48 protein-coding genes and 1 tRNA gene (2 of these 49 cut by a window edge) are annotated in these 57,671 nt (G+C 60.0%); 27 read left to right on the top strand and 22 right to left on the bottom strand.

Annotated elements, in window-relative coordinates:
- Both QZR30_RS08305 and QZR30_RS08300 read right to left on the bottom strand, forming a co-directional pair.
- Positions 1-1,345: the 5' portion of a cytochrome ubiquinol oxidase subunit I gene (locus QZR30_RS08305; RefSeq protein ID WP_046068260.1), read on the bottom strand. Its footprint begins 77 nt before the window's first position; only the first 1,345 of its 1,422 coding nucleotides appear in the window; it begins with the start codon at positions 1,343-1,345; its stop codon lies off the left edge, out of view.
- Between the two features lie 132 nt (positions 1,346-1,477).
- The gene (locus tag QZR30_RS08300) at positions 1,478-3,802 is read right to left on the bottom strand and encodes an FdhF/YdeP family oxidoreductase (protein WP_046068261.1); all 2,325 of its coding nucleotides are present in this window, start codon (positions 3,800-3,802) and stop codon (positions 1,478-1,480) included.
- Positions 3,803-4,213: 411 nt separating this feature from the next.
- On the opposite strand from QZR30_RS08300, the gene moaA reads away from it, so the two are divergent.
- Positions 4,214-5,212 (top strand): GTP 3',8-cyclase MoaA, encoded by a 999-nt coding sequence (gene moaA, locus QZR30_RS08295; protein WP_059397291.1) that lies wholly within the window; start codon positions 4,214-4,216, stop codon positions 5,210-5,212.
- Between the two features lie 312 nt (positions 5,213-5,524).
- On the opposite strand, the gene QZR30_RS08290 is transcribed toward moaA, so the two are convergent.
- Complete coding sequence (locus QZR30_RS08290; protein ID WP_056847715.1) at positions 5,525-6,730, bottom strand: molybdopterin molybdotransferase MoeA; 1,206 nt, start codon at positions 6,728-6,730, stop codon at positions 5,525-5,527.
- Positions 6,727-7,266 carry a molybdenum cofactor biosynthesis protein B gene (moaB, locus tag QZR30_RS08285; RefSeq protein WP_056847714.1) on the bottom strand — a complete coding sequence of 180 codons (540 nt, stop codon included), beginning with the start codon at positions 7,264-7,266 and terminating at the stop codon, positions 6,727-6,729. The genes QZR30_RS08290 and moaB overlap by 4 nt, the downstream gene beginning before the upstream one ends.
- 284 nt (positions 7,267-7,550) lie before the next feature.
- On the opposite strand from moaB, the gene QZR30_RS08280 reads away from it, so the two are divergent.
- Positions 7,551-8,447: a LysR family transcriptional regulator gene (locus QZR30_RS08280; protein ID WP_046068266.1), complete on the top strand. Its 897-nt coding sequence runs from the start codon at positions 7,551-7,553 to the stop codon at positions 8,445-8,447.
- Positions 8,448-8,496: 49 nt separating this feature from the next.
- Here the strand turns inward: QZR30_RS08280 and QZR30_RS08275 are convergent, their stop codons facing one another.
- Entirely contained in the window at positions 8,497-8,955 is a 459-nt protein-coding gene (locus tag QZR30_RS08275; RefSeq protein ID WP_046068267.1) for an Hsp20 family protein, read from the bottom strand.
- A gap of 228 nt (positions 8,956-9,183) precedes the next feature.
- Here QZR30_RS08275 and QZR30_RS08270 point away from each other — a divergent pair, with 228 nt between their 5' ends.
- Complete coding sequence (locus QZR30_RS08270; protein ID WP_043047676.1) at positions 9,184-9,612, top strand: glycine zipper domain-containing protein; 429 nt, start codon at positions 9,184-9,186, stop codon at positions 9,610-9,612.
- A gap of 86 nt (positions 9,613-9,698) precedes the next feature.
- Here QZR30_RS08270 and treS read toward each other — a convergent pair whose 3' ends face one another.
- Both treS and QZR30_RS08260 read right to left on the bottom strand, forming a co-directional pair.
- Positions 9,699-11,762, bottom strand: coding sequence for a maltose alpha-D-glucosyltransferase (gene treS / locus QZR30_RS08265; protein WP_311903168.1), 2,064 nt, complete (start codon positions 11,760-11,762; stop codon positions 9,699-9,701).
- Between the two features lie 168 nt (positions 11,763-11,930).
- Entirely contained in the window at positions 11,931-12,740 is an 810-nt protein-coding gene (locus QZR30_RS08260; RefSeq protein ID WP_046068269.1) for an AraC family transcriptional regulator, read from the bottom strand.
- A gap of 187 nt (positions 12,741-12,927) precedes the next feature.
- Between QZR30_RS08260 and QZR30_RS08255 the strand changes: the two genes are divergently transcribed.
- From QZR30_RS08255 to QZR30_RS08235, 5 genes are all read left to right on the top strand, one after another.
- Positions 12,928-14,553 (top strand): APC family permease, encoded by a 1,626-nt coding sequence (locus tag QZR30_RS08255; protein WP_046068270.1) that lies wholly within the window; start codon positions 12,928-12,930, stop codon positions 14,551-14,553.
- Between the two features lie 11 nt (positions 14,554-14,564).
- Positions 14,565-15,491 carry a 4-hydroxyproline epimerase gene (locus tag QZR30_RS08250; RefSeq protein ID WP_046068271.1) on the top strand — a complete coding sequence of 309 codons (927 nt, stop codon included), beginning with the start codon at positions 14,565-14,567 and terminating at the stop codon, positions 15,489-15,491.
- A gap of 35 nt (positions 15,492-15,526) precedes the next feature.
- Positions 15,527-16,474: a dihydrodipicolinate synthase family protein gene (locus QZR30_RS08245; protein ID WP_311903167.1), complete on the top strand. Its 948-nt coding sequence runs from the start codon at positions 15,527-15,529 to the stop codon at positions 16,472-16,474.
- A gap of 132 nt (positions 16,475-16,606) precedes the next feature.
- Positions 16,607-18,178: an aldehyde dehydrogenase (NADP(+)) gene (locus tag QZR30_RS08240; protein WP_311903166.1), complete on the top strand. Its 1,572-nt coding sequence runs from the start codon at positions 16,607-16,609 to the stop codon at positions 18,176-18,178.
- Between the two features lie 2 nt (positions 18,179-18,180).
- The gene (locus QZR30_RS08235; protein ID WP_311903164.1) at positions 18,181-19,428 is read left to right on the top strand and encodes an NAD(P)/FAD-dependent oxidoreductase; all 1,248 of its coding nucleotides are present in this window, start codon (positions 18,181-18,183) and stop codon (positions 19,426-19,428) included.
- A gap of 39 nt (positions 19,429-19,467) precedes the next feature.
- Here the strand turns inward: QZR30_RS08235 and QZR30_RS08230 are convergent, their stop codons facing one another.
- On the bottom strand, positions 19,468-20,451 hold the full coding sequence (locus QZR30_RS08230; protein WP_311903259.1) for a GlxA family transcriptional regulator: 984 nt from the start codon (positions 20,449-20,451) through the stop codon (positions 19,468-19,470).
- A gap of 363 nt (positions 20,452-20,814) precedes the next feature.
- Positions 20,815-21,423, bottom strand: coding sequence for a LysE family translocator (locus QZR30_RS08225; protein WP_046068275.1), 609 nt, complete (start codon positions 21,421-21,423; stop codon positions 20,815-20,817).
- Positions 21,424-21,751: 328 nt separating this feature from the next.
- On the opposite strand from QZR30_RS08225, the gene QZR30_RS08220 reads away from it, so the two are divergent.
- Positions 21,752-22,006 (top strand): hypothetical protein, encoded by a 255-nt coding sequence (locus QZR30_RS08220; protein ID WP_046068276.1) that lies wholly within the window; start codon positions 21,752-21,754, stop codon positions 22,004-22,006.
- Positions 22,007-22,067: 61 nt separating this feature from the next.
- On the opposite strand, the gene QZR30_RS08215 is transcribed toward QZR30_RS08220, so the two are convergent.
- The 4 genes from QZR30_RS08215 to QZR30_RS08200 form a co-directional block, all read right to left on the bottom strand.
- Positions 22,068-22,235 (bottom strand): hypothetical protein, encoded by a 168-nt coding sequence (locus tag QZR30_RS08215; protein ID WP_173664489.1) that lies wholly within the window; start codon positions 22,233-22,235, stop codon positions 22,068-22,070.
- Positions 22,236-22,508: 273 nt separating this feature from the next.
- Complete coding sequence (locus tag QZR30_RS08210) at positions 22,509-23,321, bottom strand: META and DUF4377 domain-containing protein (RefSeq protein WP_068967279.1); 813 nt, start codon at positions 23,319-23,321, stop codon at positions 22,509-22,511.
- Positions 23,322-23,542: 221 nt separating this feature from the next.
- A complete protein-coding gene (locus QZR30_RS08205) occupies positions 23,543-24,748 on the bottom strand; it encodes a serine hydrolase domain-containing protein (RefSeq protein WP_274354783.1) in 1,206 nt (401 codons plus the stop codon).
- 148 nt (positions 24,749-24,896) lie between these two features.
- Entirely contained in the window at positions 24,897-25,883 is a 987-nt protein-coding gene (locus QZR30_RS08200; RefSeq protein ID WP_046068279.1) for a zinc-binding dehydrogenase, read from the bottom strand.
- Between the two features lie 135 nt (positions 25,884-26,018).
- Here QZR30_RS08200 and QZR30_RS08195 point away from each other — a divergent pair, with 135 nt between their 5' ends.
- Positions 26,019-26,906 carry a LysR family transcriptional regulator gene (locus QZR30_RS08195; protein WP_046068280.1) on the top strand — a complete coding sequence of 296 codons (888 nt, stop codon included), beginning with the start codon at positions 26,019-26,021 and terminating at the stop codon, positions 26,904-26,906.
- Positions 26,907-27,081: 175 nt separating this feature from the next.
- On the opposite strand, the gene QZR30_RS08190 is transcribed toward QZR30_RS08195, so the two are convergent.
- The gene (locus QZR30_RS08190) at positions 27,082-28,029 is read right to left on the bottom strand and encodes a 3-hydroxyacyl-CoA dehydrogenase NAD-binding domain-containing protein (protein ID WP_046068281.1); all 948 of its coding nucleotides are present in this window, start codon (positions 28,027-28,029) and stop codon (positions 27,082-27,084) included.
- 233 nt (positions 28,030-28,262) lie between these two features.
- On the opposite strand from QZR30_RS08190, the gene QZR30_RS08185 reads away from it, so the two are divergent.
- From QZR30_RS08185 to QZR30_RS08175, 3 genes are all read left to right on the top strand, one after another.
- Positions 28,263-29,159 (top strand): LysR family transcriptional regulator, encoded by an 897-nt coding sequence (locus QZR30_RS08185; RefSeq protein ID WP_233518702.1) that lies wholly within the window; start codon positions 28,263-28,265, stop codon positions 29,157-29,159.
- Positions 29,160-29,332: 173 nt separating this feature from the next.
- A complete protein-coding gene (locus QZR30_RS08180; RefSeq protein ID WP_082363242.1) occupies positions 29,333-30,088 on the top strand; it encodes an acetoacetate decarboxylase in 756 nt (251 codons plus the stop codon).
- 106 nt (positions 30,089-30,194) lie between these two features.
- On the top strand, positions 30,195-31,097 hold the full coding sequence (locus QZR30_RS08175) for a LysR family transcriptional regulator (RefSeq protein WP_046068282.1): 903 nt from the start codon (positions 30,195-30,197) through the stop codon (positions 31,095-31,097).
- Positions 31,098-31,281: 184 nt separating this feature from the next.
- Here QZR30_RS08175 and QZR30_RS08170 read toward each other — a convergent pair.
- A tRNA-Cys gene (locus QZR30_RS08170) sits at positions 31,282-31,355 on the bottom strand.
- A 214-nt stretch (positions 31,356-31,569) separates the two neighbouring features.
- Entirely contained in the window at positions 31,570-33,849 is a 2,280-nt protein-coding gene (gene pvdQ, locus QZR30_RS08165; RefSeq protein ID WP_046068283.1) for a bifunctional acylase PvdQ, read from the bottom strand.
- Positions 33,850-34,085: 236 nt separating this feature from the next.
- Between pvdQ and QZR30_RS08160 the strand changes: the two genes are divergently transcribed.
- Positions 34,086-34,466, top strand: a complete 381-nt coding sequence (locus QZR30_RS08160) for a hypothetical protein (protein WP_046068284.1) — start codon at positions 34,086-34,088, stop codon at positions 34,464-34,466.
- A gap of 1 nt (position 34,467) precedes the next feature.
- Here the strand turns inward: QZR30_RS08160 and QZR30_RS08155 are convergent, their stop codons facing one another.
- The 6 genes from QZR30_RS08155 to QZR30_RS08130 all read right to left on the bottom strand — a co-directional run bounded on the left by QZR30_RS08155 (position 34,468) and on the right by QZR30_RS08130 (position 39,194).
- On the bottom strand, positions 34,468-34,662 hold the full coding sequence (locus QZR30_RS08155) for a hypothetical protein (RefSeq protein WP_043047691.1): 195 nt from the start codon (positions 34,660-34,662) through the stop codon (positions 34,468-34,470).
- 117 nt (positions 34,663-34,779) lie between these two features.
- The gene (locus tag QZR30_RS08150; protein ID WP_173664514.1) at positions 34,780-35,529 is read right to left on the bottom strand and encodes an ABC transporter permease; all 750 of its coding nucleotides are present in this window, start codon (positions 35,527-35,529) and stop codon (positions 34,780-34,782) included.
- A gap of 17 nt (positions 35,530-35,546) precedes the next feature.
- Entirely contained in the window at positions 35,547-36,746 is a 1,200-nt protein-coding gene (locus QZR30_RS08145) for an ABC transporter substrate-binding protein (protein ID WP_046068286.1), read from the bottom strand.
- Entirely contained in the window at positions 36,733-37,536 is an 804-nt protein-coding gene (locus QZR30_RS08140) for an ABC transporter ATP-binding protein (RefSeq protein ID WP_311903162.1), read from the bottom strand. Before QZR30_RS08140 ends, QZR30_RS08145 begins: the two co-directional genes overlap by 14 nt.
- The gene (locus QZR30_RS08135) at positions 37,533-38,594 is read right to left on the bottom strand and encodes an acyl-CoA dehydrogenase family protein (RefSeq protein WP_046068288.1); all 1,062 of its coding nucleotides are present in this window, start codon (positions 38,592-38,594) and stop codon (positions 37,533-37,535) included. The genes QZR30_RS08140 and QZR30_RS08135 overlap by 4 nt, the downstream gene beginning before the upstream one ends.
- Before the next feature lie 39 nt (positions 38,595-38,633).
- The gene (locus tag QZR30_RS08130; protein WP_043047696.1) at positions 38,634-39,194 is read right to left on the bottom strand and encodes a carboxymuconolactone decarboxylase family protein; all 561 of its coding nucleotides are present in this window, start codon (positions 39,192-39,194) and stop codon (positions 38,634-38,636) included.
- Between the two features lie 103 nt (positions 39,195-39,297).
- Between QZR30_RS08130 and QZR30_RS08125 the strand changes: the two genes are divergently transcribed.
- The 13 genes from QZR30_RS08125 to QZR30_RS08065 all read left to right on the top strand — a co-directional run.
- Entirely contained in the window at positions 39,298-40,203 is a 906-nt protein-coding gene (locus QZR30_RS08125) for an AraC family transcriptional regulator (RefSeq protein ID WP_046068290.1), read from the top strand.
- A gap of 283 nt (positions 40,204-40,486) precedes the next feature.
- The gene (locus tag QZR30_RS08120; protein ID WP_311903161.1) at positions 40,487-41,875 is read left to right on the top strand and encodes a M91 family zinc metallopeptidase; all 1,389 of its coding nucleotides are present in this window, start codon (positions 40,487-40,489) and stop codon (positions 41,873-41,875) included.
- 168 nt (positions 41,876-42,043) lie between these two features.
- A complete protein-coding gene (locus QZR30_RS08115; RefSeq protein ID WP_311903160.1) occupies positions 42,044-43,570 on the top strand; it encodes a M91 family zinc metallopeptidase in 1,527 nt (508 codons plus the stop codon).
- Positions 43,571-43,761: 191 nt separating this feature from the next.
- Entirely contained in the window at positions 43,762-45,756 is a 1,995-nt protein-coding gene (locus QZR30_RS08110) for a methyl-accepting chemotaxis protein (protein WP_046068291.1), read from the top strand.
- An 89-nt stretch (positions 45,757-45,845) separates the two neighbouring features.
- Entirely contained in the window at positions 45,846-46,304 is a 459-nt protein-coding gene (locus tag QZR30_RS08105) for an SRPBCC family protein (protein ID WP_046068292.1), read from the top strand.
- An 82-nt stretch (positions 46,305-46,386) separates the two neighbouring features.
- Positions 46,387-46,833, top strand: a complete 447-nt coding sequence (locus QZR30_RS08100; RefSeq protein ID WP_311903159.1) for a DUF411 domain-containing protein — start codon at positions 46,387-46,389, stop codon at positions 46,831-46,833.
- A gap of 3 nt (positions 46,834-46,836) precedes the next feature.
- Complete coding sequence (locus QZR30_RS08095) at positions 46,837-47,280, top strand: YqaA family protein (RefSeq protein ID WP_046068294.1); 444 nt, start codon at positions 46,837-46,839, stop codon at positions 47,278-47,280.
- A gap of 45 nt (positions 47,281-47,325) precedes the next feature.
- Positions 47,326-48,327, top strand: coding sequence for an alpha/beta fold hydrolase (locus QZR30_RS08090; protein ID WP_059398211.1), 1,002 nt, complete (start codon positions 47,326-47,328; stop codon positions 48,325-48,327).
- Between the two features lie 25 nt (positions 48,328-48,352).
- A complete protein-coding gene (locus QZR30_RS08085; RefSeq protein ID WP_046068296.1) occupies positions 48,353-49,306 on the top strand; it encodes a D-2-hydroxyacid dehydrogenase family protein in 954 nt (317 codons plus the stop codon).
- Between the two features lie 487 nt (positions 49,307-49,793).
- A complete protein-coding gene (glgA, locus tag QZR30_RS08080; protein ID WP_082363299.1) occupies positions 49,794-51,350 on the top strand; it encodes a glycogen synthase GlgA in 1,557 nt (518 codons plus the stop codon).
- Positions 51,351-51,370: 20 nt separating this feature from the next.
- Positions 51,371-53,116: a malto-oligosyltrehalose trehalohydrolase gene (gene treZ, locus QZR30_RS08075; RefSeq protein WP_311903158.1), complete on the top strand. Its 1,746-nt coding sequence runs from the start codon at positions 51,371-51,373 to the stop codon at positions 53,114-53,116.
- Complete coding sequence (gene malQ / locus QZR30_RS08070; protein ID WP_311903157.1) at positions 53,113-55,197, top strand: 4-alpha-glucanotransferase; 2,085 nt, start codon at positions 53,113-53,115, stop codon at positions 55,195-55,197. Before treZ ends, malQ begins: the two co-directional genes overlap by 4 nt.
- Positions 55,194-57,671, top strand: partial view of a malto-oligosyltrehalose synthase gene (locus tag QZR30_RS08065; RefSeq protein WP_311903156.1) — the 5' portion only. It continues 273 nt past the right edge of the window; 2,478 of the gene's 2,751 nt are visible here — the first part of the coding sequence; the start codon lies at positions 55,194-55,196; its stop codon lies beyond the right edge, outside the window. The genes malQ and QZR30_RS08065 overlap by 4 nt, the downstream gene beginning before the upstream one ends.

Below are 57,671 nucleotides of genomic sequence, written 5' to 3'. Positions count from 1 at the left end.
GGCCGCCCTGTGGCGGATGGTCGTGATGGGGCTGCGGGCCTTTGCGCACCAACTTCATCATGTAGCCGATACCCACGGCGAATACAGAGAAGTAGATGAGCACAAACAACGCCAGGGAGATGCTCAATTGCGTAACGCTGTGATTGGACGCCGCGTCTGCGGTGCGCATCAGCCCGTAGACCACCCACGGCTGGCGCCCTACTTCGGTGGTGATCCAGCCGGCCAGCATGGCGATCAGCCCGGCCGGCCCCATGAACAACACCAGGCGCAGGAACAGGCGATTGCGATACAGCGCGCCGTTACGCCGCAAGGCGAAGCCCAGCAAGCCAGTAAGGATCATCAACATGCCCAGTCCGGCCATGATGCGGAAGCTGAAAAAGATGATGGTCGAGTTCGGCCGGTCCCCCTTGGGGAAGCTCTTGAGCGCCGGGATCTGTTTGTCCAGGCTGTGGGTGAGGATCAGGCTACCCAGGTACGGCACTTCGATTGCAAAGCGGGTCTTCTCGGCCTGCATGTCAGGGATGCCAAACAACACCAGCGGCGTCGCACCATCGCCGACGTTTTCCCAGTGCCCCTCAATGGCGGCAATTTTCGCCGGCTGATGCTCCAGAGTATTAAGGCCATGGGCATCACCCACGATTGCCTGGATCGGCGCCACGATCAGCGCCATCCACATGGCCATCGAGAGCATTTTGCGCACCGCCGGCGTGTCGTTGTTACGCAGCAGGTGCCAGGCCGCCGATGAGCCGACAAAGAACGCAGTGGCAACGAACGCGGCAATCGCCATGTGCGCCAGGCGGAACGGGAATGACGGGTTGAACACGATAGCGAACCAGTCCAGCGGCATCACCCGGCCATCGACGATGGAGAAGCCTTGAGGCGTTTGCATCCAGCTGTTGGACGCCAGGATCCAGAACGTCGAGATCAACGTACCGATGGCGACCATTACCGTGGAAAAGAAGTGCAGGCCTCGCCCTACCCGGTTCCAGCCAAACAGCATGACCCCGAGGAAGCCCGCCTCCAGGAAGAACGCCGTCAGCACCTCATAGGTGAGCAACGGTCCGGTGATGCTGCCGGCAAAGTCCGAGAAGCGGCTCCAGTTGGTGCCGAACTCGTAGGCCATGACCAGGCCCGAGACCACGCCCATGCCAAAGTTGACGGCGAAGATTTTCGACCAGAAGTGATACAGGTCCTTGTAGACCGCGTTGTTGGTTTTCAGCCACAAGCCTTCGAGCACCGCCAGGAAACTGGCCAGGCCGATGGTGATGGCGGGGAAAATAATGTGAAACGAGACCGTGAAGGCGAATTGAATTCGCGCAAGATCCAGCGCCTCGAGATTTAACATGGCAATACCCTTATGGAAACTTGATGCGCACGCGCACCTAGCCCGGCGTGCCTCAGGCCTCGTGGCCTGGGGCAAACGGATGTGCAGTGATCAGGGAAACCCAGGGCGCCGTAATGGCCGCCCCGGTACGGCTCAAGCGCCGTGGGACTGGATCAGATTGCTGGCCGGCGCGGGTTCAAGCCGGATGGCGATGAACTTCGACGTCGGGGTAAAGGTGCGGTCGCCATAGCTTTCCAGCGGCACCAATGGGTTGGTTTCGGGGTAATAGGCGGCGGCCTGCCCGGCGGGAATGTCATAGGCGATCAAGGTGAAGCCGCTGACCCGACGCTCACGGCCATCGCCCCACAGCGAGACCATGTCGACTTTCTGCCCCGGCTCGTAGCCCAGCTTGCGGATGTCCTGTTCATTGACGAACACCACATCGCGCATGCCATAGACGCCGCGATAACGGTCATCGAGCCCGTACAGGGTGGTGTTGTACTGGTCATGGGAACGCATGGTCTGCAGGATCAGCTCCGGCTTGACGTCCAGGTTGCGCACGCCTTCGCTGACCAGGTGCGCCGGCAACACGCTGGAGACAAACTGGGCTTTGCCGGTGTCGGTTTTCCAGATGCGTCGCGCTGCGTCGTTGCCCAGGTGGAAACCGCCCGGGTGCAGCAGTTTGGTGTTGAAGTCCTTGAAGCCGGGAATGGTGTCGGCAATCAGGTCGCGGATGCGGCCGTAGTCCGCCACGGTCCACAGCCAGTCAATCGGGTGCTTGCCCAGGGTCGCATTGGCGATCCCGGCGATGATTGCCGGTTCCGAACGCATCAGCGGCGACTTGGGTTTCAGCTGGCCGTGGGAGATGTGCACCATGCTGAAAGTGTCTTCAACGGTCACGCCTTGCGGGCCTTCTGCCTGGATGTCGATATCGGTCCGGCCCAGGCACGGCAGGATCAAGGCTTCGCGACCCGTCACCAGATGGCTGCGGTTGAGCTTGGTGGCGATGTGCACGGTGAGATCGCACTTGCGCAGCGCCGCATGGGTGCGCGGGGTGTCCGGCGTGGCTTGGGCAAAATTGCCGCCCAGGCCGATGAAGACCTTGGCGCGCCCTTCTTCCATGGCAGCAATCGCCATGACCGTGTTGTGACCATGGCGGCGCGGTACCTTGAAGTCAAAGCGTGCTTCCAATGCGTTAATCAACTCCGGCGGCGCCAGTTCGTTGATGCCCATGGTGCGGTCGCCTTGCACGTTGCTATGGCCGCGCACGGGCGACAGCCCCGCCCCTGGCCGGCCGATGTTGCCGCGCAACAGTTGCACGTTGATGATTTCCTGCACGGTCAGCACCGAGTGCGTGTGCTGGGTCACGCCCATCGCCCAACACATGATCACCCGCTTGGCGCGCCGGTACATACGTGCGGCCAGCTCGATATCCTCAAGGCTCAGGCCCGATTGCTCGACGATATGCTCCCAGGAAGTCGCGTCCACTTGCGCCAGGTAGCGCTCCAGGCCCGAGGTATGCTGGGCAATGAAAGCGCGGTCGAAAACTGCCTCGCCATCGTTCTCCAAGGCTTCACGTTCCCATTTGAGCAGGAACTTGGCGATGCCGCGAAAAGCTGCCATGTCGCCGCCCAAGGCCGGGCGAAAGTACGCCGACGAGGTAGGTTCGGAACCATTGGTGAGCATCTCCAGAGGATGCTGCGGGTGTTGGAAACGCTCCAGCCCACGCTCCTTGAGCGGGTTGAAACAAATCACCTGAGCGCCGCGCTTTACCGCCTCGCGCAGTGGCTCAAGCATGCGGGGGTGGTTGGTGCCGGGGTTCTGGCCGATGACGAAAATCGCGTCGGCTTCTTCCAGGTCATCGAAAGTCACCGTGCCTTTGCCCACGCCGACACTGTCGTCCATGCCCAGGCCGCTGGCTTCGTGGCACATGTTCGAACAATCGGGAAAGTTATTGGTGCCGTAGGCGCGAACGAACAGCTGGTACAGATAAGCCGCTTCGTTACTGGCGCGCCCCGAGGTATAGAACTCGGCCTGGTCCGGCGACTCCAGCTCGTTGAGGTGCTTGGCGATCAGGGCAAAGGCATCGTCCCAAGAGATTTCGACATAACGGTCCAGGGAGTCGTCATAGCGCATCGGGTGGGTCAAGCGGCCCTGGTATTCGAGCCAATAGTCACTTTGCGCTGCCAGCGACGACACCGTGTATTTGTTGAAGAACGCCGGGTTGACCAGGCGCCCGGTGGCTTCCCAGTTGACCGCCTTGGCGCCGTTCTCGCAGAACTTGACCATGCCGCTTTCAGGCGACTCGCCCCAGGCGCAACCGGGGCAGTCGAAACCGCCGTTCTGGTTGGTCTTGAGCATCGCGCGGATGTTCTTGAGCGCGTTTTCACTGCCCAGCCAGTTTTTCGTCACCGCGATCAGCGCGCCCCAACCGGCGGCCGCCCCCTTGTAGGGTTTATAACGCTCAACTTCGCTCATGATGCTTCTCCAGGACTTCACGCATAGGCAGCGCCTAACTTAAAGCCTTTATTGGTGGTTATTTTCAGGCATTGCAGAACGCAAACAGTGTTTGCACCGATCTTTCCACGGTCTCAAAATCGGTTTACATATTCAGGCTAGGCCCTGCAAAAACATCTGTCTAATCACAAATAATGACCACGCCATCGATAACATCGATCACCATTAAAGTCGTTATTTTTCATAGTGATATGAGCTTAAAAAATCTAAATAAAATCGCTATAGATTTCATCGATCACTCAGTTGCTAATAGTGATTAGACGCCCTTCAAAAACAACTTTAGGCTTGAATCAAATAAGGCTCTCATCTCTGTCGAGCGCTCAAAAACAACGCCATGGCTACGCTCTTATTGAGCCGCAGCCGGAGGTTTCCATGACCGATAAGATCCTGATGGATAGTTTTTCTCGCCGGGTCGACTACCTCAGAATGTCGGTGACCGACCGCTGCGATTTCCGTTGTGTGTATTGCATGGCCGAAGACATGCAGTTCCTGCCGCGCCAGCGCATCCTCACGCTGGAGGAGCTGTATCAACTGGCTGAAAGCTTCGTAGCGCTGGGCACTCGCAAAATCCGCCTGACCGGCGGCGAGCCGCTGATTCGCCCGGGCGTGGTTGACCTGTGCCAGCGCATCGCCGCCCTCCCCGGCCTGCGCGAGCTGTGCATGACCACCAACGGCTCACAGCTGGGCAAGCTCGCCGCCCCCTTGTTCGAGGCTGGCGTGAAGCGCCTGAATATCAGCCTCGACAGCCTCGACCCCCAGCGCTTTCGCGAACTGACGCGCACCGGCGACCTGGCCAAGGTCATCGCCGGTATCGACGCCGCGAATGCTGCAGGCTTTCAACACACCAAACTCAACTGCGTGGTAATGAAAGGCCGCAACGATCACGAGATCAACGACCTGGTAGCGTTCGCCATCGAACGCAGCGTGGATATCAGCTTTATCGAGGAAATGCCCTTGGGCGTGATCAGCGAACACAGCCGTGCCGAGGCGTTCTACTCCAGCGCGCAAGTGCGCGAGCGCATCGCCGAACGCTACACCCTGATCGACTCGGCCGAATCGACCCAGGGCCCTTCACGCTACTGGCGCCTGGCCGAAGCGCCGCATATCCGCCTGGGCTTTATTTCCCCCCACAGCCACAACTTCTGCGGCACCTGCAACCGCGTGCGGCTGACCGTAGAAGGCCGCTTGCTGTTGTGCCTGGGCAACGAGCATTCGGTCGACCTAAAGGAGGTGCTGCGCCGTTATCCGGGTGAACCACAACGGCTGGAGCACGCCATCCTCGAGTCGATGAAGATCAAGCCTTATCGACACAACTTCGAGCTCAACGATGATGTGCAGGTGGTGCGTTTCATGAACATGACCGGCGGCTAATCGACCCGGCTTTCCCTTTTTTGTATCGAGCTGCCCCGAGGTGCCCCATGCACGAGGGCAGCGGCGGTGAACAGCTCGTACTGGATGAGTCCCTGCACACCATTGCAGACGTCAGGCAATTCCTATGCGCCCGCGGTGAGACCTGGCAGCAGGTGCTGGGTGAAACCAGCCTGACGACTTTGGGTGCGCCGCTGGACCTGTGGGAGGGGGCTTGCTCCCGATGGCGGCCTGACAGGCGACCAGAATGCTGGATCAAGACTGATTACTCTTGCCCGACCACTCGGTACCTCGCCAAGGCGCGGCGTGCGCGAATCAGAACAACTCAGAGAACGGTATGAACCGCACCGTATCACCGGCCTGCAACGTGCTTCCCTCGCAAATTTCAACCAACCCATCCGCCCACGAAGCACCCAGCATCACCCCGGAACTCTGGTTCGGATACAGCACCGCCCTGCCCGCCTCGATCCTGGCGCGCAGGTATTCGCGGCGACTGCCGGCCCTGGGCCAGTCAAACCCCACACTCACCGCAAAGCTCATCGGCGTGACATCATCGACGCCCTGGATGCGCAACAGATATGCCCGCGCCAGCAGCCCGAAGGTCACCAGCGCCGAGGCCGGGTTGCCGGGCAGGCCAATCACTGGCACACGGCCAAATGAACCGACGGTCAGGGGTTTGCCCGGTTTGATTGCAAGTTTCCAGAACAACGGCTTGCCGCATTCACGCAGTACCTGGCCGAGGCAGTCGGCATCGCCGGCCGACACGCCGCCGGTGGTCAGGATCAGGTCAGCGGCGTGCTGCAACTGCTCCAGCTTGAGCCGAGTCAGTTGCGGCTGGTCGGGAAGAATGCCACCGTCGATGACCTCACACCCCAGCGCGCCCAGCCAATGGCTGAGCAAGGTGCGGTTGCTGTTGTAGATGCAGCCAGGCTTGAGCGGCGTGCCCGGCTCGGCCAGTTCATCGCCGGTGGACAGCAGCGCCACCCGTGGACGGCGTACCACCGATACATGGGTGCAGCCCTGGGCCGCTGCAACGGCCAACTCGAAAGGGCCGAGTCGCTTGCCGGCCTGCAGTAATACCTCACCGGCGCGGTTTTCCTGGCCTTGGGCGCGGATATTCTGGCCCTCGCGCAACGGCTGGGCGAAGTGCACGCGCGCATCGTCCAGCACCTCGGCGTTCTCCTGCATCTCGACGCAATTGGCACCGTCCGGCACCGGTGCGCCAGTGAAGATGCGCACACAAGTGCCGGGCTGCAGCGGCTCAGGCTCTTGACCGGCGAAGACCTGTTGCGACACCGGCAGTGGCTGGCCCCGCCAACCCGTGAGGTTCAGGGCGTAGCCGTCCATGGCACTGTTGGGCCAGGGCGGCAGGTCCAGGGTCGCCACCAAGTCATTGGCCAGCACCCGTTGCCGGGCATCGCTGAGCAACACCGACTCGCTGTCTTGCAGGCGGTGTTCCTGGGCCAGGGCCAACAATGCAGCAATGGCCTCCTCCACCGACATCAGCGCGGCGCGGCTCATCCCCGTGTGCCACACAGTGCGATCGGCTTGAGATGCGGCACAAAATTACAAGGGCGGTGACGCGCATCGAGCTGCTCGGCAAGAATACCTTCCCACGCAGTACGGCAAGCCCCGGTCGAGCCCGGCAGGCAGCACACCAGCGTGCCGTTGGCCAGCCCGGCCAAGGCGCGGCTCTGCACCGTGGAAGTACCAATATCAAGAATCGAGATCGCCCGAAACAGCTCACCGAAACCGTCAATGTGCTTATCCAGCAAACATCCCACTGCCTCGGGAGTGCTGTCGCGGCCGGTAAAACCGGTGCCGCCGGTAATCAATACCACCTGCACGCGCTCATCGGCGATCCAGGTCGCCACCTGGGCGCGGATTTTATACAGGTCATCCTTGAGCAGATTGCGCTCCACCAGGCTGTGCCCGGCTTCCAACAGACGGCTGACCAGCAATTGCCCGGAGGTGTCATTGGCATATTCGCGGGTATCGCTGACCGTCAACACGGCAATATTCAAGGGTACAAACAATGCATCCGACGTTACGCTCATGTGATTCTCCGGCAGGCGATTATCAAGACAATGGCCGCAGGCTAAAGCGCTGAAACGATGGCTGTCTAATCGTTACGGCTGACCGGGTTATCGAGCGTTTCTATCACGGCTTTTACAGGCGGCCCTGGACTGTTATCGAGTGCATCAATCGCGTCGTCAATACAGGTGATTGGACGTGCCTGCCGTTACAATGAGATCGTCTGTTCATTCATTCGTCGGGTTACGCGGGTTTCCAGCACCTCGCGCCTCGAACGGCTCTCACTTATTCCCAGGCAGGTGCCTTAATGGACATAAAGCAACTCAAATTCCTGATCGCGCTGGAGCAGACCCGGCACTTCGGCCAGGCTGCCGCACGCTGCCACATCACCCAGCCGACCCTGTCGATGCGCCTGCGCAACCTGGAAGATGAGCTGGGCCTGGAGCTGGTCACCCGCGGCCAGCGCTTCGAAGGCTTCACCCAGGCCGGTGAGCGCGTGCTGGCCTGGGCCCGGACCCTGCTTGCCGCCCACGATGGCTTGTTCGCCGAAGCCGCCGCGTGCCGTGGCCAGTTGGTCGGTAACCTGCGCCTGGGCCTGGTGCCGCTTAGCGGGTTCAACCCGATCAGCTACATCCAGGGTTTGTCCCACACCTTCCCGGAACTCAAGTTCAGCCTGACCTCCATGAGTTCGGACAAGATTATCGAGGCCCTGGGCACCAACCAATTGGACCTGGGCGTGTGCTACCTGGACCATGTGAACGCCAACTATCTGGATTTTTTCGAATTGGGCGAGACCCGCGTCGGCCTGCTCTACGACACCCGTCATTTCCATTTCGACGGCACGGAAATGAGCTGGGAAGACGCGGCCGAATTGCCCCTGGGGATGATCAGTAATGGCATGCACTACCGCAAGTCCATCGACCTGAGCTTCCGCAGCCGCGGCCTCGATCCGCAGCCCATCCTTGAAAGCGATTCGACGTACCAACTGTTCCAGGCCATCCACGAGGGCTTCTGCTGCGCGATCATGCCCCTGGACAGCGGCCTGGAGAGCCCGATCGAGAACCTGGCGTTCATCAACCTGCCGGACGCCAGCGTTCTCGCGCCCCTGGGCATGGTGATGCGCAAGACCGAACCACGCTCGGCCATTGCCGAGAAGTGTTTTGCCGAGGCCAGGAAGTTGTTCGCGACCAAGACCGAGGTCTGACGCGCATAAAAAAGGCGCTCCGTAGAGCGCCTTTTTACCGCCGTTTGCTTTACTGCACACTTACCTGACGCAGTTCAGGCTTGGCCTCGCCGCCAATCGTGATGCGTTTTGGCTTGGCCTCTTCAGGCACCTCACGCAGCAGGTCAATGCTCAGCAACCCGTTGGTCAGGGCTGCGCCACGCACTTCGATGTGGTCCGCCAAGCGGAACGACAACCGGAAGGCACGCTGGGCAATGCCCTGGTGCAGGTAAGCGACCTTATCGTCGGTTTCGCGTTTTCCGCCGGAAACCGTCAAGACACCCCTTTCGACCTGGATATCCAGGTCCTCCTCGGTCAGGCCAGCGACGGCGATGACAATGCGGTAGGCGTCGTCACCGTGCTTTTCCACGTTATGAGGCGGATAGGAATTCGGAGCCTCGCTACGCAGCGCCGACTCGAACAGGTCATTGAAGCGATCAAAGCCCACCGATTGACGGAACAGTGGGGCCAACGAAAGGGTAGTAGCCATTTTAAAATCTCCTGAGTTTCTCCAAGTGATTTAGTACGCGACCCGAGTTCGGCATCGCGTGATCAAAAATTTATGGACGAGAAAACGGAATTCAAGGGGGCCATAAGAAATTTTTTCTTGCGCCAATGACTATCGCAAAAACCGCAGTGATACCGCATGTGCTCTAATCTGAATGCCAGGCGTGCTTTAAACCGTGAGCGCCTGAGACAGCCCTTGAGGTACAAAAAAATGAAAATGACATTCCCTGCCCTGGCATTGGGCATCCTGATTTCCCAAGGGGCCCTGGCCGCCGGAGATGGCACAGCCGCGCTGGGCGGCGGTGTCGGCGGCGCGTTGGGCAATGTGGTAGGCCAACAGCTCGGCGGGTCGACCGGTGCGGCCATCGGTGCAGGCGTGGGCGGCGCCGCCGGTGGCGCGGTTGGCGCGCAAAAGGGCAATAAAACCGAAGCGGCGATTGGCGGCGGTTTGGGTTCTGCCGGCGGGTCGGTGATTGGTAATCGCCTGGGCGGCACCACCGGTTCGACCATCGGCGCGGGTGTAGGTGGCGCCGCAGGTGGCGCGCTGGGTAACAACCTGGCCGATGACGAGAGCAATCATCGTTCAGGCGGCGCGAAGCACAAAGGCAACAAGCATAAGCACAAGAATAAGCATCATTGATCGTCTGATGCTGTTCTGATTGCAAACAAGCCGGGCTCAAAGGCGTTGAATTCCTTTCAACCCGGCTTGTCAACACCCGCCCCGTGTTATATCGGCGAGCTGCTCACCACCCGCAGCGCCAAGCCTTCATAAGCATCCAGCGTGATAGTGAAATCACCCTCGGCGCTCAGGTCGCCTTCCACCCGTTCATTGATGATGTCCACTACCATCCCCGCCGCGATATCGGGCAAGTGCAAGGTTTCGGTGATCGGCGTCGCGCCGAAGTTCAGCGCGGTGATCTGCGTGCCCTTACCGGCCGGCAACTCGTGGACCATGATCAACAATGCGGGGTTTTCCACGTCCGGCACCAGTATCTGGCGACTGGCGGCAATGTCGTAGGCGCGGCGCACGGCGAGGATTTTTTGCAGTTGCGAAGCAAATGACTCCGGGTCTTCCAACTGGCTGTTCAGGCTGCCATACAGGCTTTTCGAGCGTGGCATCTGCCCGGCCGACAGCTCGGCATCGGGGTTGAGATCGACCAGGTCGTAGGCGCCGCGATGGATCCAGCGGGTATCGCCATCGGCCATCAAGTGCGCGACTTCCTCGGCTGCCAATGGCAGCGCGCCCACCAGGTCCCAGCCGGACAGCGCAAACACGCCAGGCTGCATGGCGTTGTACATCACCAGCAGCAGATGGATCTGGCGAATCTGCTGGATATCGGCCGGGGTGATCGCTTCAAGGTCACGAATACCCAGGGCAGCGGTGATGATGCTGGCAGTGGTGCAGGACACGCCATTGGTGACGAACTTAAGGTTATACGGCGCATGCTCGCCGGTCAGGCGTTCGTACATCTGCTCGCGGATGTGCTCGCGCAGGATGTTGCCGGGAAAGGTCTGGCCCTGGAACAGGAACGTGTCATGGGCGTGCAGCGTCCAGAAATGCACCAGCTCCAGGGTCAGTTCGTCATGGTTCTGCAAGGCATGGATCAGTGACCCCGGATCAATGCCGAGGTTATGCATCTGGCGCAGCATCAGGCGCAGGAATTCAGTGTCGCCCATCAGCAACGCATGCTGGTAGGCCGGGCGGGTGATGAAGTCATAGGACAGGTCCGCACCGCCGTGGGACATGGACGCAATATCGTCCACCGTAAGGTTGAGTTCCTGGAAGCTGAAACCGCCGGCCTTGCGGATCGCTCCGCCAAGCAACTGGTTGCCGGTGATCGACAGTGGATGGCTTTCCGACCAGGCCGTGCCATCGAGCTTGCGCTCCACGCCGAGAAAACCGTTGGCGTCCAGGCGCAGGATCTTGGCACCCATCACATCGATGGCGTGCAGCGCGTCACCGATAATCATCTGCTGCGCGGCGAACGAAGGGTCAAGCCAGTTCAGCGAGGGTTGGCCTTCCTTGAAGTAATGCAGGTACACCCAGCGGCGTGGCTTGCCATCCACGCCGAGCACCACAGGTGTGGCGCTCCAGTCGGTTTCCTTCACCCCGGGCTCGAAGAAAATCACTCGTTGCAACTGGCCGACGATGTAGTTCTTGTCGCGCAGCGCATCCACCTGCAGCGGGCTAAGGTTCTGCGCATCACGGCCCTCGGCCACCTCAGGCAGCAACGGCCAGTCTTCCTCGCGGATTTCCACCATGTGGTACAGCCCGGGGTAGTCCTCGTAGGCCATTTCCGCCAGGCGAAAATCGGCGCCCTTGCCGGTGTGGGATGGAATCACGTCGTCGATGATCACCGCATTGTGCGCGGCGGCCATGCGTGTCAACGCCTGCAACTGCGCCTCGGTGCCCAGTTGCGGGTCGATATCGAAGCTGATGCGGTCGAAATTGCCGTCGATGGTCGGCGTGTGTTCGGTGCCAGACAGGCCACCGGACTTTTTCAGCGGGCCGTTATGAATGCCTTGGATACCGATCTTCGACAAGGCATGCCACAGGGTTTCATCCCCCAGCGCTTCCAGCACCGTGCCGTCTTCGCGGGTGACAATCGACGCCGGGTACGCGGTGAACCACACCGATGACAAGGCTGAAGCATCCCGCGGACGCGTATGTGCGTACGGCTGCTGCCACAAGCGGCCCTGCCCGGAATACAGTTTGGCCCGCTGTCGCGCCGCGTGCAGCATGGATTGCTGCACCAGCCAGTTCACATGGTCGTTGTTCGCCGCGGTCATAAGCTCGATACCTGTGGTGGTCAAAAGGTTACTCGTAAGCATAGGAGGGGCGGGCGCGCCATTCGTTGCATTGAAATGGAGCCAAGGCAGGCAGCAATCCAAAAATGTGGGAGGGGGCTTGCTCCCGATAGCGGTGCTTCAGTCGATTCTTGTGTGACTGACACACCGCTATCGGGAGCAAGCCCCCTCCCACATTGGACTTTCGTGTGTCCGCCCTCCTGGTGTTGCTTGTCGATACTGCCTGGGGGTGAACCCGGTCAGCGCCTTGAACTGGCGGGTAAACGCGCTGTGGTCGGTGTACCCGCATTGCAGCGCCACCTCGGTAATCGGCAGGTCGGTATGCAACAGCCGCCGGGCATGTTCCAGTCGCACTTTCTGGATCATTTGCCGCGGTGTGAGGTGGAAGACGCGTTTGCAGTAGCGCTCCAGTTGCGCCACGGATATCCCTGCGATACGGGTCAACTCACCAAGGGTCACACGGCGGTTGAAGTGGTTGCGGATGTGTTCGTCCACTGCCGCCAGACGTTGATAGGCCGGGTGGGTTTCGCTGGCCGATTGCAGGTCGACCGAAATCCCCGCCAGGCCGATGATCGCGCCGAGATGGTTGTACAGCGGCCATTTGTGCGTGAGGCACCAGCCGGGCTCGCGGGTCCCATAGAGGTGCAGTTCAAGCTGGTCTTCAAGCACCAGCCCCTGCTCGAGTACACGTCGGTCTTGCTCGGTATAGCCCGGCCCCAGTTGCGCGGGAAACACCTCGGCGCTGGTCTTGCCCAGCAGCGGTTGCAACTGCCGCAGGCCGCATCGCTGCACCAGGGTGCGGTTGGCTAGCACGTAGCGGGCGTCGATGTCCTTGATAAAAATCGCGGCGTTGGGCAACACGTCGAGCATCGGCAGCAACTGCTCTACACCGCTCAATAGCTGTTCGATGCTGTGGGGGCGACTGCCTTGGAAAAGGCTCGCAAACGCGCTGTGCAACATGACTATCACTGCCCTTTTCGTGCTTTTACAACGCGCAGATTGCGCCATGCGCCAGGCGCTGTCGAGCGCGACAAACTGTGCTGAATTCGTCATCCATCCCAACGCAAAACATCAATCGCCGCCATGTCGATGGGTTCACGATAGCGCCACTGCATGCCTATCCAATAACTCAAAAGAAGGCGCCGCTATGTCAGGCCAAGGCAAGTTCAAGAAACAGCTGTCACTGATGGACCTCACCTTTATCGGGTTGGGTGCCATCTTCGGTTCGGGCTGGCTGTTCGCCGCCAGCCATGTGTCGGCCATCGCCGGCCCGGCAGGGATTTTTTCCTGGTTGCTGGGTGGTTTCGCCGTACTGCTGCTGGGCATCGTCTACTGCGAGCTCGGCGCTGCCCTGCCCCGCGCCGGTGGCGTGGTGCGTTACCCGGTGTACTCCCATGGCCCGCTGCTGGGCTACCTGATGGGCTTTATCACGCTGATCGCGTTTTCCAGCCTGGTGGCGATTGAAGTGGTTGCCTCGCGCCAATACGCCGCGGCGTGGTTTCCCGAGCTGACCAAGGCCGGCTCCAGCGACCCCACCACCCTGGGCTGGCTGGTGCAGTTCGCGCTGTTGTGCCTGTTCTTTGTCCTCAACTACCGCAGCGTCAAGACGTTCGCCATCGCCAATAACTTGGTGAGCGTGTTCAAGTTCATCGTGCCGTTGCTGGTGATCGGCGTGCTGTTCACCTTCTTCAAGCCGGCGAATTTCCAGATGCACGGCTTTGCCCCCTTCGGCCTCTCAGGCATCGAGATGGCGGTGTCGGCAGGCGGGGTAATCTTTGCCTACCTGGGGTTGACGCCGATCATTTCGGTGGCCAGCGAAGTCAAGAACCCGCAGCGCACGATTCCCATCGCGTTGATTCTCTCGGTGCTGCTGTCGACTGCCATCTACGTGCTGCTGCAAACTGCGTTTCTCGGCGGCGTGCCCACCGAAATGCTCGCCAATGGCTGGGCCGGGATCAGCAAGGAACTGGCCCTGCCCTATCGCGATATCGCCTTGGCCCTGGGCGTGGGCTGGCTGGCCTATCTGGTGGTGGCCGATGCGGTGATCTCCCCCAGCGGCTGCGGCAATATCTACATGAACGCCACCCCACGCGTGGTGTATGGCTGGGCGCAGACCGGGACCTTCTTCAAGATCTTCACGCGCATCGATGAAAAGTCCGGCATCCCGCGCCCGGCGCTGTGGCTGACCTTTGGCCTGTCGGTGTTCTGGACCCTGCCGTTCCCGTCTTGGGAAGCACTGATCAACGTAGTGTCCGCGGCGCTGATCCTCAGTTACGCGGTGGCCCCGGTGACCGTCGCCGCCCTGCGCCGGAATGCGCCGGACATGACGCGCCCGTTCCGGGTCAAGGGCATGGCGGTGCTGGGCCCGCTGTCGTTCATCATTGCCGCGCTGATCGTGTACTGGTCAGGCTGGAGTACGGTGTCCTGGCTGCTGGGCCTGCAAATCCTGATGTTTGTGGTGTACCTGCTGTGCGCGCGCTGGGTGCCGACCGCGCACTTGAATCTCAAGCAACAAGTACGCTCGTCTGCCTGGCTGATCGGCTTCTACGCCGTGACCATCCTGCTCTCCAAGCTCGGCAGCTTTGGCGGCGTCGGCGTGATCAGCCACCCGTTTGACACCCTGGTCGTGGCGGCCTGTGCCCTAGGCATCTACTACTGGGGCGCCGCCACCGGCGTGCCGGCCCACCTGGTGCGTCTGGAACACGAAGACGACGAAAGCGAAGCCGTCAGCGACGCGCCTTACCGCGCCCCACTGTCCCCGACAACCCATTGATGGAGCCTTCTATGAAACGGCTGCACGTGATTGACTCGCACACCGGCGGCGAGCCTACGCGCCTGGTAATGAGCGGGTTTCCTGAGTTGCACGGCGCCTCGATCGCCGAGCAACTGGAACACCTGCGCACCCACCACGATCAGTGGCGCCGCGCCTGCCTGCTGGAGCCACGGGGCAATGATGTACTGGTCGGCGCGCTGTACTGCGCGCCAGTCACACCGGGCGCCACCTGCGGGGTGATCTTCTTCAACAACGCCGGCTACCTCGGCATGTGCGGCCACGGCACTATCGGTCTGGTGGCCTCACTGCATTACCTCGGGCTGATCGCCCCGGGTGTCCACACCATCGACACGCCCGTGGGCCCGGTGGCGGCCACCCTGCACGAAGACGGCAACGTGACCCTGCGCAACGTGCCGGCTTACCGCTACCGCCGGCAGGTAGCGGTGCAGGTGCCTGGGCATGGCGTGGTGCTGGGCGACATTGCCTGGGGCGGCAACTGGTTCTTCCTGGTGTCGGACCACGGCCAGGCGCTGCAGATGGACAACGTGGAGGCCTTGACCGACTACACCTGGGCGATGCTCAAGGCCCTTGAGGCCCAGGGTATTCACGGCGCCGATGGCGCGCTGATCGACCATATCGAACTATTCGCCGACGACGACCACGCCGACAGCCGCAACTTCGTCATGTGCCCCGGCAAAGCCTACGACCGCTCCCCCTGCGGCACGGGCACCAGCGCCAAGCTCGCCTGCCTGGCCGCCGACGGCAAACTGGCCGCAGGAGACACCTGGGTACAAGCCAGCATCACCGGCAGCCAGTTCCAGGGCCGCTACGAATGGGACGGTGAACGTGTGCGCCCGTTCATCACCGGCCGCGCCTACATGACTGCCGACAGCACCTTGCTGATCGACGAGCAGGACCCGTTTGCCTGGGGTATCTGAGCCTTTTATTTATTGACCTGAATGGAGTTAGCACCATGAGCGACAACATCTTCACCGGCTGCATGCCCGCCCTGATGACCCCCTGCACCGCCGAGCGCAAGCCGGACTTCGACGCCCTGGTCGCCAAAGGTCGCGAGCTGATCGATATCGGCATGAGCGCAGTGGTGTATTGCGGCTCCATGGGCGACTGGCCGCTGCTCACCGAGGCACAGCGCCAGGAAGGCGTGGCGCGCCTGGTCGCGGCCGGCGTGCCGACCATCGTCGGTACCGGCGCAGTGAACAGCCGCGAGGCGGTAGCCCACGCGGCCCATGCCGCCAAGGTCGGCGCCCATGGCTTGATGGTGATTCCCCGCGTGCTGTCCCGTGGGGCTTCGGTCACCGCGCAAAAGGCCCACTTCGCGGCGATCCTCAACGCTGCGCCCAACCTGCCGGCGGTGATCTACAACAGCCCCTACTACGGCTTCGCCACCCGCGCCGATCTGTTCTTCGAACTGCGCCGCGAGCACCCGAACCTGATCGGCTTCAAGGAGTTCGGCGGCGCTGCCGACCTGCGCTACGCCGCAGAAAACATCACCTCCCAGGACGATGACGTGACCCTCATGGTCGGTGTCGACACCCAGGTGGTGCACGGTTTCGTCAACTGCAACGCCACCGGCGCGATCACCGGCATCGGCAACGCGCTGCCACGGGAAGTCCTGCAACTGGTGGCCCTGAGCAAAAAAGCCGCCAAGGGCGATGCCAAGGCCCGCCGCCAGGCGCGCGAGCTGGAAGCCGCCCTGGCGGTGCTGTCGTCGTTCGACGAAGGCTGCGACCTGGTGCTGTATTACAAGCACCTGATGGTGCTCAACGGTGACCAGGGGTACGCCCTGCACTTCAACGAAACCGATGTGCTCAGCGAGGCCCAGCGTCGGTACGCCGAGCAGCAATACGCGCTGTTCCGCCAGTGGTATGCCAACTGGTCGGCTGAACAGAACGTCGCTTGATTTTCTGTAGGAGCGAGCTTGCTCGCGAAGGTCGTTAACGATAACGCGTTCATCCCGAATGCACGCGTTATACGCACTATTTTCGCGAGCAAGCTCGCTCCTACAACACCCCTCTGTTTTTCAGGATGCCCCATGACTCTGACAGGCAAGATGCTGATTGGTCAGCAATCCCTTTGCGGCCATCGCGATGCGATCCGCGCCATCAACCCCGCCACCGACACGCCACTGGAGCCCGCCTATGCCGGCGGCGATGGCGAGCAGGTCGAGCAGGCCTGTGCACTGGCATGGGCCGCGTTCGATACTTACCGCGAAACCACCTTGGCAGATCGCGCCAGGTTTCTTGAAACCATTGCCGATAACATCGAAGCCCTGGGCGATGAATTGATCGAACGCGCCAGCGCCGAAACCGGCCTGCCCCGCGCACGCATTCAAGGTGAACGCGGTCGTACCTGCGGGCAACTGCGCGCCTTTGCCCGCACTGTACGCCTGGGTGAATGGCTCGACGTACGGGTCGATACCGCGCAACCCCAGCGCCAACCGCTGCCCCGCGCCGACCTGCGCCAGCGACATATCGCCCTGGGCCCGGTCGCAGTGTTTGGGGCAAGCAACTTTCCCCTGGCCTTCTCCGTGGCGGGCGGCGATACCGCATCGGCACTCGCTGCCGGTTGCCCGGTGGTGGTCAAGGCCCACAGCGCCCACCCCGGCACCAGCGAACTGGTGGGCCGCGCCGTTGCCCAGGCGGTCAAACAGTGTGGTTTGCCCGAAGGGGTATTTTCAATGCTCTATGGCGCGGGTAACGAGGTGGGTATCGCACTGGTGACCGACCCGCGCATCAAGGCCGTCGGCTTTACCGGTTCGCGCCGTGGCGGTGTCGCATTGTGCCAGGCCGCCCAGGCACGCCCGGAACCGATCCCGGTGTATGCGGAAATGAGTTCGATCAATCCTGTGTACCTATTTGCTGCCGCGCTTGAAGCACGGGCTGAAGCATTGGCCGAAGGCTTTGTCGCGTCACTGACCCAAGGTGCCGGCCAGTTCTGCACCAACCCTGGCTTGGTAATCGCCGTGAAAGGAAGCGCCCTGGACCGCTTTATCAAGGTCGCCAGTGATCTGCTTGCACGTTGCCCGGCCCAGACCATGCTCACCCCGGGCATTTTCAGCGCCTACGAAACCGGCGTGAATGCACTGGCCCAGCACGCCCAGGTTGCCGCCAAGGGCCTGGCGGCCGCCGGGCCGAACCAAGGCCAGGCCCACCTGTTCGTAACCCAGGCCCAGGCATTCCTGGACAACGAACATCTGCAAGCCGAGGTCTTTGGCGCCGCCTCGCTGGTGGTGGAATGCGGCGATGTCGAGCAAGTGCGCCAGGTATCCGCACACCTGGAAGGTCAACTCACCGCGACCTTGCACTTGGATGAGCCGGATTTGCCCCAGGCCCGCGCACTGCTGCCGGTACTGGAACGCAAGGCCGGGCGTCTGTTGGTCAACGGCTGGCCGACTGGTGTGGAAGTCTGCGATGCGATGGTGCATGGCGGGCCGTTCCCGGCGACCTCGGATGCGCGCAGCACCTCGGTGGGCACGGCGGCGATCCACAGGTTCCTGCGGCCGGTGTGCTATCAGGATTTCCCGGATGCCCTGCTGCCCAATGCCCTCCAACAGGACAACCCGCTGGGGCTGCGGCGCCTGCTTGACGGCCAGAGAGAGGCGTAGCCATGGCCGAGCCCAATCAAGCAGACATTGTGGTGGTCGGCGCCGGCATCATCGGCGTCGCCTGTGCCTTGCAGCTGGCGCGCCAAGGCCAGCAGGTGCAGGTTATCGACGCGCAGGCGCCGGGCATGGGCGCGTCCTACGGCAACGCCGGTCACCTGGCGACGGAGCAAGTGTTCCCCATCGCCGACCTGTCGATCCTCAAGCGCTTGCCGGCCATGCTCCTGGACCCCATGGGCCCGCTGCGCCTGGACTGGGCCTACCTGCCCCGCGCTCTGCCCTGGTTTATTCGCCTATTGTTGAATCTGCGACCGGCAAGCTACCAGCGCACCGTGGCCGGCCTGCGTGCATTGAATGAAGGCAGCCTGGGTGCATGGCAGCGTTTGCTGCATTCCATTGGGCAAACGCAACTGCTGCGCGAAGACGGTTCGCTGCTGGTGATTGAGCGCACCGAATCCCGCGTCGCCCTGGATGCGTTGCAGCAACGCATGCAGCAGCAAGGCGTCGCCGTGGAGTTCTGGAGCGGCGAGGCGGTGCGCACGGTAGCGCCGCAATTGAGCGACGCCATACAAGGTGGTTTGTTCTTCCCCAGTACCGGGCATTTTCTCGACCCCTATACCGTGGTCGGCGAACTGGTGAATGCAGCCAAGGCCGAGGGTGTGCAATTTCTGCAGCAGCGTGTTCTGGATGGGCGCCTGGATGACAGCGGTGTTTCATTGGTGACCGATCAAGGATTGGTGACGGCGCGCCAGGTGCTGATCGCCTGCGGCGCCCACTCGGCCAAACTCACTGCGGCCCTGACAGGCAAACAGGTACCGCTGGACACCGAGCGCGGCTATCACCTGATGCTGCCCCACGAACACCAGTGCCTGCCCTTCGCCGTCACCTCACTGGAACGCAAATTCATCATGACGCCCATGGCCGGCGGCTTGCGCCTGGCCGGCACGGTCGAATTCGCCGGCCTCGACCGCCCGGCGAATATGCAACGGGCCTGGCAGCTGCACCGCTTGAGCCAGGGGCTGTTTCGCCACAACCTGAACGACAGTGACGCCACACCGTGGATGGGTTTTCGGCCGTCCCTGCCCGACTCGCTGCCGATCATTGACCGGGTGTGCGAGGCCAAGGTGCTGCTTGCGTTTGGTCATCAGCATCTGGGGCTGACTCAGGCGGCGGTGACGGCTGAAAGGATCGGGCAACTGGCGGCAGGAGAGTCAGTGCCTGAGTTACAGCCCTATCGACTGGATCGCTTCTGAGCAAACTGATCCCGATACACAAAGGTTGGAGCTGTCCTGCTACTTGACCAATCGCTTTTCCTTGGAGGGGCGATAGCCGAAGTACGCGCTGTAGCACTTGCTGAAATGACTTGGCGAAACAAAACCGCATGCCACCAGTACATCCACCTGTGACAACTCGGTGTGCTGCAACAGGCGGCGCGCTTCGGTGACGCGCAGCTCCATGTAGTAGCGCTGCGGCGTAGTGCCCAGTTGCTCCTTGAACAGGCGCTCCAACTGGCGGCGGGAGCGGCCGGCGTAGACGGCGAGCTGATCGAGTTCAAGCGGTTCTTCGAGGTTGGCGTCCATCAGCTTCAGCACTTCGCGCAGAGGTGCGCTGACGCAGACGTTCTCCGTTGGCTTGATGCGGCGATAGCGTGATTCCTCGAACGCCAGGATGTCTTCGATGCCTTCGACCAGCGCCTTGCCGTGCAGGCTCTTGATCCAGTCCAGGGCCATATGGAAGGCGCCGGAGGGGCTCGACGCGGTGAGGCGGTCGCGGTCGATCACATAGGGCTCGCTGGTGACCTGGGCCCCCTTGGACACTTCCGCCAGCGCCGGGCGGTGTTCGGGGTGAATCGCGCAGCGGTAGCCCTGCAACAGGCCGGCGCGACCAAGGAACCAGGAGCCGTTCCACAAACCGGCAAGGCAAACGCCCGCCTCCGCGGCGCTGCGCAGCAGTTGAATGAACGGGTCGCTGGCCTTGAGTTCGGTACGGAAACCACCGCAGATGACCAGCAGGTCCAGCTCCTGAAGTGTCGACAACTCCAGGCTCGCATCGGGTCGGATCACCAGCCCGAGGTCACTGATCACTTCTCCCTCGCCCCAGCCGAAGGTGCGCGAGGCAAACAGCTCGGGGCGCAGCAGGTTGGCGGTCACGAGGGTGTCTAGGGTTTGGGTGAAGGCCGGCAGGGAGAAGTGTTCGAGCAGCAGGAAACCGACTTGGGTGACCGAGGTTGCCTGCGGGGTTTTGTCATTGAGGTAGCGCAGGTTCTTGCCTTGCATGCCACCGCTGAACTGGCGTCTTTCCATCGAGGGTTGGCCCACTCTTATTGTTGATGCAATGGGCGCTATCTTAGGGGCAAACGCTGTCACTGTCTCAATCGGCGTACCTGATATTGATAAATCCAAGATGCTTCAAAAGCCGCAGCCCAGCTACTGCGGCACCATCTGATATGGTTTTTTCTCTGTCATCTGCACCTGTATTGAACGCCGTCCCAGGCGGACAATAGGCGCCATCCCGACATCCCTGTCGCTCCCCGCCCTTCGGAGGCCTTATGACCAAAATGGCAATTTTCCTGTTCGGCTTTTTGGTATTGACCATCGGCATTGGCTTGCTGGCAACTATTTCGCCGGTTTGAACCTGAATCAGCTCACAAAAAGCATCGGATACAACGACAACACCAGCAACCCAGCCATGGACCAGTTGAACATCCGCAGCCAGCGCGGCTCGCGCAATACATTGCGCAGGCCGCTACCGCAACCGAGCCATACACACACGCTTGGCAGGTTGACCACGGCAAACACCACCGCAATCACCAGTACGTTAGTGGCGTAACCCTCAGCCGGCGTATAGGTGGTGATTGCACCCAGCGCCATGATCCAGGCCTTGGGGTTAACCCACTGGAAAGCCGCCGCACCCAGGAACGTCATCGGTTTGCCCTGTTCGTCGTTACTGTCCGATACCCCACCAGCGGTAGCAATCTTCCACGCCAGGTACAGCAGATAGGTGGCGCCAACATAGCGCAGCAGCGTGTACGCCCACGGGAACAGCTTGAACACTTCCCCCAGACCCAACCCGGCGCAAATCACCAGCAACATGAACCCTATGCTGATGCCCAAGGCGTGAGGGATCGAGCGGCGAAACCCGAAGTTCACCCCCGACGCCAGCAACATGGTGTTGTTGGGACCCGGGGTGATGGAAGACACGAAGGCAAAAAGCACAAAGGCTGACAACAGGCTGGTAGACATCAACATGAGGCGCGGTATCCAAGCGACAATGGTATGTCAGCGACGGTAGTAGGTTGCGGCGCCCATCGCCCGGTACAGCTGGAGAGAGATCGAGGCATACACTTTTGGAGGTCTACATTCACTTGCGCTCACGCAGATCACCGATGGGTTTCACAAACCTTTCACAGACCAGCATTTATGGTGGTTTCAGCTCCTTAATGAACTCCTTTTAGCCCGCGCCTCATCGCGGGCTTTTCTTTGCCTGATAATCGCACCGGGCAAAAAAAACATTCATTACCTACTTGGATGAATATCATGTCCTACGCTCTTATTCGCTTTAACCACACAGGCCAGAGTGAACGCCTTGATAGAAGATCTAGACGGTCCCCGAACTGCGCAGCAGGAATTGTTCTACGACCTTGAAGACGCCAGCGCTGTTATCGGCTGGTCCGTGGTTGAGCTGACCGCATTGGCCGCTGGCGGGCATTCAAATGATGCGGTTGCATTAAGGAAGGTCTGCGCATTACTCACTGCACAGCAGCAAAGGCTTGAAGCCTATGCCAATGAAGTCAAAGCACAGAGGATCAGCAGATCCGAGGCGCTGGGGTGACACCGCCCCTCGGATCATCGGACTGAGGCCAGCGCTGGCGGCTGGCACGCGCTACGAACAGTCAGTGACTTTGAGCGGAGGGCTGCTTGTCATGACCACGTTGTTTTTTTACACGCTTGCGCGCCCTGAGTTCGTATTGATGGTGAAAAAACCAAGCGATCAGGAGTACGCCCGTCACGCCAAAAACCAGGGTCAACAGCTCTAATGCAGTGCCTTCGTGTGAAAACATTTTTCGTTCCTCGTCCTGAAGTCGTTTGGCTGAAAAACAGTCAAACCGAAATTGTTCGTAACAATTCAAACATTTTTAGGGTAGTCGGCAAATGCTTCCGTGACAACCCCGACTGAGCTGTAACCATTGATCTAGACACGTCACTCGTCGAAAATCTACTTAATAACCTGCAGGCGATAAAAAACCCGTAGACGCTAATCTACGGGTTTCCAATAGCGCAGGCCCAGGTCGTAATCGACCCATGAGCACCGGCCTGCCCTGGTTCTCGATTACTTATTCAGTCCCGGACGCGTCCTGCTCCACCACCAGATCCAACACATAGACCGTCGAAGGCGCATCTGCTGGCGGATTCTTCCAGTCGTATTGCTTGACCCGCACTACCGTGCGCACGCCATCACGATGCTCAAAGCCTTCAATAGACTGATACAGCGGGTGCCATGTGTCCCGGGTCGGAAGCTGCAGGCCTGCGTCGTCATAGCGGCGCTCACGCACTTGCAAGCACTGATAGTCAGGGATCATCGGGTGACTGCACTTGACAGTGTTGGGCGCCACTTCCAGGAACTTGACCTCGCCCTTGCTACCGTAACGGGTCTCAGGAGTGGCCTCCCCCTGAAGCTTGAGCACCGAGCCGTCCACTGTAGTCAGTTGCAGCACTGGCCCCGTGTTATCACCGGTGATGACGGCGCGCAGATCACCTTTGAACAGTCGACCTACCTGGGCGTCAAGGTCCATCAGGCTCTTGTCACAGGCCATGAGCGTAGAAGCCAGTGACTGCACCTTCAGAACCCCTCCCTGATATTGATAGCCGCCGAACTGGCCATTGCAGCCACCGCTGATGTTCAGGTTCTTTTCACCGAAGGAAACACGCAACTTGCGCTCGATGCCTTTGTTCATCATAACGAGAGGTTTGCCCGAAGTATCAGTCGCCGAAACCAGGTTCCAGTAATAAGCAGATAATGCTGGCTGGCCTGCAGCGGTCGAGGTAGCAATGGGCATGGAAGGTGATTCTTCATGGCTTTTGGAAGGGGCGGCGCAACCTTGGACCAGTGCAGCACAAACGGCCACAAGAAGAATTTTGTGTTTCATGGTTCACTCTGTCAGCTTGATGAATACGGGCGTTATCTTGCGCGGGCAGGATAAACGCGCGGCTAAACCGGCAAGCGTTCGAGGTATTACTGAGTGTTGACCCAGCGCTCGCTCGGACGACCTCGTCCTTGACCGATAGCGATGGGACATCACTTTTTTCGTTCAGTTTCACGCAATAAGGACGCTGGAAGCGATACTACAGTCCCGGGCAACGACCTTTATCAGCGATCGATGAAATCTCCGACTTTCCTTGCGTCCTGTTCGAACCTTTCGAATATAGGAGCTGGTTTCGGGGTGTCGAACATACGCTGAGTCAGAAGCACCGTCGTCAGTTTCGAGACGGGATCGCTTTGCCATCTACTGCCAAACCCACCGCTCCAGCCGATCGTCCCCACACGAGCCCCGCTCGAGGTTTCTTTTGCGGTAACAGACAACCCATATCCCCAGCCTTGACCCTCCTGGAGGACAGACTCACCCTCCTTGCGCTGAGACGGTGTGAGGTGGTCGGTAGTCATCATCTTGACCGCATCTCTTGACAGCAATTGTCGTCCATTATTCGCGCCGCCATTGAGCAACATACGTACAAACGCCAGATAATCATCCACTGTCGAAACCAGGCCTCCATCACCTTGTTCAAAAGCGGGAGGTCGGCTCCAACCACCGGTTCTCGGGGCATCCCACTCTTCAAGTGTGCCTTCCTTCTGCCGGTAAGCGGTTACCAAGCGATCCAGCTTATCTTCCGGCACATAGAAGCCAGTATCTTTCATTCCAAGTGGACTGAAAATTCGTTCTGACAAGAACTCGCCGAACTGTTGCCCCGATGCGCGAGCAATCAGCACACCTAGAATGAGAGAGCCAATGTTATATATCCACTTTTCGCCAGGTTGGGCAAAGAGTGGCAGCGTTGAGATGCGTTGAAGCCATTGGTCAGCATTCAAACTCAACGTTGGGTCAGGTGGTCCGAAACCGGCGATACCGAGTGCTGATATCTTCTCCTGGATAGGGTATGTGCCGGGAGGCTGAAAAATAATTCCCCAACCTAAACGGAATGTCAGCAGGTCTTCAACCGTTATGGAGCGTTTTGCCGCGACGGTATCATCCACTGGTCCGTCGAGGTTGCGCAATACTTGTCGGTTAGCCAACTCCGGTAGCAGGCGGTCGACCGGCTCATTGAGTTTTAACTTGCCATCGTCAACGAGAAGCATGGTGGCCGCAGCCGTTATAACCTTGCTCATCGAGGCGATGCGGAAGATCGAATCACGTCGCATAGGCGGACCATCCAACGCCATGCGACCTAAAACGGCGACATGCGCATCGTCTCCACGCGCTAACAATCCGACCAGACCGGGTGCATGTCCCGCGTTAAGGGCTTTCTGTAAATTGGCATCGACAGACGACAAACGAAGATGTGAACTTTGTTCAGCCATCGGTTGTTCTCCTAAGTTTATATGCGTTCGGCCCTAGAACTTTAAACTGGACTCCCCCTGCGCCAGGCTTAGTGTGCTCTGGCCGCAAGGGTTGTCATATGCAAAATTTGGATTAATCAATAAATATGCATATTCGTCGTACTATCCATCAAAGGACAACAACAATTTTTCCTAACGCGCGGTCGCTTTCAATCAAACGATGCGCTTGACGGACCTCATCAAAGGCAAAGGTTCTGCTATTAATGGAAGGGATACGCTTGGCAGCGATTTCCTTTACCAACCATGGCAATGGTGTGTCTTCCAAAGGCAAGTCGGAAGTCCCCAACAAGCTGCTTGGGAAGAGGCTCAGCCGCACAGCACCCGGCATGTCCCCTCTCAGGTTGAATTGCTCAAGGTTGGGCGTACCACCCAGCCCGCCGACAACGCTCACCCCACCGAAGGGACGCACGGCCTTGAGGGTGTCCAATAGCGTTACGACGCCGACGACTTCAAGCGCCGCGTCGACCCCGCCCGGTGCGATTTCGCGAATGCGCGGGGCAATTTTACCATCGTCGATTACCACGATATCGGCCCCCACTTGGTAGAGGCGTTGGCTATTGCCCGCACTGCGGGTGGTCGCAATCACTTTTAATCCGCGGGCTTTTGCATAAGTGATAGCAGCAAGGCCCACTGCGGAAGTGCCACCGCGAACCAACAGCGTCTGACCCTTTTTAATCGCCAGGTTTTTGTCCAGTGCTCCCCAGACTGTTAAGTAGATTTCCGGCAGCGCGGCCAATTGCTCCCAAGGCAGCGTGGTGTCATCCAAGGCAATCACGTTATTGCTCAACACGGTGACTTGTTCGGCATAGGTGCCATTACGGGTAAATTGCAGTCCTCCCATGGCGGTAGCGACGCGCTGACCGGCGCTCAATTTGCCGGAGGGGTCTCGAATGACTTCACCCACAGCCTCAATACCCGGGACCCGTGGCTCGGTGATAGGTCCCATTCGGCCGGCGCGCAATGCGGTATCAATGCGGTTGATGCCAAAGGCGCGGACACGGATCAATACTTCACCGACTGTCGGCTCTGGGGATGGGATATCCCGCAATTGCAAAACGTCGGCATCGCCGGGCTGTTCGATCACATAAGCTTTCATGGGGAATCTTCCTCAAGTGCGTTGCAGGTATGAACCTTGCCGCTTGGGCAAGTGCTCGCACTATCCATCACTCTAAGCTGGAAGATAATCCACGCAAACGATAGGCTCTCCTACCAAATGTGAGAGGGTATCGTCATGGACTTAAACGCCGTTCGCATGTTCGTCAGTGTGGCGCAGGCCGGCAGTCTGTCCGCCGCAGCCGAACGCCTGAACATTCCACTACCCACCTTGAGTCGGCGCATTCGAGAGCTCGAACAGCAACTTAAGGTTCAATTGCTCGAGCGCTCGGTGCGGGGCACCAAACTCACCGATTCTGGGATGCGGCTGTATGAGCACGCCAGTCGGGGCATCGAAGCGCTAGTTGCGGGTGAGCAATCAGTCATATGTTCCCAGCGGCTTTTGACCGGACGTCTGCGCCTGTCGCTGCCGCCCTCGTTTGAACCGTGGTGGGACGTTGTATCTGCCTTTCAGCGCAGCTACCCGCAGGTACAAGTCAGCATCCACACCACTGAACGGCGCGTCGATCTGATCGAGGAAGGCATCGACGTGGCGCTGCGGGTTGGTGAAATCGCACACGAAACCCTGGTCGCCCGTCACCTGCTTAAATATCGTCATGTGCTGGTGGCCAGCCCCATGTTGATCGAGCGGCTGGGCCTACCCTCCAGTGTCGAGGCTTTACATGCATATCCTTGCGGCGTTTGGGGACGAGGCAACCAGGGCAACTGGTTATTGGGGGGAGAAACGATCAAGCCGGTAGCCATTCTGTCCACAAATGACTACATGCATCTGCGCAGCCGTGCACTGACGGGAGACCTGGTGACGGAGCTACCGCCCTTTCTCGCCGCAAGCGCTATCCGTGAAGGGACGCTCCAGGCCTTGCTGCCGGCCTATCCATTGCCAGAACAGCAAATAAACTTGCTCTATCCGTCGCATCATCATCCGTCGGCTATCGTGCGTGCATATCTGGACTTCGTGCAAGGATATGTAGAGTACATCGCGCAGGTATCAACAATATCTCAGTGATTTTTTGAGCGTTCGGATGGCGATCCAGACAACGAAAAAAAAGGCTCCCTACTTATCCAAGCAGGGAGCCAAAGGGGAAAACGTAATGCCATACATTGCTACGCTGGTTGCTCAGCGGTGTATGAAACCGGTTAATACGCCAGCGAGTAGCGGAATAGGTAAATGGCCGTATAACTCAGTTTTTTTCTGTGTTGACTGCTAAACGCGCTTTGAGAAGAGTTACGAGCAAGCGATCTCGCTCGGCCGCCAGCTCTTCAAAGCTTCTATCGGCCACTTCCGCATACAGACCCTGGATCATTTTCTCTTGCATCTGCGGCGTGAACTCAACGCCCCCCAGCGGCGTCCACCACGTCACCAAAGGACCAGCGAACTGTTTGTAAAAATGCTCAATTCCGCCTGCTCCGCCGCCAAGATGGTTCAAAAGCACGGGACCCATCACGCCCCAACGCAGACCCGGGCCCCAAGAGCAGGCCGTATCTGCATCTGCGACACTTACGACACCTTCATTGACGAGCGACATGATCTCTCTGATAAGTACCCCTTGCAGGCGGTTGGCTACATGCCCTGGTACCTCTTTGTTCAGTCGAATCGTTCGCTTGCCAAGGCTGGAATAGAAGGTTTGCGCACGATCAACTGATTCGCTGGAGGTCTGTTTACCGGCTACTAACTCCACCAGGGGAATCAGATGAGGTGGATTGAACGGATGCCCGACCAAGCAACGCTCTGGATGAAGAACGCAGCCTTTTTGGATTTCCGTCATTGTTAGCCCTGAAGAGCTAGTGGCGATCAGTACATCTGAGGCCAGGACAGCATCGAGTTGACGGTATAAATCCTGCTTGAAGTCCAATCGCTCAGGACCGTTTTCCTGTACGAAATCTACATCCGCGATATCTTCGAGAGAGGTGGAAAATGTCAGTCGCAGTTGCGAGGCGCCAGCCGCAACCAAGCCAAGCTCCTGCATCTCTGTCCAGGCTTTAGCGACATACTCGCGCAGTGCCGCTTCGGCTCCGTCCGCAGGATCAACAGCGATGACTTCAAATCCGTAAGCCAAAAACAATGCGCTCCAACTCGCGCCAATTACCCCTGTGCCGACTATCCCGATTTTTTTAATCACGTTGCTCATGGTTATTTCCATCCGTTAAAACAGACCGCGGTATTACTGATGAATACATCAGGCAGCCTTATGTGATAAGCGTGAGGATGAATGATCATCCACTGGTGAGCACAAGCTGAGCGTGGTCCACTGTCTGCCCACAATGGGGTTTTTCACTGCAATCAACTTGGCTTGACCTATAGTGGGGATGACTTGAGCCACGGAACAAATACCTTGATTGGCGCAAGCCATAACTGACAGGCATGGCCATCGTGATAGAGATCCGACACCTACGTTATTTCCTGGAAATTTCCGACATGGGCAGCTTTACCGCGGCTGCGCAGCGGCTGGGTGTAGCGCAACCATCTTTGACACGCCAGATGCACGCACTGGAAGAACATGTCGGCTGCAAGCTTTTTACCCGCTCCTGGCAGGGAGCCTGCCTGACAGAAGCGGGAGAAGTGTTGCAGAAGGAGGCTCGTCTGACGGTCAGCCAATTCAATTCTGCGATCAAGCGTACGCAGGATAAAGGAAAGCAGGTTCATAGACTGGTACTGGGAATGATCCCCGGAACGGAGGATGAACTGATGGGCCGTGTTTCGACGGCACTGGGCCCCGAAATGAAAGGCATTGCGGTAGATGTTCAAAGTAAACTGCCGCTGGACCTGATCAGCGCTTTGCAACAGCAGAGCATTGAGGCCGCCTTCATTCGAAGAGGCGACGTGCCCATTGAATGGGTGAGCCAAGTTATCCGGAAGGAGACTTTGACGGCGATCCTGCCGCGCGGCCATCACCTATTACGCAAGCGTATGATTTCTGCCAGGGACTTATCCGGGGAGCGTCTGGTCGTGATCAGCGCCAAGGCAGCACCTGCGCTTCGCTCGACAATCGACGCCTTCCTGGCACCGTACAAGACAGACTTGATCGTGCCACTTGAGGCCGACGGGATGCTGAGCATTTTTTCCATGGTGACCGCCACTGGACTATGCAGCCTGGTTCCCGATTCCTTTTGCAAGATGCTGCCTAAGAACATCGCTACCCGACGCCTTGGCGCGATTTACGACTCTGCCCTCGATCTGGTCCTGGCACACACCGGGACAAGCGTCTCCCCCTTGCTGGAGCGCCTATTCGAACGTATCGGGGATTGCAAACAGCCATGATCGGCGCGTTGTTGACCAGTACGAACAACGAATAATTAGTTTTCTTTTGGGTATGTAAACCATAAAAAAAAGCCATTTTTTTTATGGTTTTTTTGTACGTAGAGTGCGTCGCAGATCGTCGAGACCACTCACCCCATGACCATCCTGGTGCGTAGCACTGGAAGGAAACTATTGTGAATATCAATGATATCAAGCAGTACGCTTACTCTATGCCACTGACAAGTCCTGCGTTTGCACCTGGTCCGTACCGCTTTGTAAATCGAGAGTTTCTCATCATCACTTACCGTACCGACCCGGAGAAGTTACGTAAATGGGTTCCTGAACCCCTCGACATTGACATGGATAATCCCATCGTCAGATACGAGTTCATCCGAATGCCAGATTCAACAGGCTTCGGGGACTACACCGAATCGGGTCAAGTTATTCCGGTAGCTTATGCAGGGCGCAAGGGCGGCTACACCCACTCCATGTATCTCGATGACTTTGCTGCAATATCTGGTGGGCGAGAATTGTGGGGCTTTCCAAAGAAGCTCGCCAGGCCCACTCTCAGCGTTGAGTCCGATACGTTGGTGGGAGAATTGCACTACGGGAAGGTACTAGTTGCGAATGCAACTATGGGCTACAAGCATCTCGAGATGGACCACGGCCTGGCGAAGGCAGCGATTGAGGCACCTGGTTTTCTGCTGAAAATCGTTCCACATGTAGACGGTACAGCGCGTATTTTGGAACTGGTCGAATACCGTTGTGAAGATGTGCTGATTAAAGGGGCATGGACAGGGCCAGTTGGTCTGAACCTGTTTTCCCATGCGCTAGCACGAGTCAATGACCTCCCAGTGCTTGAGATTTTATCAGGTGTGCACATCGTGGCCGACCTGACACTGGGCCTGGGCGAGGTAGTCCACGACTACCTTGCACCCGTGCAACGCTGAGGGTAAAGGCCTGCACGACCTTCGTGCCCTCAACGTATTAAAGAATCCCAACAGACAGATCATCCCGCACGATACTCTTACTGCTTTGCGCCATGGCGACATCCGAATGGATCTTAAGACGCTTCGTTACTTCACCGAGATAGTTCGCCATGGCAGCTTCGGCAAGGCAGCCAAAGCTATCCCGCTTTCCCAACCGGCACTTAGCAAAGCCATACGTTTACTTGAGGATGAACTGGGCGTCACGTTACTGGAGCGCGGACGCCGGGGTGTCGGGGTAAAACTCACCACCTCTGGCGAAACCGTCCTGGAACATGCACTCACAATGCTCGCGCAGCGTGAACGCTTGTTGTTCGATCTAGACGCATCCCGCCAAGTCAAAAAAGGTGAGTTGCGCCTTGGCCTTCCCCCGCTGGGCAGTGCGCAACTGTTTGCCGCCCCTCTGGCCGAGTTCCGTGAGCGTTACCCTGGGGTTGCCATTCATTTGCGTGAACATGGCGGTGAAGAACTTGAACAGGCAATCCATAACAATGAAATAGAACTGGCGGTAACACTACTGCCTACGCTCACCGAGCTGAACGCGCTGGTCGTGCATTGTGAGCCCATGGTGTTGGTCGTTCCTCGCAGCCATTCACTCGCGACGCGCAAGAAGGTGCGGCTCAATGAGCTTGCGCACGAAGCGTTTGTCACCCTCGGCAAAGGCTCGGCACTGACGCGCATACTCAAGGAAGCTTGTGTGGCTCAGGGTTTCGAAATCCATGAAGTTGCCCAGAGTTCGCAGCCGGACTTTGCCCTTGCAATGGTAGCGGCGGGAGTGGGTATTACTTGCCTGCCGCGCCTCATAGCCAGCCACTACGAAAACACCAGTGTACAACTCGTTGATCTGGATGCGCCCGGAATGGAATGGCGCGTGGTGGTGGTCTGGCGCAGGGGTTCCGAACTGTCCTGGGCAGCCTGGAAATGGATTGAATCAGTGAAGGCCGGGGCTACATCTAGTGAATTCTCATCTTAGATTACCGACTTTATTTCCAGAATCACTTTTATGGTATCAAAAGCTCTTGAAATGCCTGCATATACTTCGGGCGCTTGCTATGTGTGCCCAAAAAAGAGCTTGCTATTCAACTCAGACGGGAGTGATCAAGATATCGTAGTCAATAAAAAACCCCGTAGACGTTAATCTACGGGGTTTCTAAGAGTGGAGGCCGAGGTCGGAATCGAACCGGCGTAGGCGGATTTGCAATCCGCTGCATAACCATTTTGCTACTCGGCCTCAAACGATCAATGCCCTTGCTGCTGACATTCACCGCATACAAACTTGAGTGGGCTATGTGAAGCTCGCCTCTACTCTAACTCATTGAATACATTGAAGTTTTTAATGCTTCATTGCGTTCGATGGGCGCCATTATGTACTCATTTGCCTATGCCTGCAACCCCTTGATTTCAAAAAATATTCTGTCTTGGCATCAAGGGGTTGCAAGCCTGCCCTACTCCTTCACGGTCTGGACTTGGTACTGCGGATCGGCTTTGATCTGGGCATCGGTGAACGGCAGTGGGCGTAGTTTTTTCTCGGAGAAAGCTTGGGTCTGGTCCTTTGAATAGTTGGACGCAGGGTTGCTGGATTCGGAGAACGCCAGCACGCCTACCGCGTTGGGGCCCTTGTCGTCGAAGGTGACAATTTGCAGATAGCTGGTGCCGCTGACCACTTCGCGTTTGCCGTCGGCGCGGGGCACGGTTTGCATGGCGTTGTAGATACCCAATTCCTGCGGGCCGCCGTGGATGGGGGTGTGGCCGGAGACTTGGATATCGCCCCAACGGCTCAGGCCAAGTTGGTTGACGTCTGCGTTGGAGGCCAGCATGGCTTCGCGCAGGGCCTTGGCAACGGGGGCGCGGTCGATGGCGAGGCCGGTTGGGGTGGTCAGGGGGCGGGCCGGGTCGAAGGCCACGCGCCAGGCGTCGGGGATTTGCTGCAGGTGCTGCATCAGGTTGATGAAGTGCACCAGGCCCACGCCGCTGTCGAGGTTGGCGTGCTGGTCCCAGTCTTTCAGGCTGGCGCACAGCGGTTGTAGCACAGCGGCGTCGGCGCCCAGGTGTTTGGCGCAGAACGCCAGCAGGTCGGGCATGACTTGGCCCGCCAGGTACACCTGGTTGTCCATGACCATGTTTTGCAGGTCTGCGACGCTGATGGGGTGTTTGTCCAGGGATTGCAGGCGTTGGATGGCAAACCGGGCGCGTGGGCCGAGGCCGATGTTGTCCTGGCTGATCACCGGCGAGAAGCCTGTCAATGGCGCCTTGGGGTTGGCCATCCAGGCGGAATCGTTGGAGTGCTGCACATAGTCGGTGCGTTGCAGCTGTGGCAACTGATCAGCCGGGAAGATACCGGCCTGGGCAGCACGCGGGTCGATGTCCCAGGCGCAGGCGCTATGGGCGCCGTCGAGCATGATCATTTGCAGGCCGGCCCGCGGGTCGCTGCATTGGGCGAGCTTGGCGGCGCTGACGTTGGGCACCACCGACAGGTTCATGTACAGGCTTTGACCCTGGTCATCGGCGGCCAGGGTGTTGACCCAGGGAATGCCTTGCAGGGTGTGTACCGAGGTTTGCAGTTCCTTGAGGCTGCCGGCGCGGTTCATGGCGTACCACTGTTGCAGCACCCGGTCGTTGCCCAGGTTGGCGTCGCGCAAGCTGAAGGCGTAGTGGCTGTCCCAGTCGAGCTTGCCGGGCCATTGCACAACGGGGCCGAACTGCGAACTGTAGACCGTATGGGTCACATCCTTGAGGCTGCCGTCGGCCTGCTTGACCTGTACCGTCACAGTCGTCTTGTCCAGGGGGATGGACTTGCCGTCCAGCAGGTAACGGGTGGAGTCCTTGGGGTCGAGGGTCAGGCGGTACAGGGTGAAATGCTTGGACGTATCCACGGTATGGGTCCATGCCACATGCTGGTTGAAACCGATATTTACCACCGGCAGGCCCGGCAAGGCAGCGCCCATCACATCCAACTGACCGGGGATGGTCAGGTGCATCTCGTAAAAGCGCATGCCGCCTACCCAGGGGAAGTGCGGGTTGGCCAGCAGCATGCCACGGCCATTGAAGGAACGGTCACGGCCGACGGCGACGGCGTTGCTGCCTCGGTCCAGGGTGAAGCGCTGTTGGTTAGCGGCGGCCAGCTCAAAGACTTTGGCGCTGGGTTGCACCCTGGCGATGGCTTGGGGTGGTGTGGCCCCCACCAAGGCTTCGGCGAATTGGCCGACACCACCTTCGACCAACAGCCTGCGGGTCAACTTCACAAGATCTTCAACCACCAACGGCCGCACCCAGGCTGCCTGGCATTGTGCCGGGGCGCCCTGCTCCTTGAGATAACGGTTATAGCCGGCCACATAGCCCTGGATGCGCTGTTGCAGCTCGGGGGTTTGCGCTTTCCAGAAGGCGGTCACCGCTTCGGGGTTATTCAGCCAGGTGAAGAACACATCGCTGGCGAGGTTGTTGCGCTCTTCCAGGGTGGCTTGTTCGGGGCCGAAAAACCTGGCGCGCTGGCCATTGACCGTCACCACTTCATTAGCCAGCAGGCACAAGTTGTCCTGGGCATAGGCGTACCCGATACCGACCCCCAGGCCACGCTCATCGTTAGCGCGAATATGGGGTACACCGTAACTGGTACGGCGGATATCCGCCGACGCCTGCGTTACTGGTTCCCGTGCCGATGCGGCCAGGCTCACCCCCAGCAACAGCACTGCCACGCCTACCCTGGACAACCCATTGGAAATAATCACGCCGACTCCACAGTCAAATTAGACACCCTTACGAGGGATGGTTACCCCACCGTAAGAACGCGAATAGCCAGGAGTAATTTAGTCGGCAGAGACGATTATCAGTGGCGGTCGAGGTGTGTCCAATCCGATACCGACAAATTTTCTACATCCATCGTTTCATGATTTGCGCCACTCGTTCGTCTTATTACTTAAGAGCGCCATCTTTTTCTGATCCGGCTCTGAAAAGGAGTTTATGCATGTATAACCCGCAAGTGCCCACGGATGGACATTCACCGACTGCCGATTCCAACTTCGGCAGTAGCACACAAGCGTTCGGCAAGTTGCCCGAACAGCAGGGCAACCAGCGCATTCGCCATTTGCTCAAGTGTTTCGGTTTGCGCACCAGCCTTATTCGGCTGAAGGTCATCGACGCCCTTCTCACCGCTGCCGACAACCAGCGCACCCTGGGGGTGCGAGGTGTGCACAGCCATTTGCTGGAGCTGGACATCCCGTTGTCGTTTCTCAGTGTGCGTGAGGTGCTCAAGCGTCTGTGCAGCGAGGGCGTGATCACGCTGAATGCCGACAAGAGCTACAGCCTCCATGAAGAGGCTGCCAAAGTGCTCGAGGGTCGGGCCTGACTCAGAAGTTGGGCTTGACCTTGCGGCGCATGATGCCGTTGATCACCACGACCACCACGGCAATCGCAATGGCCAGGTACTGGAAGGTTTTTTCGCTGATCACCCCGATATTCTGCAGATAGGACAGGCCAAACATCGATGCCAGCACTACCAGGGAAATCAGGATCGAGTATTTCAAGCGTTGCTTTTGGGTCATGACGGGTTCCTGGACCTTGGATATGTAACAACATTACCTCCCCATAAGCGCAAGCAAGCTCGGTCCTACAGGGAGGGTTATGTTACAGCCGATGAATCGCTTTGGCTCGCCCGGCGTTCAACTCGCGTGCACCCATCGCTGATGCAGCCATCGTGCAAACGCATCCAGGGCAAACCCCAGCAACCCGATCAACACCACCATCGCCATCAATTCCGAATACGCCAGGCGGTCGCGGGTATCGAGAATGTAATAGCCAAGCCCCGCACTGACCCCGAGCATTTCACACGGCACCAGCACGATCCACAGGATGCCGATCGCCAGGCGCACACCGGTCAACACGTGCCCGACCACGCCGGGAATGATCACCCGGCGCAGCGTCTCCCAACGCGTGGCACTCAAGCTTTTACTCAACTGCAACCAGCGCGGGTCGAGCTGACGCACGCCCGCTGCCGTGTTGAGCATAATCGGCCATACGGCGGCAAAGGCCAGCAGGAAGTAGATGGGCTGGTCCCCTACCCCCATCAGCATCACCACAATAGGCATCCAGGACAGTGGCGAGATCATGCGCAGAAACTGGAAGGCCGGCGTGGTTGCCGCCTCCAGGTTGCGTGAACTGCCCACCAGCAGCCCCAGTGGAACGCCCACTGACAGTGCAAGAAACAACCCGACGAAAATGCGCTTGAGGCTGACAGCAATGTGCAGATACAGCTCACTGCGCCCAAGCAATTCCCACAAACTGCTGAAGGTGGCCTCCAGGGAAAAGCGCGCCGACAACCCATCGGCCTCGCCAAACACCTTTACCCCCAGCCACCACAACACCAACAAACCGGCCAAGCCACTGATACCGAGCAGCCAACCTGGCCACACGAAGGTTTTGCCGTTGTTCAAACGCCAATCTCCTCGTGCCGCTCATAACCGTCCGGCAAGCCGAACGTCTTCATGCCACCCACTGCTTCGATCGCATGACGGACGAAACGGTCGTCCACGAGATCCTTGGCGACGAAGGCCGGATCGAGGTCGGCGAGAAATTTCTTGTCGCCTTCGATCAGGGTGTCTTTCAGGCGCTTGACCAGTTCCTCGGTATAGCTGGGGAATGGGTAAGGCTGGAAGTCGATGCGGTGTTCGTCCCAATTGGCGTGCTGGATCGCACCGTCCGCAAGGTAGCCAGCGCGGTCGCTGGCGGCCGGGGCCAGGACTTTGCTCAACACCGGCTCGGCATGGGGTGTGTAACGGTTCGGGCCGTCCTTGGACAACAACTTCACCGCTTCTTCGCGGTTGTCCCGTGTCCATACCTGGGCCTTGACGATGGCGTTCACCACCTTCTGCGACCATTCCGGGCGGTTGGTGAGATCATGTTCGTGCATGAACACCACGCAGCACGCGTGGTTGCGCCACACATCGCCGGTAAAGCGCTGCACTCGACCCACCTTGAGATTCTCCGCCAGGGCGTTGAACGGCTCGGCGACGATGTAGCCGTCGATGCGCTTGCTGGCCAGCGCTGGCGGCATGTCCGACGGCGGCAATACGATCAGGTTGACTTCATTGGCTGCAATCGCGCCGCCGGTGGCACGGCTGACCGGCGTGAGGCCGTTGTCGCGGAACAGTTGCTGCACCACTACGTTATGGATCGAATACCAGAACGGAATCGCCACCGACTTGCCGCCCAGTTGCTTCACGTCGGTAATGCCTGGCGATACGGTCAAGCCCGAACCGCCGACATGGTTCCACGCCACGACCTTGGCCGGCACCTTGCTGCCGTAGCGCGCCCACACGGTCATCGGCGATAGCAGGTGAATCACGTTGACCTGGCCCGAGATAAACGCCTCGATCACCTGGGCCCAACTGCGTAGCAGCACCGGGCGTTCAGCCTTGATGCCTTCGGCTTCGAACAGGCCGTTATTGTGCGCAACCAGCAGCGGCGTGGCGTCGGTGATCGGCAGGTAACCGATGCGTACCGGCGCGTCAGGCTCATTGGCGGCACGGGCCTGCAGGCTGCTCAGCAACGGCAAGGCGCCGGCAGCACTGAGCACGGCAGACAGTTTGAGAAAGTCACGGCGCGAGTGGGTCAAGTCATCCAGACACATGGCTAAGCTCCTGTTGTTCTAAGGGGTTGGGTTGAGTGCGGCTCGCCTGCCGTAAGGTTTTAAGAATGTCGATACGCAGCGCGCCGATGGCCTCGACCTGTTCATCTCGCGGTTGTGGCAGGTCAATATGCCATTCGCCCAGGGTCCGCGCCGGGCGGTCGCCCAGGAGCAGAATACGGTCGGACAGCAGCAGTCCCTCATCGATATCGTGGGTGATCAATACCGCCGCCGAACCTTGTTCGCGATTGACCTTGAGCAACAGGTGCTGCATATCGGCGCGGGTCACTTCATCCAGTGCACCGAAGGGCTCGTCGAGGAGCAACACCTGAGGCTGGCGCGCCAGGCAGCGCGCCAGCGCCGTGCGCTGAGCCATGCCGCCGGACAGCTGCGCTGGGAACTGTTGCCGCGCATGTTCCAGGCCAACGGCAGCAATCGCATGGTCGACACGCTGGCGCCGCTCTTCTGTGGTCAGGTGCGGCTGGCGGGCGAAATCCAGGCCGAACGCCACATTCCTTTCCAGGTTCAACCATGGCAACAGGCTCGGGTCTTGAAACGCCACCGCCACCCTGGGATGGGGACCGCGCAGTGGCTCGCCCAAGACCTGCACACTGCCACCCTGGGCCACCTGCAAACCGGCAAGCACGCGCAACAGGCTGGATTTTCCCACGCCGCTGGGGCCGAGGATCGAAACCACTTCGCCCGGCTGCAGCTGCAAGTCGAAGCCTTGCAGCACCGGCCCGCTGGCATACCCCAGGCAAACTCCCTGGGCCGTCATGACCGCCTGGCTCATAGATGACCCTGGCGATGCAACTCGGTACGCAGTTGCACCAGGCTTGGCGTCACAATCGGCACGAACGCCGATTCGCGCCAGCGCCGGGCAAAGCCGCTGCCATGTGCGGTCAGGTACGCCTTGCCACCGCTGGCTTGCAGCTCAAGCTGCACGGCGCTGGCGGCGGTTTCGGCCAGGGCGATACGCAGCTTGAACAAGGGCACCGGCTCGGCGGCAAAGCGCCCGGCCAGCAGGCCAGTCTTGAGCTCGGTGACCAGGTGATCCAGCGTCACGCGCAACGCTTCCAACTCTTCGCGCAATACCGTGCGACTGGCGCCCAAGTGGTGGGCCACCTCGGCCAGCGAACGTCGGGCCAGGCCAATCGACATGCCGCACTGCAAGCCCAGGAACGCCGGGCGCACTGCTGGCAGGAACTTGCGCGCATCTTCATGCAGCAACCAGTCGCGGCTCAACTCCACGCCTTCCAGGCCAAGGGCTGCGGTATTGCTCGATTGCAGCCCGAGCAGCTCCAGGTCGCGGGAACGCTGCAAGCCTGCCACCGAATCCGGGATCGCCAGGATAAAGGGCGCGCCGCCTCCCGCATGCTCGATGGCCGCTGCCGCGACAAACCCGTTCTTGCGCAGGTTAGTCACCCAATGCAAGCGACCATTGAGCGTCCACCCATGCTCGTTGGGTTCGGCACTGATCTGCAACGCCTCGATGCCCGATATGAACTTCATTGCATTCGACAGCCCGGTTGCCCCGGCCAATTTGCCACTGAGCAGGTCCGGCATCAGTTGCTCGCGCAACCGTTCATTCGGGCTCTGCAACAAATACTCGATAAACGAGCGCTGGCCCCAGCATACAAACGCCGCCGCCAGGGAATGGCTGGCAACGTTGGCAATGGCCTCGACCGCCCCCGCCACATCACCGCCCAGGCCGCCCAGCTGAGTAGGCACGCCGATTTTCAGAATATTGGCCTCTGCCAGGCGTGGCAGCACTTCCTGTGGATCGCAACTGCCCACGTCCAGGGCCTGCGCTTGAACATCGAGCCAACGGCTCAAGATTGGGTCAAGCATTCATGTCTCTCCTTTTACAGCAGGTGGACCAACGCCAATTCAGCTTGCCGGTTTTTCCCAACGGTATTGCGCCAGCTCCGGGTTCAGCGGGGTACGGGCAAACACATTGGCGAAGTTGCACAGGGTGGCCAGGCTCACCCCCAAAATGACTTCCAGCGCGTGGCCGTCGGTGTAGCCCGCAGCGCGGAACGCCTCAAAGCCGGCATCACTGACATCACCACGAGTGGCGATCACTTCCCGGGTAAAAGCGGCGAGTGTCTCATAGCGAGCGTCCGGTAGCTCACCGCGCCGGCGCAAGGCCTCGATCACGTCTTCAGGCAGCTTGGCCTTGTTGCGCGCCACGGCGGTGTGACCTGCCACGCAGAAATCGCAGCCATGGCTGGTGGCGGCAATCAGTTGCACCACTTCGCGATCGGCCAGGCTCAGTTCTGCCTTGGCGTTCAAGCCGGAGACGGTGATATAAGTCTCAAGCGCAGCCGGTGCGTTGGCCAGGACGCCCAACAGATTCGGGATAAAACCCGAGCCTTTCAGCGCGTTTTCAAGGAAAGGCCTGGCCGCTTCCGGGGCGGTTTCGGGGGTCAGTAACGGTACGCGGGACATGGCGTGGTCTCCTAGTGGGATCTAATGCCCCAGTCTGTTGGTTCTAAAAAAATCGCTCAATAGGCTAAAGTAGCGATTACTTGCTCTTGAGTCTTTCTATTAGATGAATTCGTCCAATGTTCTAGTCGACTGGTTATTAGATAGCCTCGAACTCAACACCAGCCTGTTTCACGTGGGTCGCTACTGTGGCGACTGGCATGCAAGCACCCATGGCCTGGCCCAGGCGAGCTTCCATTTGATTGTGCAGGGTGAATGCTGGCTGCATATCGACGGCGATCCAACGCCTCAGCACTTGAATAATGGTGACGCGGTGTTTCTGTTGCGCGACTTTGCTTATCGACTGTCCGGGGAAGCTACGGCAGCCGGCGCCCAGGAGTGCCCGCGCCGTCCGATGCAGGCCCTGGACAGCAACGCCACCGACGGTGTGGGATTAGTCTGCGGTTTTTTTCATTTCCAATCCGGCCTGTCGACGCTGATTGTCGACACCCTGCCCACCTGGATCATCCTGCGCGCCGGCGACCCGTCGCTTACCGCGGCACGCAACCTGTTCGAGCTGATCCTGCAAGAATGTGCCCGGGCACCTGCGCCCTCCTCTGCGTTGCTTGAACGCCTGTGTCATCTGCTGTTTCTGTATGTGCTGCGTCAACAAGTGATCGATAACACCGGCCTCGGCGGCCTGGCAGCGCTGGGCCGTGCGCCTGCGTTTGCACACCTGCTGGAACAGTTGATCGCACGGCCGGGCGAGCCCTGGAGCCTGGAAAGCATGGCGGCCTGCACCGGGTTGTCGCGCTCGGCGTTCTTCAAGCGCTTCAATGAACTGTGCGGGCAGTCACCCGGCCAAGTACTGTTGATGATCCGCATGCGCCATGCCTGCCAATTGCTCAAGGCCGACCAAACCGTAGCCGAAGCCTCCCTGACGGTGGGGTATCAGTCGGTGGCCGCGTTTACCCGCGCCTTTCATAAAGTCACCGGGCAACAGCCTGGCGCTTATCGCAGGGCGCAGGTCTAGCCGCCCGTCGGCATGGGCCTGCGGCGACAATCGCGCCTGCGCGCATTCAGGGACGTATACAGAATTATCCTCTGACAACCCACTGGAACCATTACCCTGCCCACGTCACTCAATGGAAACCTGACAGGTAGTCAGGCTTTCGTAACGCGCAACCATGGAGGACGCGCACATGCTATTTCCCCTGGCGTATCTCGCCACAACTTACACAGACGCCCGATCCAGTGGGCCTGCCAGCCACCCTGCCCCATCGTTTTATGACCCGCCACCGGACCTGGAACCTGGCGTGTATAACCACCGGCTGCTCACACTGTACAGCGACGGTGAGGTCAACATCTCGCGGCTGCTTGTATGGGACCCGAGCTCCGATGTACCCACGATCAAACGTAATTATCTGGTTATAGAGACCGGCGACGGCGCCGACCGCATCCACATACGCAACTGGCCTGGCGACAGGCTGCAGATACTCATCAACGACAAACCCTACTTCTTTTCGATAAAGCCACCACAGGGGCCTGAGCAGAGCCTGCTGATCGAGACCAAAGGTGGCCATGACTCGGTGATCATCGATGATGACGTCAAACTGCAGGCAACGGTAGAAGGCGGTAACGACGACGATTACCTGCAGGCAGGTGGTGGCAGGACCAGCCTCTACGGGGGCAAGGGCCGGGATGTCATGCGCCTGGGCAGCGGCCTCGGCTATGCGGAGGGCAACGACGATGACGACACACTGATCGGCGGCAGCGGCAATGCCGCGATGTACGGTAACAACGGCAAGGACCTGCTCATTGGCGGTTTCGGCCCCGAGGGCAAACAGACCTACATGGACGGTGGCAACGACGACGATGCACTCCTCTCGGGCAGCGGGCAAACCGTGGCCCACGGGGGCAATGGCAATGATGTATTCGTGGGCGCTGGCCGTACGACCTTCTACACCGGCAAAGGCCAGGACAGTATCTGGAATAACCGCCGTGAGGATCGAATCTACGGCAAAACCGGTGATGCCTTCGACCGCGCCAGCGGTTCGACATTCATCGAGGTCAAGCCCAACGACGCCGGCCAGCACGGTTTCACACTGTTGGAATCAGTCGAATCAACCGAGCAGGAAAACGAAGATTTCAGACGGCGAGTGGCCGACGACCTCGAGTTCCTGCGCAGTTCACCTATCGGTCAGCAGGCGCTCACTGAAATGGATGCAATCGCGATCGTGAATCACGGCAAAGTCAGCATTGCTCCGATCAGCCAGGACGGCTCCAGTTATGAATTCGACAGTACTGAACTGGATAACCTGACAGAGCAGCAAGCGCAAAACCTTGACGGTGCTGCATTGGGAGAAATGAAAGATGGCGTTGCCGGCTCAAGGGCCAATCGCGCAGTGATCTACTACGACCCGGCGCAGATCGTGGAAAACAGCCAACACACCCATCTGCGACCGCCGATTGGCGTGTTTTTCCATGAGCTTGCCCACGCCTACAATGGCGCCACCGGGACGCTGCTGCCAGGCGAGACCTTGGAAATTTCACGATCGGGTGGAACCAACCCGGTCAATAACTTCGAACACCAGGCCGTGGGCTTGACCAGCGACAATCCCAGGCATTTTACCGAGAACGGTTTGTATGAAGAAATGGGAACCCCCCTAAGGCCTAATTACCATAAGGACAGTATCGGCATGTAGGCCATCTTGCACGCAGCAGAGGGGGGATTGGGTTTACCGGAGCGAACGGAAATGTTCCGCATCACGAAGGTCGTCAGCCCCCGGGAACGATCGCGCCTGAGCCTCCACACAATGGCGATCCTGAGGCAAATTCAGGTTTTCATCGTGAGTCAATGAAAGGAAGGCACCATGCTGTTCCCCCTGACGTACCTGGCAACATTTTACAGTCCCCCACCCGCCTCCAAACCGTCACCCTTCGACCCTCCGCCGGATCTGACACCTGGTACCAGCGAACGGAGAATTCACCTGCTCCATGCCGACGGTGATACTCAAATCAGCAGGGTCATTGACTGGGATTCATCGCCGCCCAAAGACCCGGAAGTTATCGGCAACTGGCTCTATATAGAAACCGGTGATCGTGCAGACCACATTCATATCCGAAGTTACCCCGGCGACAAGCTGCAGATCCTCATCAACGGCAAGGAATACTTGTTCGAGAAACAGGAAGGAGGTCATAGACAAGCGCTGTGGATAGACGCCAAAGGTGGTGATGACACCGTGATCGTCGACGATGACGTCAAGCTGACCCTGGACATTGAAGGCGGGGATGGAGACGACTATATCCAGGGCGGCGGCGGCAGGACCAGACTCTACGGCGGTCAGGGAAATGACTTCATGCGGTTGGGCAGCGGCCTGGGTTATGCAGCGGGCAACGAAGGCGATGACACTCTGATCGGTGGAAGCGGCAATAACGTGATGTACGGCAACCAGGGCCGGGATGATCTTCACGCAGGGCTCGGCCCTTCGACCAAACAGAGCTACCTGGACGGCGGCGGCGACCAGGACAGGCTCTTCGGGGGCAGCGGGCATAATGTGCTAAATGGCGGCAACGGTGATGATCATTTGGTCGGGCATGACCGCACGACCTTCTACACCGGCAAAGGCCATGACGCTATCTGGAACAATCGACACAGGGACCGCATCTATGTCGGCGCCGCTGATTATTTCGATCGCACCCAAGGTTCGGCCTTTACCCTGGTGAACCCAAGCAAAGCCGGTGACCAGGGTTTCACTGTGCAAGACGGCACACATGGCTTCAAACAGCAGGTCGCCGACGACATTGAGTTTCTTCGCAGTTCCCCCATAGGCCAGCAAGCTCTGGCGAAAATGGATGAACTGGCGGCACGCAATGGCGGCAGCGTCAGCATCGAACCCGGCGGTGACAGCGAGGTGGCCTACCTGTATGGCAGCACCGAATTGGAAAACGTGGCGCCCGAAGTCAGAAAGACGATGGACGACAGCAAATGGGGCGTTCTCAAAAATGGCGTTCCAGGCTCCCGCGCTGATCGAGCGCGTATTTTTTATGCTCATCCGTCTACGCTGGAGAGCGCTGACCGCACCAACACGACCGTACCCGTCACGGCTCTCTTCCATGAGATTGCCCATGCCTACAATGGTGCAACCGGTACCTTCCTGGCAGGTACAAGCACCGAGCAACTGGAACCGGGCATCTCGAAAACCGTCAACAATGACGAACTTCAAGCCATAGGCCTGCCCAACAGTGCAACGCCTTTCGACTTCGACAACGACCCTTCAACGCCCCCAGGCACGATCAATCCGCCCCCCTTCACCGAAAACGCCTTGAACGAAGAGATGGGTAAGCCACTGAGGGCGATCTACAATTTCGAAGTCAGTCACCAGGGCGACGGCGCCTGAGGCGCCATGGGCACGCCGCCCACCCGGCGACCCAAAGAATGCGCGCAGGGCGGTCGGCAATTGGACCTCCCTGCACTGACGCTTTCCGACTTCGCACCTTGGCGCCTAAAGCTCAGCCGTTCCTCGCCGATAGCCCGACGAAGCTCTAACAAAGCCGCGTCGACAATAACGCTTCGTAAGGACGACCTCCCATGCCCCCACTGCGCTCCATTCAAGCCCGCTATACCCTGTTCCTGGTGCTATTCGTCCTGGTGTTATTCGTATTGACCGTGGTGGGTATCGGCCAGTTGGTCGCGCCCAAGCTGCAGCACACCGAAGAACAGGTGGTGCTCAATCGCGTGGCCGAAGTGGCCGAACAGATCCAGGGCGAACTGAACAAGGTCCAGGCCCAGCAACGCAGCATCACCCAGACCATCCCCTTGCTCGACAGCGATGCCATCGACAAGGTCTTGCCCGGCCTGGTGGATCAATACGGCGAGCTGAAAGTATTTGGCGGCGGTATCTGGCCGCTGCCTAACCAGCGTACGCCGGGGCGTAACAAGCACAGTACGTTCTGGCACCGCGATGCCTCCGGCAAGCTGGCGGTCAACACCTTCTGGAACAGCGACCCGGCCCCCAACTATTACGACCAGAGCTGGTACAAGGGCGGCCTCGCCTCCCCACGCGGTCAATGTGCCTGGGCCGCCGCCTACAAGGATGATGCCAGCCAGGAGCCGCGCACCAACTGCGCCATGGCGATCCAGCGTGACGGCGCCGCTTATGGCGTGGCCACTATCGACGTGACCCTGGGTTTCTTCAATGAGCTGGTGGCCAGCAAGGAAAAAGACATCGGCGGGCAAATGCTGATCGTCGAGGCCGATGGCAAGATCATCAGCAACAGCACGCGCTTGAGTAGCCCGGTAGTGTTGAAGAACATCAGCGAACTGACCGGCACCTCGGCCTTCGCCGCGCAGGTCAGCAAAGCCCTGGCCCATCGCGACCAGGGCTCACAACGCAGTGAATTCGACAACCAGGGCGTGGCCAGCACCTTCTACATGCGTGCCATCGAGGGCACGCCGTGGTTCCTCGCCACCGCCCTGCCCACCTCGCTGATCACCGCCCAGCGTAATGATGTGCTCGGCAGCCTGGCCCTGGTGCAGATCCCCATGGTGTTGCTGCTGGTGCTGCTGGCCGCCTATGCCATCCGCCAACTGGTGCAGCGCATGAAAACGCTGAAAACCAATATTGACGCCCTCTCTACCGGCGACGCCGACCTGACGCGACGGATCACCATCCGGGCCGAAGACGAGTTGGGCGCTATCGGCCACTCGGTGAACCGCTTTATCGTTTACCTGCAAAACATGATCGGCGAAGTGACCCAAGCCACTGGCGCCATGTCGTCCGGGCTTGAACAGTTGCAACGAACATCAGCCCATACCAACCAGATCCTGGTCAGGCATGCCTCGGAAACCGACCAGACGGTCACCGCCATCACCGAAATGAGCTCCACCGCCGACACCGTGGCGCAAAACGCCGCCGAGACCGCCTCGTTCACCCAGCGTGCAAACGAACATGCCGACCGCTCCCGGGTGGTGGTGGGTGAAGCGTCCACCAGCGTCAGCGCGTTGATCGGTGAAGTAGCCAGCGCCACCCACACCGTGGAAAACATGCGCCAGGATGCCGCACGCATCACCGAAACCCTCGGCGTGATCGGCGCCATTGCCGGCCAGACCAACCTGCTGGCGCTCAACGCTGCGATTGAAGCGGCGCGGGCCGGCGAGCAAGGCCGGGGGTTTGCTGTGGTAGCCGACGAAGTGCGCGCACTGGCGGCCCGCACCCAGGCCAGCACCTCGCAGATCAACGAGATGCTGGCACGCCTGACCACCGGCGTGAGTTCCTCGGTCGCCGCCATGGAAAACACCCAGGCCAGTTGCCAATCAGCAGCGGATGCCACAGCGCGGGTCAACACCGGCCTGGATGAGATGGCCGGTTCGGTCAGCCATATCAACAACCTCAGCACCCAGATCGCTACGGCCGCCGAGCAGCAAAGTGCGGTGACCGAGGAGATCAACCGCAGCATGGTGCAGATCCGCCATATGGTCGATGAACTGGTACAAAGCGGGCATACCACGCAAATCAATACCCAGAGCCTGCTGGAGGCCAATGGCCGGGTGATCAGCTTGATGGGGCGCTTTAAAGTACGCTGATCAATGCTATGAATACTCCCGTGCTGAGCGCGGGAGTCGACTATCCTGAGAGCTCCCAGTGTTATAACGCGCCACACAGGAGGTGTGCCATGCATGCGACTGAGCATTCGATCCGCTTGGAGCGGATCAGTCAGGAGTGCTTCATCCAGGCACCTGTCGATAGGGTCTACGCCTATGTGACCCAGCCCGACCGCTGGCACGAATGGCACCCCACCTCTCTCAATGCCGACACTGGCACCACCGGCTCAGTGCCGGTAGGTGCGCGTTTTACTGAAACCATTGATTTGCTGGGCATACGCGTCCCCATGAGTTACCGCGTGCAAATTGCCCGTTGCCCCAATGAGTTCAGGGCCGTGTTTACCTCATTGGCCGTGGACGGTGCTATCCATTATTTCCTGCAACCTCATCGTAACGGCACGCTGTTCAAGCGCGTACTGACGTATGAGACCGAGTTGCAGCTCGCAACCTTGCACGAACACATTGCCAAGCGGTCCGCCATCGCGCTGGATCAGCTCAAGTGCCGGCTGGAGAGCCCCTGCTTCGTATAATTTAGAAACACTACTGCGTCGCCCCGATGCGAAAAGCAGGGAGAATGCCCGATTTATTGCCGCGCTTTCAGTGAGACCCCCGATGAAAAACCCATTGCGACTGGCCATGCTCTCCTGCGTCCTGCTCTCCACTCTCGCCCAGGCCGCCGACCTGATCCCCATCGATGTGCACCGCGACGCCAACTGCGGCTGCTGCAAAAAGTGGATCAGCCACTTGGAGAGCAACGGTTTCAAGGTCACTGACCATGTCGAAACAGGCATGAGCGCAGTCAAGCAACGCCTGGGCGTCGCACCACGCCTGGATTCATGCCATACCGCAGTGATCGACGGCAAATTTGTCGAAGGCCATGTGCCCGCCGAGCAAGTGCTGGCCCTGCGCAAACGCAACGATCTGCTCGGCCTCGCCGCGCCGGGCATGCCCCTGGGCTCGCCAGGCATGGAAGTGGAAGGTCGCAGCGAGGCGTATCAAGTCATCGGCCTGACCCGTGACGGTAAAGACATAGTGGTGGCCGAATACCCAGCACACTGACCGGTGCTGATGGGTTACCTGGGGCTGTTCGCCGCGGCATTTGGCGCCGCCACGTTGCTGCCCTTGCAATCGGAAGCCGTGCTGGTCGGCCTGCTGCTCAGCGGGCATTACCACCTGTGGCTGCTGCTGGGCATCGCCACGTTGGGCAATGTGCTCGGTTCGCTGGTCAATTGGCTGCTGGGGCGCTCGGTGGAACGCTTCAAGGCGCGGCGTTGGTTTCCCATCAGCGCCAAGCAACTGGAAAAAGCTCGCAGGCATTACTCGCGTTGGGGGCATTGGACGTTATTGCTCAGTTGGATGCCCATAGTCGGCGATCCGCTGACCTTGGTGGCCGGGGTGATGCGTGAACCGCTGTGGCGTTTCTTACTGCTGGTCACCCTGGCCAAAGGCGTACGTTATGGGGTGCTCGCAGCGCTGACCCTGCAGTGGGTGTTAATCCCCAGTTAATCTCTTCCAAAGAGCATCCGGTCATCTCTCTTGGAGCTGGAACCCATGCCTTCAATCCGTGCGTTGTGCGTCGCTGGCCTGTTGTCAGGCGCTGCCGCTCCCGTGTTCGCTGCCACCTATGGCCCCGAGCTGCAAGGGTTTCAATACCCTTATCCGCTGGAGCATTTCACCTTCCAGTCCCAAGGCAAATCCCTGCAAATGGGCTACATGGACGTCCCCCCCAAAGGCATAGCCAACGGCCGCAGCGTGGTGCTGATGCACGGCAAGAACTTCTGCGGTGCCACCTGGGAAGGTTCGATAAAGGCGTTGAGCGACGCCGGTTACCGCGTGATCGCGCCGGACCAGATCGGCTTCTGCACTTCCAGCAAACCCGACCACTACCAGTACAGCTTCCAGCAACTGGCGACCAACACCCACCAATTGCTGGAAAAACTCGGCATCCAGAAGGCAACGGTGATCGGCCATTCCACCGGCGGCATGCTCGCCACGCGTTATGCACTGATGTACCCCAACCAAACCGAACAACTCGGGCTGGTGAACCCTATCGGCCTGGAAGACTGGAAGGCCCTGGGCGTGCCCTACCAGAGCGTCGACCAGTGGTATCAGCGCGAGCTGAACCTGAGCGCCGACGGCGTGCGCAAATATGAGCGCGACACCTATTACGTCGGACGCTGGAAACCCGAATACGAGCGCTGGGTGGATATGCTCGCCGGCCTGAACAAGGGCCCGGGGCACACCCAGGTCGCCTGGAACTCGGCGTTGATCTACGACATGATCTTCACCCAGCCGGTGTACTACGAATTCAAGGACTTGCAGGTGCCCACCTTGCTGCTGATCGGCACCAGCGACACCACCGCCATCGGCAAAGATGTCGCGCCGCCGGCAGTCAAGGCCAGGATTGGCAATTACCAAGTGCTGGGCAAGCAGGTGGCCAAGCTGATTCCCCACGCCACCCTCGTGGAATTCCCAGGCTTGGGCCATGCGCCACAGATGGAAGAGCCGGAGCAGTTTCATAAAGCGCTGTTGCAGGGTATGAAAACTCTTTGATCCAACCTTTGCGAGGCAAGCGTAAATGTCGGTACAGATTGCAGTGATGGATGATTGGCAGAATGTAGCCAGGGGCGTGGTGGATTGGTCGGTTCTGGACGCCGTGGGCCAAGTGCATTTTCTCCACGATTACCCCGCCGACACCGCCACGATGGTCGAGCGTTTGCAGCGCTTTGACGTGATTTGCCTGATGCGCGAACGCTCAACCTTCGACAAGGCGCTGCTGCAAGGTCTGCCGACGCTCAAATTGCTGGTGACCGGCGGCATGCGCAATGCGGCTATCGACATTCCCGCCGCCAAGGCCCTGGGTATTCAGGTGTGCGGCACCGACAGCTACAAACATGCGGCACCGGAACTGACTTGGGCGTTGATCATGGCTTCCACGCGCAATCTGCTTGCCGAAGCCAACTCGCTACGCGCAGGCGGCTGGCAGGTTGGCCTGGGCGGCGACCTGCATGGCAAAACCTTGGCAATCCTCGGCCTGGGCAGTATCGGCCAGAAGGTCGCCCGGTTCGGCCAGGTGTTCGGCATGCGGGTGATTGCCTGGAGTGAGAACCTCACGCCGCAGCGGGCGGCAGAATCTGGGGTCACCTGGGTCAGCAAGCGCGAACTGTTCGAGCAGGCCGATATCCTGAGCATTCATTTAGTGCTCAGTGAGCGCAGCCGTGGCTTGGTGGATACCCGGGCGTTGGGCTGGATGAAACCGACGGCGCGCCTGGTCAACACCGCACGCGGGCCGATTGTGGACGAGCAGGCGCTCGTGCAGGCGCTAAGCAGTGGCCGCCTGGCCGGAGCGGCGCTGGACGTATACGCCGAGGAACCGCTGCCGGCTGACCATCCGTTGCGTCGCTTGCCGAATGTGCTGGCGACGCCCCACATCGGGTATGTGAGCGAGCAGAATTATCGGCAGTTCTATCAGCAGATGATCGAGGATATCCAGGCCTGGGCCAGCGGCGTGCCTGTTCGGATACTCGGTTGACGCACCAGATCAGTGCGAGCGCCGTGCTGGGTCTGCCCCTTGCAGGAGCTAGCTTGCTCGCGGAAACCGTCATTGATTCAAGGTGTGCGCGGCGCTCTTGAGTGCTTCGCGAGCAAGCTCGCTCCTACAGTAGAGAGGAGGCTAATCGCCAGCAGCCTAAGCTTAAAAGATTTTTGTCCTACAAAATCCCGCTGAAAACCCTACAGGCGCTGGGATCTATCCTAGACTGAGGACCGATGGGTCCGTTCCAAAACAAAAACCCCGCAAAAAATCGAAACTTTCGAACTCTGCCGCAGGTCCAGTTTTAGGTAAGGACGAGCACACGCGACTCACGCCAAATGCCCGTCCATCCAATCTTTTTTAGCCTGAGCCGCAACTGGCATACGCCTTGCCAGCTTGTACAGCGCTTGTGTGCCTGGCCGCAGGATGCGGTCAATCGGAGCCAATGGCAGCGGGCCATTAGCCGACCAACAGATGGGAGTGCATTATGATCAGTGCCGCAGTAGATACTCAGGGAGAGCGTTTTAGTCAGCCGGCAGGGGGGCCTAAGTCTTTGGCCGACCTGCCCAACACTGTGCGGCCGATCGTGAGTCAGAACCCGAATCGAAAGAAAGTGTTGTTCGTCACCTCCGAATTCGCCGACCTGGTGAAAACCGGTGGCCTGGGCGACGTGTCCGCTGCCCTGCCCCGCGCCATGGCCCACCTGCACGATGTGCGGGTGCTGATCCCCGGTTACCCGCAGGTGATGGAAAGCGACAACCCGATTCACATTGTCGGTGAGCTGGGCGGCCACGCCGCGTTGCCACCCTGCAAGATCGGGCGCATGGACCTCAAGGACGGCTTGGTCATCTATGTGCTGATCTGCCCCGAGCTGTACGAGCGCGAAGGCACGCCCTACGGTGCCAATAATGGCCGCGACTGGCCGGACAACCATATTCGCTTCGCCCGCCTGGGCCTGGCCGCCGCCGATATGGCCGCCAACCTGGCGCAAATACACTGGTGCCCGGACTTGGTGCACGCCCACGACTGGCCCGCTGGCCTGGCCCCGGCGTATATGCACTGGCGTGGGTCACGCACGCCGACGTTGTTCACCATTCATAACCTGGCCTACCAGGGCGTGGTGAGCCTGGCGTCGACGCCCGAGCTGGGCATTCCGCCCCACGCCTTGCAACAGGAAGGTATGGAGTTCTACGGCAAGATGTCCTTTCTCAAGGCCGGCATGGCCTATTCCAGCCATATCACCACCGTGAGCGCCACCTACGCCCAGGAAATCACCACCCCGGAATTCGGCTGCGGGCTGGATGGGTTTCTCGCCAGCAAGACCCAGCAAGGTCTGCTCAGCGGGATTCCCAACGGCATCGACGAAAGCTGGGAAACCTCCACCGACACGCACCTGACCCACAACTTCAATATCGGCGACTGGGAAGGCAAGGCCAAAAACGCCGCCCATGTGCGCGAGCTGTTTGGGCTGCAGCCATCCAGTGGCCCGCTGTTCGCGGTGGTGTCGCGCCTGGTCTACCAGAAGGGCCTGGACCTGACCGAGGCGGTCGCCGATTTCATAGTCGAGAACGGCGGCCAAATCGCGATCATCGGCCGCGGCGAGCCGGAAGAAGAACATGCCATGCGCGAGTTGGCGTTGCGATTCCCGGGCCAGGTAGGCGTGCGCATCGGCTTCAACGAGACCGATGCTCGGCGCATGTTCGCCGGCAGCGACTTCCTGCTGATGCCGTCGCGCTATGAGCCGTGCGGTCTGAGCCAGATGTATGCACAGCGCTTCGGCTCGTTGCCGGTGGCACGTAACACCGGTGGCCTGGCGGACACCATTGAAAATGGCGTCACTGGTTTTCTGTTCAACGAGTCCACTGTGGACAGCTACAAGGAAGCCCTGAGCCGCGCCTTCAAGGTCTTTGCCCTGCCTGGCCTGCTTAACGCCATGCGCAGCTGCGCCATGACCCAACCCTTCAACTGGTGCCAGGCGGTAGAACCCTACGCCGAACTCTACGAACAACTGGTGGCCAAGGCCCTGGGGAAATCGACTAAATAATCATTGGGAGGGCTTCATAGATGCCACTACGGACTCTGGAAACCTGGCCCCACGGCGCAATCATGCTGGACGCGCAACACACGCGTTTTGCCCTGTGGGCGCCAGACGCGTTTTATGTCAGCGTTGAATTGGAACACGGGAAATCCATCGCCATGCTGCCCCAGGCAGATGGCTGGTTCGAATTAACAACAGCGTGCCCCGCCGGCACGCTCTACCGCTTCAACATCGATGGGGAAAAGGCGGTGCCCGACCCCGCGTCCAGGGCCCAGGCCGTGGATGTGCACGGTTGGAGCCGAGTGGTTGACCCGCAGGCCTATGAGTGGCGCCATAGTCAGTGGCAAGGCCGCCCCTGGCATACGGCGGTGATCTACGAACTGCACGTAGGCGCCATGGGCGGTTACGCCGAGGTGGAGAAGCACTTGCCGCGCCTGGCCGAGCTGGGCATCACCGCCATTGAACTGATGCCTCTGGCGCAATTTCCCGGCGAACGCAATTGGGGCTACGACGGCGTGCTGCCCTACGCGCCCCAAGCCTCATATGGCTCACCCGAGCAACTCAAGCACCTGATCGACAGCGCCCATGCCCACGGCCTCGCCGTGATCCTGGATGTGGTCTACAACCACTTCGGGCCCGACGGCAATTACCTGGGTCAGTACGCACAGGGGTTCTTCCAGGAAGACGTGCACACGCCCTGGGGCGCCGGCATCGATTTCGAACGCCGTGAAGTACGGGATTTCTTCCTCGATAACGCCTTGATGTGGTTGCTGGAATACCGCTTCGACGGCCTGCGCCTGGATGCGGTGCACGCCATCGATAATCCCGGTTTCCTGAAGGAACTTGCGCAGCGAGTGCGTCAGCGGGTCGACAGCGGGCGTCACGTCTGGCTGATGCTGGAAAACGAGCTGAACCAGGCCAGCCTGTTAAAGGAGGATTTCGACGCCCAATGGAATGATGACTTTCATAACGTGCTGCATGTACTGCTCACCGGCGAAACAGATGCCTATTACAGCGACTTTGCCGAACAGCCTACCGCCAAGTTGGCGCGCTGTCTGGGCGAAGGGTTTATCTACCAGGGCGATACCACCCGCCATGGTCATGCACGCGGCGAACCCAGTGCCGATCTTCCGCCCAGCGCCTTCGTGGCGTTCCTGCAGAACCACGACCAGGTCGGTAACCGCGCCCTGGGCGAACGCCTGCACCAGCTTTGCTCGCCCCAGGCGCTGAAAGCGGCGACCGCCCTGTTGTTGCTGTGCCCCATGATTCCGATGATCTTCATGGGCGATGAGGTCAACGCCACCGAACCCTTCCTGTTTTTCACCGACCATCACGGTGAACTGGCCGAGGCGGTGCGCGAAGGTCGGCGCAATGAGTTCGCTGATTTCGCCGCGTTTCACGACCCCGAACAACGCGAGCGCATCCCCGACCCCAACGCGTTGCCCACCTTCCTGCAATCGATGCCTTCATTTGTAGAAAACGACCATGCCCAGCTCTATCGTCACCTGCTGAGCCTGCGCCACCTGCATGTGGCGCCGCACTTGCCCGGCGCGATGGCCTTGGGCGCACAGGTGCTGGCCGAGGGCGCCGTCATGGCGCGTTGGCGCTTGGGCAACGGCAGCCTGTTGCAGATCGACCTGAACCTGGGCGAACAGCCCCTGGACCACCCAGCCCCTCGACACCTCATCTTCCAAACGCCGGCCGAGCAAGGTGCGCAGTTGCCACCCTACAGCGCCCGCGTATCCCTATTCCCTGCTGGAGAAGACTTTTGAGCGAAGCGAACCTGGAACTACTCGCCAGCCGTGCGGGCCTGGCCGTCGACTGGATCGATGCCAACGGTCGCCCGCAACATGTGCAAGCCGATGCCCTGCGTGCGGTTCTCAAAGGGCTGGGGCACCCGGCCGACACCGATGCCGAGATCGACGCCAGCCTGCGCGAGCTTGAGCAAGTACAACAAGACACCCACCTGCCGCCGTTGATGACTACCGACAGCGGTGAAGGCCTGGACCTGGCGCGCTACTTCGCAGCGGATACCCCGTGTCGCGTCAGCCTCGAAGGCGGTGAAACCCTGGAGCTGCGCCTTGACGGCGATGCCGTGTTGCCCGGTGTGATCGCCCTCGGCTACCACCAGGTACATATCGACGGGCAAACCTTCACCCTGGCCGTTGCTCCCGCCCACTGCTACAGCGTGGCCGACGCGGTGGACAGCCGCCCCGCCCGGGCCTGGGGTTTGAGCGCGCAACTGTATGCCCTGCGCCGCCTAGGCGATGGCGGCTTCGGCGACACCCTGGCCCTGGAGCATCTGGTGCGCGCGGCGGCCGAGCGCGGTGCCGAGGCGGTGGCGATCAGCCCGATGCACGCGATGTTCAGCGCCGACACCGAACGTTTCAGCCCTTATTCGCCGTCCAGCCGCTTGTTTCTCAACAGCCTGTATGCTTCGCCCGCGTGCATCCTGGGTGAACGTGAAGTGCGCAACGCCATCGAAGCCGCCGGGCTGACGGACGAACTGCACGCACTGGAGCAACTGCCCCTGATCGACTGGCCCGCCGCCGCCAAGGCCAAGCAACGCCTGTTGCGGACGCTGTATGAAGACTTCCGCCACGGCGCGCACCCGCAGCATGCCGACTTCCAGAGCTTCCGCCAGTGCGGCGGCGAAGCCCTGGAAAACCACTGCCGTTTCGAAGCCATACAAGCCCAGCGCTCCGCCGCCGGCGAAGACCTCGATTGGCGCCACTGGCCCGAAGCCTGGCGCACCCCGCAAAGCCCGGCCCTCGCGCAGTTCGCCGAGCAAAACCGCGATGAGATCGGTTACTTCGCCTTCACCCAATGGCTGATCGCCCGCAGCCTGGAGCGCGCACAACAAGCCGCCCGTGGCAGCGGCATGGGCATCGGCCTGATCGCCGACCTGGCGGTGGGCGCGGACGGCGGTGGCAGCCAGGCCTGGAGCCGCCAGGATGAGCTGCTGGCCGACCTGACCGTGGGTGCGCCGCCGGATATTCTTAACCGCGCGGGTCAGGGCTGGGGCATCTCGGCGTTTTCCCCTGAGGGCCTCAAGCGCCATGGCTATCGAGCCTTTATCGAGATGCTGCGGGCCAACTTTGCCCATGCCGGCGGCTTGCGTATCGATCATGTAATGGGCCTGCAGCGCCTGTGGGTCATTCCTCTGGGTGCTTCGCCCGATGAAGGTGCCTACCTGTATTACCCGGTGGACGACCTGCTGCGCCTGCTGGCCCTGGAATCCCACCGCCACCAGGCCATCGTCCTCGGTGAAGACCTCGGCACCGTGCCCGACGGCCTGCGCGAAAAGCTCAGCGCCCGCTCGATCCTGGGCATGCGGGTGCTGCTGTTCGAACAGAACCATGAAGGCCAATTCAAGCCGATCCTGGACTGGCCCGACAACGCCTTGGCCACCACCAGCACCCATGATTTACCCACCCTCAACGGTTGGTGGCACAGCCGCGATATCGAATGGAATATCCAACTCGGCCTGATCGACGCCCCGACCGTGGAGCAATGGAGCGAGCACCGCCTGAACGAACGCCAGGCGCTACGCCAGGCCTTGGGCCAGGACCCGCAGAACTTTGTCGATGAAATACGCAACGACACCGACCATATGATCGACGCCAGTGTGCGCTACCTGGGGCACACCCGCGCGCCACTGGTATTGCTGCCGCTGGAGGACGCGCTGGGCATCCAGGAGCAAGCCAACCTGCCCGGCACCCTCGATACCCACCCCAATTGGCGCCGTCGCCTGCCAGGCGAGGCCGCCAGCCTGCTCGACAATAATAGTGCTGCGCGCCGCCTCGAACTGCTGGCCGTGGCGCGCAACCAAGCTTATGAGCGTGACCGATGAAAGCACTGCCCCTGCGCGCAACCCAGCGCCTGCAATTTCATAAAGACTTTACCCTCGATGACGCGGTGCCGCTGGTGCCGTATTTCGCCCAGCTTGGCATCAGTCATCTGTATGCCTCACCGCTGCTGAGCGCCCGCGCCGGCTCCATGCATGGCTATGATGTGGTCGACCCCACCCGTGTCAACCCGGAACTGGGCGGCGAAGCGGCGCTGCGGCGCCTGGTCGCCGCCCTGCGCGAGCACGATATGGGCCTGATCCTCGATATCGTCTCCAACCATATGGCGGTGGGCGGTGCGGATAACCCCTGGTGGCTGGACCTGCTGGAGTGGGGCCGCTTGAGCCCGTACAGCGAATTCTTCGATATCCAGTGGCATTCGCCCGACCCCCTGCTCAAAGGCCAATTGCTCATGCCGTTCCTGGGCAGCGATTACGGTGAAGCCCTGCAGAGCGGTACGCTGACCCTCAAGTTCGACGCCGCTCACGGGGCCTTCTACGCCGAACACTACGAACATCGCTTTCCGATCTGCCCAAGGGACTATGCCTTGATCCTTGGCCACGACGAGGGGCTCAGGCCGCTGGCCGAGCGCTTTGCCGCCCTCGCCTATCAGGACGACGCCTACGCCGAAGCCGCCTGGCTCAAGCAAGCGCTGGCCGAACGCGCTACCGAAGTACTGCCGGCTATCGAACAGCGGCTGGCCGCCTTCGATGGTCGCCAGCCCGAGGGCTTCGAGCGCCTGCATCATCTGCTCGAACAACAGGCTTACCGCCTGGCCAGCTGGCGCACCGCCGCTGATGATATCAACTGGCGGCGCTTCTTCGACGTCAATGAGCTGGGCGGCTTGCGTGTAGAACGCACGGCGGTGTTCGAAGCCACCCACGGCAAGATTTTCGAGCTGATCAGCGAAGGCCTGGTGGATGGGTTGCGCATCGACCATATCGACGGCCTGGCCGACCCGCGGGGCTATTGCCGTAAGTTGCGTCGCCGCGTGGATGCTTTGTCGCCCCAGCGCCACTTGCCGATCTTCGTGGAAAAGATCCTCGGTGACGGGGAAACCCTGCGTGAAGACTGGCAGGTCGACGGCACCACCGGCTACGAATTCATGAACCAACTGTCATTGCTGCAACACCACCCAGACGGCTTTGCCCCGCTGGCCGAGTTGTGGACGCGGCACAGCGAACGCCCTTCGACGTTTATCGAAGAGGCCCGGCTGGCGCGCCAGCAGATCCTCAACGGCTCGTTGGGCGGCGACTTCGAAAGCGTGGCCCAGGCCCTGCTGCAAGTGGCCCGCGACGATGTGATGACCCGCGACCTGACCCTGGGCGCCATCCGCCGGGCCTTGCAGGAATTGATCGTGCATTTCCCGGTGTACCGCACCTACATCAGCGCCAGGGGCCGCAGTGCGGCCGACGACAAGATATTCCGGCAGGCCATGGACGGAGCGCGCAGCACCCTCAATGAAAGCGACTGGCCGGTGCTTGAACACCTGGAAAAATGGCTGGGTGGTCAGCCCTGGCGCAATCGCCCGGTGGGCCGTGAACGCAAGATCCTCAAGCATGCCTGCGTGCGCTTCCAGCAGCTGACTTCGCCCGCCGCCGCCAAGGCCGTGGAAGACACCGCGTTCTATCGCTCGGCAGTGCTGCTGTCGCGTAATGATGTGGGCTTCAGCACCGAACAGTTCAGTGCGCCGTTGGCGGACTTCCACGCCGCCAATCAACAGCGCCTGGAGGCCTTCCCGGACAACCTGCTGGCCACGGCCACCCACGACCATAAACGCGGCGAAGACACCCGCGCCCGCCTGGCGGTGCTCAGCGAGTGCGCGCCCTGGTATGCCGAACAGGTCGAGCACTGGCGCAGCCTGGCGGCGCCCTTGCGGGAAAATGCTGATAGCCCCTCGGCGGGTGATGAGCTGATTTTATATCAAGTGCTGCTCGGCAGCTGGCCGCTGGAGCACAACCCAGACTTGGAGGCCTACCAGCAACGCCTCTGGCAGTGGCAGCAAAAAGCCCTGCGCGAGGCCAAGTTGCAGAGCAGTTGGAGCGCCCCCAACGAGGCCTATGAACAAGGTGTCGAAGGTTTCCTCAAGCGCCTGTTACTCAGTGACGCCGGTGCGCCGTTGCGTAGTGCGCTGGACAGCGCCGCCCAGGCCATCGCACCCGCCGGTGCCCTGAACGGGCTGGCGCAAACCTTGCTTCATCTCACCGTGCCGGGCGTACCAGATGTGTATCAGGGCGATGAGTTCTGGGACTTCAGCCTGGTGGACCCGGACAACCGTCGCCCGGTGGATTTCGCTGCACGGCAACGTGCACTGGATACCCCCCCGGACATCGGCGAACTGTTGTTCAACTGGCGTGACGGGCGAATCAAACAGGCGTTGATCGCCCAGGTGTTGGGCTTGCGCAAAACCTGTCCCGAGCTGTTCCGCCACGGCAGCTACACCGCGCTGGAAGTGGTTGGCCAGCATGCCGAGCGGGTG

The organism is Pseudomonas sp. rhizo25 (assembly GCF_031931935.1).
GTDB classification, from domain to species: Bacteria; Pseudomonadota; Gammaproteobacteria; order Pseudomonadales; family Pseudomonadaceae; genus Aquipseudomonas; species Aquipseudomonas synxantha.
This window is presented reverse-complemented; position numbering and strand designations above follow the sequence as displayed.

Coding starts and splice junctions, on each gene's coding strand:
- moaB (WP_056847714.1), bottom strand. CDS start 7,266: ATGAGCGTAACGTCGGATGCATTGTTTGTACCCTTGAATATTGCCGTG.
- QZR30_RS08195 (WP_046068280.1), top strand. CDS start 26,019: ATGGACTTAAACGCCGTTCGCATGTTCGTCAGTGTGGCGCAGGCCGGC.
- QZR30_RS08225 (WP_046068275.1), bottom strand. CDS start 21,423: ATGTTGATGTCTACCAGCCTGTTGTCAGCCTTTGTGCTTTTTGCCTTC.
- QZR30_RS08275 (WP_046068267.1), bottom strand. CDS start 8,955: ATGGCTACTACCCTTTCGTTGGCCCCACTGTTCCGTCAATCGGTGGGC.
- QZR30_RS08235 (WP_311903164.1), top strand. CDS start 18,181: ATGGCCGAGCCCAATCAAGCAGACATTGTGGTGGTCGGCGCCGGCATC.
- QZR30_RS08205 (WP_274354783.1), bottom strand. CDS start 24,748: ATGGCTGAACAAAGTTCACATCTTCGTTTGTCGTCTGTCGATGCCAAT.
- QZR30_RS08140 (WP_311903162.1), bottom strand. CDS start 37,536: ATGAGCCAGGCGGTCATGACGGCCCAGGGAGTTTGCCTGGGGTATGCC.
- QZR30_RS08105 (WP_046068292.1), top strand. CDS start 45,846: ATGCATGCGACTGAGCATTCGATCCGCTTGGAGCGGATCAGTCAGGAG.
- QZR30_RS08125 (WP_046068290.1), top strand. CDS start 39,298: ATGAATTCGTCCAATGTTCTAGTCGACTGGTTATTAGATAGCCTCGAA.
- QZR30_RS08215 (WP_173664489.1), bottom strand. CDS start 22,235: ATGTTTTCACACGAAGGCACTGCATTAGAGCTGTTGACCCTGGTTTTT.
- QZR30_RS08190 (WP_046068281.1), bottom strand. CDS start 28,029: ATGAGCAACGTGATTAAAAAAATCGGGATAGTCGGCACAGGGGTAATT.
- QZR30_RS08110 (WP_046068291.1), top strand. CDS start 43,762: ATGCCCCCACTGCGCTCCATTCAAGCCCGCTATACCCTGTTCCTGGTG.
- QZR30_RS08255 (WP_046068270.1), top strand. CDS start 12,928: ATGTCAGGCCAAGGCAAGTTCAAGAAACAGCTGTCACTGATGGACCTC.
- QZR30_RS08200 (WP_046068279.1), bottom strand. CDS start 25,883: ATGAAAGCTTATGTGATCGAACAGCCCGGCGATGCCGACGTTTTGCAA.
- QZR30_RS08230 (WP_311903259.1), bottom strand. CDS start 20,451: ATGCAAGGCAAGAACCTGCGCTACCTCAATGACAAAACCCCGCAGGCA.
- QZR30_RS08145 (WP_046068286.1), bottom strand. CDS start 36,746: ATGTGTCTGGATGACTTGACCCACTCGCGCCGTGACTTTCTCAAACTG.
- QZR30_RS08135 (WP_046068288.1), bottom strand. CDS start 38,594: ATGCTTGACCCAATCTTGAGCCGTTGGCTCGATGTTCAAGCGCAGGCC.
- QZR30_RS08260 (WP_046068269.1), bottom strand. CDS start 12,740: ATGTTGCACAGCGCGTTTGCGAGCCTTTTCCAAGGCAGTCGCCCCCAC.
- glgA (WP_082363299.1), top strand. CDS start 49,794: ATGATCAGTGCCGCAGTAGATACTCAGGGAGAGCGTTTTAGTCAGCCG.
- QZR30_RS08115 (WP_311903160.1), top strand. CDS start 42,044: ATGCTGTTCCCCCTGACGTACCTGGCAACATTTTACAGTCCCCCACCC.
- QZR30_RS08245 (WP_311903167.1), top strand. CDS start 15,527: ATGAGCGACAACATCTTCACCGGCTGCATGCCCGCCCTGATGACCCCC.
- QZR30_RS08130 (WP_043047696.1), bottom strand. CDS start 39,194: ATGTCCCGCGTACCGTTACTGACCCCCGAAACCGCCCCGGAAGCGGCC.
- treZ (WP_311903158.1), top strand. CDS start 51,371: ATGCCACTACGGACTCTGGAAACCTGGCCCCACGGCGCAATCATGCTG.
- QZR30_RS08280 (WP_046068266.1), top strand. CDS start 7,551: ATGGACATAAAGCAACTCAAATTCCTGATCGCGCTGGAGCAGACCCGG.
- QZR30_RS08100 (WP_311903159.1), top strand. CDS start 46,387: ATGAAAAACCCATTGCGACTGGCCATGCTCTCCTGCGTCCTGCTCTCC.
- QZR30_RS08185 (WP_233518702.1), top strand. CDS start 28,263: ATGGCCATCGTGATAGAGATCCGACACCTACGTTATTTCCTGGAAATT.
- QZR30_RS08155 (WP_043047691.1), bottom strand. CDS start 34,662: ATGACCCAAAAGCAACGCTTGAAATACTCGATCCTGATTTCCCTGGTA.
- QZR30_RS08240 (WP_311903166.1), top strand. CDS start 16,607: ATGACTCTGACAGGCAAGATGCTGATTGGTCAGCAATCCCTTTGCGGC.
- moaA (WP_059397291.1), top strand. CDS start 4,214: ATGACCGATAAGATCCTGATGGATAGTTTTTCTCGCCGGGTCGACTAC.
- QZR30_RS08250 (WP_046068271.1), top strand. CDS start 14,565: ATGAAACGGCTGCACGTGATTGACTCGCACACCGGCGGCGAGCCTACG.
- treS (WP_311903168.1), bottom strand. CDS start 11,762: ATGACCGCGGCGAACAACGACCATGTGAACTGGCTGGTGCAGCAATCC.
- QZR30_RS08175 (WP_046068282.1), top strand. CDS start 30,195: ATGGATCTTAAGACGCTTCGTTACTTCACCGAGATAGTTCGCCATGGC.
- QZR30_RS08160 (WP_046068284.1), top strand. CDS start 34,086: ATGTATAACCCGCAAGTGCCCACGGATGGACATTCACCGACTGCCGAT.
- QZR30_RS08270 (WP_043047676.1), top strand. CDS start 9,184: ATGAAAATGACATTCCCTGCCCTGGCATTGGGCATCCTGATTTCCCAA.
- QZR30_RS08210 (WP_068967279.1), bottom strand. CDS start 23,321: ATGAAACACAAAATTCTTCTTGTGGCCGTTTGTGCTGCACTGGTCCAA.
- QZR30_RS08300 (WP_046068261.1), bottom strand. CDS start 3,802: ATGAGCGAAGTTGAGCGTTATAAACCCTACAAGGGGGCGGCCGCCGGT.
- QZR30_RS08090 (WP_059398211.1), top strand. CDS start 47,326: ATGCCTTCAATCCGTGCGTTGTGCGTCGCTGGCCTGTTGTCAGGCGCT.
- QZR30_RS08085 (WP_046068296.1), top strand. CDS start 48,353: ATGTCGGTACAGATTGCAGTGATGGATGATTGGCAGAATGTAGCCAGG.
- QZR30_RS08290 (WP_056847715.1), bottom strand. CDS start 6,730: ATGAGCCGCGCCGCGCTGATGTCGGTGGAGGAGGCCATTGCTGCATTG.